The sequence below is a fragment of the Gordonia aurantiaca genome (assembly GCF_039939235.1).
GTDB lineage: Bacteria > Actinomycetota > Actinomycetes > Mycobacteriales > Mycobacteriaceae > Gordonia.
Genome location: NZ_JBDUUF010000007.1, coordinates 56,771 through 113,001, shown reverse-complemented (window position 1 = coordinate 113,001; position 56,231 = coordinate 56,771). Strand labels below are relative to the sequence as shown.

Annotated in this window: 54 protein-coding genes and 5 tRNA genes (2 of these 59 running past the window's edge); 28 read left to right on the top strand and 31 right to left on the bottom strand. The window is 68.4% G+C overall.

Features of this window, described 5'->3' with window-relative positions:
- The 3 genes in view from ABFT43_RS14795 to ABFT43_RS14785 are tightly spaced (at most 60 nt apart) and all read right to left on the bottom strand, a layout consistent with a single transcriptional unit that may run on beyond the window.
- Positions 1–1,066, bottom strand: the 5' portion of a protein-coding gene (locus ABFT43_RS14795; protein WP_347961108.1) for a hydantoinase B/oxoprolinase family protein. 695 nt of this gene lie to the left of the window's left edge; only the first 1,066 of its 1,761 coding nucleotides appear in the window; the start codon lies at positions 1,064–1,066; its stop codon lies beyond the left edge, outside the window.
- A gap of 60 nt (positions 1,067–1,126) precedes the next feature.
- The gene (locus ABFT43_RS14790) at positions 1,127–2,602 is read right to left on the bottom strand and encodes a flavin-containing monooxygenase (protein ID WP_347961107.1); all 1,476 of its coding nucleotides are present in this window, start codon (positions 2,600–2,602) and stop codon (positions 1,127–1,129) included.
- Position 2,603: 1 nt separating this feature from the next.
- Positions 2,604–3,389, bottom strand: coding sequence for an SDR family oxidoreductase (locus ABFT43_RS14785; RefSeq protein WP_347961106.1), 786 nt, complete (start codon positions 3,387–3,389; stop codon positions 2,604–2,606).
- Positions 3,390–3,818: 429 nt separating this feature from the next.
- Between ABFT43_RS14785 and ABFT43_RS14780 the strand changes: the two genes are divergently transcribed.
- The 3 genes from ABFT43_RS14780 to ABFT43_RS14770 all read left to right on the top strand — a co-directional run bounded on the left by ABFT43_RS14780 (position 3,819) and on the right by ABFT43_RS14770 (position 6,679).
- Positions 3,819–3,903, top strand: a tRNA-Ser gene (locus tag ABFT43_RS14780).
- Positions 3,904–4,111: 208 nt separating this feature from the next.
- The gene (locus ABFT43_RS14775; RefSeq protein WP_347961105.1) at positions 4,112–5,542 is read left to right on the top strand and encodes a wax ester/triacylglycerol synthase domain-containing protein; all 1,431 of its coding nucleotides are present in this window, start codon (positions 4,112–4,114) and stop codon (positions 5,540–5,542) included.
- Between the two features lie 360 nt (positions 5,543–5,902).
- On the top strand, positions 5,903–6,679 hold the full coding sequence (locus tag ABFT43_RS14770) for an SGNH/GDSL hydrolase family protein (protein WP_347961104.1): 777 nt from the start codon (positions 5,903–5,905) through the stop codon (positions 6,677–6,679).
- Positions 6,680–6,685: 6 nt separating this feature from the next.
- On the opposite strand, the gene ABFT43_RS14765 is transcribed toward ABFT43_RS14770, so the two are convergent.
- The gene (locus ABFT43_RS14765; protein ID WP_347961103.1) at positions 6,686–7,057 is read right to left on the bottom strand and encodes a hypothetical protein; all 372 of its coding nucleotides are present in this window, start codon (positions 7,055–7,057) and stop codon (positions 6,686–6,688) included.
- Between the two features lie 200 nt (positions 7,058–7,257).
- On the opposite strand from ABFT43_RS14765, the gene ABFT43_RS14760 reads away from it, so the two are divergent.
- Positions 7,258–8,136 (top strand): exodeoxyribonuclease III, encoded by an 879-nt coding sequence (locus ABFT43_RS14760; RefSeq protein WP_347961102.1) that lies wholly within the window; start codon positions 7,258–7,260, stop codon positions 8,134–8,136.
- A 133-nt stretch (positions 8,137–8,269) separates the two neighbouring features.
- Positions 8,270–9,502, top strand: a complete 1,233-nt coding sequence (locus tag ABFT43_RS14755; protein WP_347961101.1) for a multidrug effflux MFS transporter — start codon at positions 8,270–8,272, stop codon at positions 9,500–9,502.
- Positions 9,503–9,629: 127 nt separating this feature from the next.
- Here ABFT43_RS14755 and ABFT43_RS14750 read toward each other — a convergent pair whose 3' ends face one another.
- A complete protein-coding gene (locus ABFT43_RS14750; RefSeq protein WP_347961100.1) occupies positions 9,630–10,451 on the bottom strand; it encodes a class I SAM-dependent methyltransferase in 822 nt (273 codons plus the stop codon).
- Between the two features lie 176 nt (positions 10,452–10,627).
- On the opposite strand from ABFT43_RS14750, the gene ABFT43_RS14745 reads away from it, so the two are divergent.
- Positions 10,628–11,302 carry a winged helix-turn-helix transcriptional regulator gene (locus ABFT43_RS14745; RefSeq protein WP_347961099.1) on the top strand — a complete coding sequence of 225 codons (675 nt, stop codon included), beginning with the start codon at positions 10,628–10,630 and terminating at the stop codon, positions 11,300–11,302.
- Positions 11,303–11,306: 4 nt separating this feature from the next.
- On the opposite strand, the gene ABFT43_RS14740 is transcribed toward ABFT43_RS14745, so the two are convergent.
- The 4 genes from ABFT43_RS14740 to ABFT43_RS14725 form a co-directional block, all read right to left on the bottom strand.
- The gene (locus ABFT43_RS14740; protein ID WP_347961098.1) at positions 11,307–11,444 is read right to left on the bottom strand and encodes a hypothetical protein; all 138 of its coding nucleotides are present in this window, start codon (positions 11,442–11,444) and stop codon (positions 11,307–11,309) included.
- 139 nt (positions 11,445–11,583) lie between these two features.
- Positions 11,584–12,387, bottom strand: coding sequence for an ABC transporter permease subunit (locus ABFT43_RS14735; RefSeq protein WP_347961097.1), 804 nt, complete (start codon positions 12,385–12,387; stop codon positions 11,584–11,586).
- Positions 12,384–13,313, bottom strand: coding sequence for an ABC transporter ATP-binding protein (locus ABFT43_RS14730; protein WP_347961096.1), 930 nt, complete (start codon positions 13,311–13,313; stop codon positions 12,384–12,386). Before ABFT43_RS14730 ends, ABFT43_RS14735 begins: the two co-directional genes overlap by 4 nt.
- A 7-nt stretch (positions 13,314–13,320) precedes the next feature.
- A complete protein-coding gene (locus ABFT43_RS14725) occupies positions 13,321–14,376 on the bottom strand; it encodes a magnesium transporter CorA family protein (protein WP_347961095.1) in 1,056 nt (351 codons plus the stop codon).
- A 146-nt stretch (positions 14,377–14,522) separates the two neighbouring features.
- Between ABFT43_RS14725 and ABFT43_RS14720 the strand changes: the two genes are divergently transcribed.
- Complete coding sequence (locus ABFT43_RS14720; protein ID WP_347961094.1) at positions 14,523–15,755, top strand: hypothetical protein; 1,233 nt, start codon at positions 14,523–14,525, stop codon at positions 15,753–15,755.
- On the opposite strand, the gene ABFT43_RS14715 is transcribed toward ABFT43_RS14720, so the two are convergent.
- A complete protein-coding gene (locus ABFT43_RS14715) occupies positions 15,729–16,217 on the bottom strand; it encodes an acyl-CoA thioesterase (RefSeq protein WP_347961093.1) in 489 nt (162 codons plus the stop codon). The two genes, ABFT43_RS14720 and ABFT43_RS14715, sit on opposite strands and share 27 nt — an antisense overlap.
- A gap of 247 nt (positions 16,218–16,464) precedes the next feature.
- Between ABFT43_RS14715 and ABFT43_RS14710 the strand changes: the two genes are divergently transcribed.
- Entirely contained in the window at positions 16,465–17,409 is a 945-nt protein-coding gene (locus ABFT43_RS14710) for an alpha/beta hydrolase (RefSeq protein ID WP_347961246.1), read from the top strand.
- Between the two features lie 8 nt (positions 17,410–17,417).
- Here ABFT43_RS14710 and hisC read toward each other — a convergent pair whose 3' ends face one another.
- Entirely contained in the window at positions 17,418–18,485 is a 1,068-nt protein-coding gene (gene hisC / locus ABFT43_RS14705; protein ID WP_347961092.1) for a histidinol-phosphate transaminase, read from the bottom strand.
- 117 nt (positions 18,486–18,602) lie between these two features.
- Here hisC and ABFT43_RS14700 point away from each other — a divergent pair.
- Positions 18,603–18,691 (top strand) — tRNA-Ser (locus tag ABFT43_RS14700).
- A gap of 121 nt (positions 18,692–18,812) precedes the next feature.
- Positions 18,813–18,888 (top strand) — tRNA-Arg (locus tag ABFT43_RS14695).
- Positions 18,889–18,953: 65 nt separating this feature from the next.
- Here the strand turns inward: ABFT43_RS14695 and helR are convergent.
- Positions 18,954–21,155: an RNA polymerase recycling motor ATPase HelR gene (gene helR / locus ABFT43_RS14690; RefSeq protein ID WP_347961091.1), complete on the bottom strand. Its 2,202-nt coding sequence runs from the start codon at positions 21,153–21,155 to the stop codon at positions 18,954–18,956.
- 385 nt (positions 21,156–21,540) lie between these two features.
- Here helR and ABFT43_RS14685 point away from each other — a divergent pair, with 385 nt between their 5' ends.
- From ABFT43_RS14685 to ABFT43_RS14675, 3 genes are all read left to right on the top strand, one after another.
- A complete protein-coding gene (locus ABFT43_RS14685) occupies positions 21,541–23,238 on the top strand; it encodes a cation:proton antiporter (RefSeq protein WP_347961090.1) in 1,698 nt (565 codons plus the stop codon).
- A 132-nt stretch (positions 23,239–23,370) separates the two neighbouring features.
- On the top strand, positions 23,371–24,144 hold the full coding sequence (locus ABFT43_RS14680; RefSeq protein WP_457590157.1) for a hypothetical protein: 774 nt from the start codon (positions 23,371–23,373) through the stop codon (positions 24,142–24,144).
- Between the two features lie 27 nt (positions 24,145–24,171).
- Complete coding sequence (locus ABFT43_RS14675) at positions 24,172–24,789, top strand: putative glycolipid-binding domain-containing protein (protein ID WP_347961089.1); 618 nt, start codon at positions 24,172–24,174, stop codon at positions 24,787–24,789.
- Between the two features lie 4 nt (positions 24,790–24,793).
- Here the strand turns inward: ABFT43_RS14675 and ABFT43_RS14670 are convergent, their stop codons facing one another.
- Complete coding sequence (locus ABFT43_RS14670; RefSeq protein ID WP_347961088.1) at positions 24,794–25,780, bottom strand: prephenate dehydrogenase; 987 nt, start codon at positions 25,778–25,780, stop codon at positions 24,794–24,796.
- Positions 25,781–25,859: 79 nt separating this feature from the next.
- Here ABFT43_RS14670 and ABFT43_RS14665 point away from each other — a divergent pair, with 79 nt between their 5' ends.
- The 5 genes from ABFT43_RS14665 (at position 25,860) to ABFT43_RS14645 (ending at position 27,913) form a co-directional block, all read left to right on the top strand.
- Positions 25,860–26,402 carry a tRNA adenosine deaminase-associated protein gene (locus tag ABFT43_RS14665; protein WP_347961087.1) on the top strand — a complete coding sequence of 181 codons (543 nt, stop codon included), beginning with the start codon at positions 25,860–25,862 and terminating at the stop codon, positions 26,400–26,402.
- 22 nt (positions 26,403–26,424) lie between these two features.
- On the top strand, positions 26,425–26,889 hold the full coding sequence (locus ABFT43_RS14660; protein ID WP_347961086.1) for a nucleoside deaminase: 465 nt from the start codon (positions 26,425–26,427) through the stop codon (positions 26,887–26,889).
- A gap of 196 nt (positions 26,890–27,085) precedes the next feature.
- A complete protein-coding gene (locus ABFT43_RS14655) occupies positions 27,086–27,358 on the top strand; it encodes a hypothetical protein (RefSeq protein WP_347961085.1) in 273 nt (90 codons plus the stop codon).
- 177 nt (positions 27,359–27,535) lie between these two features.
- Entirely contained in the window at positions 27,536–27,745 is a 210-nt protein-coding gene (locus tag ABFT43_RS14650; protein WP_347961084.1) for a CsbD family protein, read from the top strand.
- Positions 27,746–27,822: 77 nt separating this feature from the next.
- Positions 27,823–27,913, top strand: a tRNA-Ser gene (locus ABFT43_RS14645).
- 135 nt (positions 27,914–28,048) lie between these two features.
- Here ABFT43_RS14645 and ABFT43_RS14640 read toward each other — a convergent pair.
- Positions 28,049–28,492 (bottom strand): winged helix-turn-helix transcriptional regulator, encoded by a 444-nt coding sequence (locus tag ABFT43_RS14640; protein ID WP_347961083.1) that lies wholly within the window; start codon positions 28,490–28,492, stop codon positions 28,049–28,051.
- A 125-nt stretch (positions 28,493–28,617) separates the two neighbouring features.
- Here ABFT43_RS14640 and ABFT43_RS14635 point away from each other — a divergent pair, with 125 nt between their 5' ends.
- Positions 28,618–29,526, top strand: coding sequence for an NADP-dependent oxidoreductase (locus tag ABFT43_RS14635; RefSeq protein ID WP_347961082.1), 909 nt, complete (start codon positions 28,618–28,620; stop codon positions 29,524–29,526).
- A gap of 54 nt (positions 29,527–29,580) precedes the next feature.
- Here ABFT43_RS14635 and ABFT43_RS14630 read toward each other — a convergent pair whose 3' ends face one another.
- Positions 29,581–30,555 carry a hypothetical protein gene (locus tag ABFT43_RS14630; protein ID WP_347961081.1) on the bottom strand — a complete coding sequence of 325 codons (975 nt, stop codon included), beginning with the start codon at positions 30,553–30,555 and terminating at the stop codon, positions 29,581–29,583.
- Between the two features lie 124 nt (positions 30,556–30,679).
- On the opposite strand from ABFT43_RS14630, the gene ABFT43_RS14625 reads away from it, so the two are divergent.
- Entirely contained in the window at positions 30,680–31,636 is a 957-nt protein-coding gene (locus ABFT43_RS14625) for a hypothetical protein (protein ID WP_347961080.1), read from the top strand.
- Between the two features lie 12 nt (positions 31,637–31,648).
- Here the strand turns inward: ABFT43_RS14625 and ABFT43_RS14620 are convergent, their stop codons facing one another.
- Positions 31,649–32,374, bottom strand: a complete 726-nt coding sequence (locus ABFT43_RS14620; protein WP_347961079.1) for a GNAT family N-acetyltransferase — start codon at positions 32,372–32,374, stop codon at positions 31,649–31,651.
- 160 nt (positions 32,375–32,534) lie between these two features.
- Here ABFT43_RS14620 and ABFT43_RS14615 point away from each other — a divergent pair, with 160 nt between their 5' ends.
- Positions 32,535–33,185, top strand: a complete 651-nt coding sequence (locus tag ABFT43_RS14615; protein ID WP_347961244.1) for a YoaK family protein — start codon at positions 32,535–32,537, stop codon at positions 33,183–33,185.
- The gene (locus ABFT43_RS14610; RefSeq protein WP_347961078.1) at positions 33,182–33,580 is read left to right on the top strand and encodes a rhomboid family intramembrane serine protease; all 399 of its coding nucleotides are present in this window, start codon (positions 33,182–33,184) and stop codon (positions 33,578–33,580) included. The genes ABFT43_RS14615 and ABFT43_RS14610 overlap by 4 nt, the downstream gene beginning before the upstream one ends.
- A 51-nt stretch (positions 33,581–33,631) precedes the next feature.
- On the opposite strand, the gene ABFT43_RS14605 is transcribed toward ABFT43_RS14610, so the two are convergent.
- The 4 genes from ABFT43_RS14605 to ABFT43_RS14590 all read right to left on the bottom strand — a co-directional run bounded on the left by ABFT43_RS14605 (position 33,632) and on the right by ABFT43_RS14590 (position 36,991).
- Positions 33,632–34,717, bottom strand: a complete 1,086-nt coding sequence (locus ABFT43_RS14605; protein ID WP_347961077.1) for an HNH endonuclease — start codon at positions 34,715–34,717, stop codon at positions 33,632–33,634.
- Positions 34,718–34,761: 44 nt separating this feature from the next.
- Complete coding sequence (locus ABFT43_RS14600) at positions 34,762–35,175, bottom strand: DUF3761 domain-containing protein (protein ID WP_347961076.1); 414 nt, start codon at positions 35,173–35,175, stop codon at positions 34,762–34,764.
- Positions 35,176–35,495: 320 nt separating this feature from the next.
- Complete coding sequence (locus ABFT43_RS14595; protein ID WP_347961075.1) at positions 35,496–36,014, bottom strand: OsmC family protein; 519 nt, start codon at positions 36,012–36,014, stop codon at positions 35,496–35,498.
- Between the two features lie 95 nt (positions 36,015–36,109).
- Positions 36,110–36,991: a universal stress protein gene (locus tag ABFT43_RS14590; RefSeq protein ID WP_347961074.1), complete on the bottom strand. Its 882-nt coding sequence runs from the start codon at positions 36,989–36,991 to the stop codon at positions 36,110–36,112.
- A gap of 362 nt (positions 36,992–37,353) precedes the next feature.
- Here ABFT43_RS14590 and ABFT43_RS14585 point away from each other — a divergent pair, with 362 nt between their 5' ends.
- The gene (locus ABFT43_RS14585) at positions 37,354–39,027 is read left to right on the top strand and encodes a nuclease-related domain-containing DEAD/DEAH box helicase (protein ID WP_347961073.1); all 1,674 of its coding nucleotides are present in this window, start codon (positions 37,354–37,356) and stop codon (positions 39,025–39,027) included.
- A 152-nt stretch (positions 39,028–39,179) separates the two neighbouring features.
- Entirely contained in the window at positions 39,180–40,025 is an 846-nt protein-coding gene (locus tag ABFT43_RS14580) for a DUF5995 family protein (RefSeq protein ID WP_347961072.1), read from the top strand.
- 64 nt (positions 40,026–40,089) lie between these two features.
- On the opposite strand, the gene ABFT43_RS14575 is transcribed toward ABFT43_RS14580, so the two are convergent.
- Positions 40,090–40,314: an amphi-Trp domain-containing protein gene (locus ABFT43_RS14575; RefSeq protein WP_347961071.1), complete on the bottom strand. Its 225-nt coding sequence runs from the start codon at positions 40,312–40,314 to the stop codon at positions 40,090–40,092.
- Positions 40,315–40,442: 128 nt separating this feature from the next.
- Here ABFT43_RS14575 and ABFT43_RS14570 point away from each other — a divergent pair, with 128 nt between their 5' ends.
- From ABFT43_RS14570 to ABFT43_RS14555, 4 genes are all read left to right on the top strand, one after another.
- Positions 40,443–42,035: an alkaline phosphatase D family protein gene (locus ABFT43_RS14570; protein ID WP_347961070.1), complete on the top strand. Its 1,593-nt coding sequence runs from the start codon at positions 40,443–40,445 to the stop codon at positions 42,033–42,035.
- A gap of 76 nt (positions 42,036–42,111) precedes the next feature.
- Positions 42,112–42,504: an NUDIX hydrolase gene (locus ABFT43_RS14565; RefSeq protein WP_347961069.1), complete on the top strand. Its 393-nt coding sequence runs from the start codon at positions 42,112–42,114 to the stop codon at positions 42,502–42,504.
- A gap of 279 nt (positions 42,505–42,783) precedes the next feature.
- Positions 42,784–43,074, top strand: coding sequence for a hypothetical protein (locus ABFT43_RS14560; protein ID WP_347961068.1), 291 nt, complete (start codon positions 42,784–42,786; stop codon positions 43,072–43,074).
- 59 nt (positions 43,075–43,133) lie between these two features.
- Positions 43,134–43,210 (top strand) — tRNA-Asp (locus tag ABFT43_RS14555).
- 25 nt (positions 43,211–43,235) lie between these two features.
- Here ABFT43_RS14555 and ABFT43_RS14550 read toward each other — a convergent pair.
- The 10 genes from ABFT43_RS14550 to nuoF form a co-directional block, all read right to left on the bottom strand.
- Positions 43,236–44,981 carry a penicillin-binding transpeptidase domain-containing protein gene (locus ABFT43_RS14550; RefSeq protein ID WP_347961243.1) on the bottom strand — a complete coding sequence of 582 codons (1,746 nt, stop codon included), beginning with the start codon at positions 44,979–44,981 and terminating at the stop codon, positions 43,236–43,238.
- 289 nt (positions 44,982–45,270) lie between these two features.
- Positions 45,271–47,049 (bottom strand): NADH-quinone oxidoreductase subunit NuoN, encoded by a 1,779-nt coding sequence (gene nuoN / locus ABFT43_RS14545; RefSeq protein ID WP_347961067.1) that lies wholly within the window; start codon positions 47,047–47,049, stop codon positions 45,271–45,273.
- Entirely contained in the window at positions 47,046–48,689 is a 1,644-nt protein-coding gene (locus ABFT43_RS14540; protein ID WP_347961066.1) for an NADH-quinone oxidoreductase subunit M, read from the bottom strand. Before ABFT43_RS14540 ends, nuoN begins: the two co-directional genes overlap by 4 nt.
- Positions 48,686–50,605, bottom strand: coding sequence for an NADH-quinone oxidoreductase subunit L (gene nuoL / locus ABFT43_RS14535; RefSeq protein ID WP_347961065.1), 1,920 nt, complete (start codon positions 50,603–50,605; stop codon positions 48,686–48,688). Before nuoL ends, ABFT43_RS14540 begins: the two co-directional genes overlap by 4 nt.
- Before the next feature lie 10 nt (positions 50,606–50,615).
- Positions 50,616–50,915 (bottom strand): NADH-quinone oxidoreductase subunit NuoK, encoded by a 300-nt coding sequence (gene nuoK / locus ABFT43_RS14530; protein ID WP_347961064.1) that lies wholly within the window; start codon positions 50,913–50,915, stop codon positions 50,616–50,618.
- On the bottom strand, positions 50,912–51,724 hold the full coding sequence (locus tag ABFT43_RS14525; RefSeq protein WP_347961063.1) for an NADH-quinone oxidoreductase subunit J: 813 nt from the start codon (positions 51,722–51,724) through the stop codon (positions 50,912–50,914). The genes nuoK and ABFT43_RS14525 overlap by 4 nt, the downstream gene beginning before the upstream one ends.
- On the bottom strand, positions 51,721–52,323 hold the full coding sequence (nuoI, locus tag ABFT43_RS14520) for an NADH-quinone oxidoreductase subunit NuoI (protein ID WP_347961062.1): 603 nt from the start codon (positions 52,321–52,323) through the stop codon (positions 51,721–51,723). The genes ABFT43_RS14525 and nuoI overlap by 4 nt, the downstream gene beginning before the upstream one ends.
- Complete coding sequence (gene nuoH / locus ABFT43_RS14515) at positions 52,316–53,674, bottom strand: NADH-quinone oxidoreductase subunit NuoH (RefSeq protein ID WP_347961061.1); 1,359 nt, start codon at positions 53,672–53,674, stop codon at positions 52,316–52,318. The genes nuoI and nuoH overlap by 8 nt, the downstream gene beginning before the upstream one ends.
- Positions 53,671–56,082 (bottom strand): NADH-quinone oxidoreductase subunit G, encoded by a 2,412-nt coding sequence (locus tag ABFT43_RS14510; protein WP_347961060.1) that lies wholly within the window; start codon positions 56,080–56,082, stop codon positions 53,671–53,673. The genes nuoH and ABFT43_RS14510 overlap by 4 nt, the downstream gene beginning before the upstream one ends.
- Positions 56,079–56,231 carry the 3' portion of an NADH-quinone oxidoreductase subunit NuoF gene (gene nuoF / locus ABFT43_RS14505; RefSeq protein WP_347961059.1) on the bottom strand. The gene runs 1,899 nt beyond the window's last position, so only the last 153 of its 2,052 coding nucleotides appear in the window; its start codon lies off the right edge, out of view; the stop codon is at positions 56,079–56,081. Before nuoF ends, ABFT43_RS14510 begins: the two co-directional genes overlap by 4 nt.

Below are 56,231 nucleotides of genomic sequence, written 5' to 3'. Positions count from 1 at the left end.
TGATCGCCTCGACGACCTCGTCGGAGAGTTGGTTGCCGTAGATGGTGGCCGCCGGGAACTCCGGGTCGATGATCGATCCCTTGCGGAACTGCGTCACGATCGGCTCGAACAGGCCCTGGTTGGTGGGGATCCGGATACCGCCGGCGGCCATGAGCATGAGGAACGCGATGCGCACGGCGCCCTTCGCCGCGGCGGCGGGCATGTTGGTGATGCCGGGGGCCTGGTCGTCGCTTCCGGAGAAGTCGAACACGATCTTCTCCCCGGCGATCTCGATGTCGACGGCGATCTTGTACTTCTTCGTGGTGTCGAAGCCGTCCGAGGTCATGAAGGACTCGCCGTGGTAGTGCCCGTCGGGCCAGCGGCCGACCTCCGCCTCCACCTGCTTGCGGGAGCTGTCGAGGATGTAGGCCCAATGGGATTCGTAGTCCTCGAGGCCGTAGCGCTTCATCACCTCGACCAGGCGCCGGCTGCCGACCGTGCAGCAGCCGATCATCGCGCGGATGTCCTCCATCACGAAACCGAATCGGATGTTGGCGGACAACAGGTCCCACACGTCCTTGCGGAGCACGCCGCGGTCGACGACCTTGAGCGGCGGGATGCGCAGTGCCTCCTGCCAGATGTCGCGGGCGTTGGGGTTGTACCCGCCCGCGGTCATGCCGCCGATGTCGGCGAGATGCCCCTTGGCCGCGGTCCATCCGATGAGCCGGCCGTCGGCGAAGACCGGCATGTAGATGCCGGTGTCGGCGTTCTGGTTTCCGCCGTGGTAGACGTCGTTGTGGATGATGACGTCACCTTCGTGCACGTCGTCACCGAAGTACTCGATGATGTACTCCAGCGAGGGATGTGCGCCGAAGGCGATGATCGCCGCGAACTCGGCCTGCGCGAGGGTGTTTCCCTCGCGATCGAAGATGACCGTCACGAGGTCGCCGATCTCGTTGAAGATCGGCGATCGCGACGACCGCATGAGCATCGTCGCCATCTCCTTGGCGATCGAGTCCACACGGCGCTGCAGCACGGATGCGGTGATCGGGTCCACCTCGTGGGTGGTGTCGGTGTTCGAAACCATGGTGTCTCCTGTCGTGACCGGCGACATCTGCCGCCGGTGGGGCTGAGGAACGATGGAGCGTCAGTTCTGCACGGCCGCGACGCGTTTCGCGAGCTTGCGGCCGACCCGGCGGTACGACGACGGCCGCACGGGCAGGAGCCACTGCATCGCCTTGGTGAACCGGCTGACGTTGAGTCCGGCCTCGTCGAGCACCTCGTCGATGTTGTGCATCGAGAACGGCACCACGTTGGTGCCGCGGGCGTGGTGCCCGTCGGTGCGGGCTTCCATCCAGGCGATCCGCTCGGTGACGAACCTCCGCATCTCGTCGACCGGCGGGAGCTGGTGTGCACCTGCGAGATACGATCCGATCCACACCGCGGCCATCTCGGCCGACAGCGGGGAGAAGAACGACGAGTTGTAGCCGGCGAACGTCAGGTTCGGGACATCGAGCGGCAGGATGTGGCGGTACAGCAGGAAGTTGCCGTCCGCGTCGGTGAGGCGGCGCTGGATGTCGTCGTCGAAGAATGGCACCTCCTGGCGGAAACCGGTGCCGCAGACGACGACGTCGGCGCGCAGCAGGGTGCCGTCGGACAGCTCTGCATACGGCTTGGAGTCCTTCTCCAGGAAGCGGGTGATGGTGCGCTGGCGATGGACCTTGATCGTGCCGTCGAGGACGGCCTCGTAGAAGCCCTCGGTGGCGAGGCTGACCGACGCCTTGGCGATGGTGTGGAACGGCTTGTCCGGGACCAGGCCGAGCTGTTCTAGCTTGAGTTGCCTGGTGACGATCGAACCGACCTGCTCGGTGAGGACGTTGGCGATGCGGGAATCCTTGGCGTGCAACACCTTCTCGAAACCGCGCAGCTCCTGGTAGGGGAACAGGCCCTCGCCGAAGCGGGTCAGGAGCAGGTATTTGTAGTTGAGGACGCCCAGCACCTTGCGGGGAACCTTCCACAGCAGGTCGCGGGCGATGACGTCGGTCGACGCCGCGACCGGCGCCACCACCGCGGCGACGTCGCACGACGACTTGCCGTAGCCCACCATGAGCACGTGCCGGCCGGCCACCTCGTCGAGCGAGTGCAGATCGCCCGTGCTGATGAGTCGACCGCCGGCGGCCTCGAGTTCGGCGACGCCTTCGTACTCGGGGATGACGGGCTTGGAGAAGATGCCGTTGGCGACGACGACGTGGTCGAAGCGTTCGGTCTCTCCGTTCGCGGTGATGAGCCAGCCGTCCTCGTTCCCGGTCGGCGTGACCTTGGTGACCTCGGTGCCGAGACGCAGGTGGCCCGCCAGGTCGAACTTGTCGACGTAGGTCTGCAGGTATTCCTGAACCTGTTCGCTCGCAAGCCATTGCGGATAGTGCCGGGGCATCTTGAGCTCGGACAGGTGATAGGTCTGCTTGTTGTTCTGGGTGGTCAGCCCCGGGTAGCGGCGGGTGGCGCTCCACACGCCGCCCACGTCGGGGGTCTTGTCGAACACGGTGATGTCGTGCCCGAGGGAACCGAGCACCTTGGCGCTGGCCAGGCCGGCGAAGCCGGCCCCGATGATTGCGATCTTCATGTCACTCCATCAGCTGGGGAATTGCGGGGACGTATGACTCCGGGCCCATGGCCGAGTAGCCACCGTCGGCTGCCCAGTCGGCGCCGGTGACGACCGAGGCATCGTCGGATGCGAGGAAGGCGACGACCTTGCCGATCTCGGCCGGGTCGCCCACCCGTCGGGTGAGATGGAACGGGGCGGCGACGCGGTCGGTCTTGGCGCGGTCGCCCTTGGACAGCTCGTCCATGACCTTCGACCACGTCCATCCGGGATTGATGCTGTTGACGCGGATTCCGTACGGTGCGAGGTCCATTGCCATGGACCGGGTGAGCTGGGCGACGGCCGCCTTGCTCGCCGGGTACGTCCAGCGTCCGGTCTGGGCGACCTTGCCCGAGACACTGGAGAAGTTGACGACCGCCGCGTGCGGGCTGCGCTTGAGGTGCTCGAACGCGTGGCGGACGGTCTCGACCATCGAGACCACGTTCACGTTCAGGGCGGTGAGCCACTCCTCGCGGGTCGTCTCGAAGCCGTTGTCGAGGTAGACGGCGGCGAGATTCACCACGATGTCGATCCCGCCGTGCTCGGCGGCGGCCTTCTCCACGAGGTTCGCGAGCGAGGCGTCGTCGGTGATGTCGGTCCGTACGAAGCCGATGTTGGCGGCCTGGGCGGCGGCCTTCTCGCCACCCTCGACGTCGATGTCGGCGACGACCACGTTGGCACCGGCGGCTGCGAGTTCGGCCACGACTCCGTGGCCCAGGAGAGTGGAGCCACCGGTCACGACGGCGGTTCTTCCGGTCAGATCGGGCATGCGTCCTCCGGGTGTGATGAACGTAACGTTGACTTCGGTGCGGGGAACGCTATTGCGCGCGCCGACGACGCGAAATGCAGAAAGCGCGGATTGTGTCCACGAAGCGCGTGATGATCGGGCAACGCCTCGCTAATCGGCTGGTGACGATCGGGTCGAGGGCGTTTCTGCAGCTCACCGTCGTGGGTGTGTGGACGTCGGGTGATCCGGGCACGCGGCGAGGGTGCATCGGACGCGGCCGGGTGACGCGGATGCCGGCCGCACGGGAGCCGGATCAGTCGGTTCGGGTGACGGGCAGGAGCCTGCGGGGATGGTCGTTGCCGACCGTATGGGAGGCCCCGGGCACGCGGCGGCACGTGTCGAACGGAGCAGCCGGTCCCGTCCGGGCCATGTGTGGGTCACGCGAGACCCTGACGTACCCTTGCTGGTCAGGGAAGCGTGGCAGAGCGGCCGAATGCACTCGCCTTGAAAGCGAGCGTGGGTAAAACCACCGGGGGTTCAAATCCCTCCGCTTCCGCGAAAGACCCCTCACCTGCTCGAAGGTGAGGGGTCTTGTCTTTTCCTCGTGCGGGACCGGATCCATGTCGTCGTCAGCAGTTCCCGCAGCACGCGAGGAGCCGTGAAGTGGTCACGATCTTTGACACCCCAATTGTCGGAATAGTCCGTATCTTGTGGCACCATTCCTGCCGGGTCGGGTCCGGCGAAAGAATGGGACACGACTCCAGATGGGCGACATACAACTGGCCGCGCGCGACGCATGGTTTCTCTACCGCGACGAGGTGTTCGCCGACGACTCCTCGATGGTCATGTGCGGCGTGTACGTCTTCGACACCGCCGGTGACCCGCACCCGCTCCGCACCCGCGACGAGCTGGTGGGCTGGGCGAACGCGCGCCTGGACCGTGCCCCGATCCTGCGACGCCGGTTGCATCGGGTCCGATGGGATCTGGACTATCCGTTCTGGACGGCGGCCGAGGATGTCGAGGCCGCCGACCACGTCGAGGTCCACGAGGTCGGTGACACCGACCGTCGTGCCCTGATGGCGCTGCTGGATCACCATGCGACACAGCCCGTCGACCTCGCCCGTCCACCGTGGGAGATCCGGTTCTTCACGCGGGTCCGGGGCGTCGACGGCGTGCCGGAGGACGCCACGATCGCCCTGACCCGCTATCACCACGCGGCCGCCGACGGGCTCGGCGCCGTCCAGGTCACGCGTGCGCTGTTCGACGACCCGGACGCCCGGCCGGCCACCGGCGGTCCCAACCGGGCGCGCCACGGCGCCGTCGTCGGCGCACTGCGGACGACCAGTCAGACGCGGCGGCTGGTCGGCGCCATGTCGCGCGCGGTGGCCGCGCGGAAAGAGATCGCCCGGATGGTCGAGTCCGGCGAGATGTCGATGCCGTCGTCGGATCGGCCGAGGACCAGGTTCAATGTCGGCGGACCGGGGGATCGGGTCGTCGACGTGGTGGATCTGCGGTTGTCCGACGTGCGGCGCGTCGCCCGCGGCACCGGGACGACGGTCAACGACGTGCTCGTCACGATCGTGGGAGGCGCGTTGCACAGGTATCTCGTCGACTGCGGTGAGCGGCCGGGATCGTCGCTGGCAGCGCATGTTCCGTGGGCGTTCCGTGACCGTGCGGGAACCCGCTCGGCGAACCGGATCGGGGCCATGATCGTGGACATGCACACCGACGAGGGCGACCCGTTGGCGCGCCTGCGTCTGGTGCACCAGGCGGCGTCGGCGGAGAAGGAACGCGTGCGGCATCCGGCGACGGTGAACACGACGACCCTCCTGGATCACGCCCCGTCGATCTACCTGAAGTCGGCGCTCAAGCTCGAGCGCAGGCGCTCCCGGGCGGCCGATGCCGAGGGGATCGTGATGGCCAACACGCTGATCACCAACGTGCCGCGCGGCGACGCCACGCTCCGCCTCGGGAACTCGCCGGTGATCGGCGGATTCGGGATCGCCCCGATCCACCGCCACGCCCGGCTGGCCCACGCGGTGACGTCGCTCGGCGACGAGTTGACGGTGTGCTTCACCTCCGACCGCCAGGTGATGCCCGATCCGGCGGTCTACCGTGCGGCGCTGCGCGACGAGTTCGTGCGACTCGTCGAACGGGTCCATGAGGCGGGGCCGGGGGTCGAGGTGGCCTCCTGACGGACGGTCCCGTCGATCTCCTGGGCTTCTCGCTCGGCGCGGGCGTCGAAGACGGCGCGACACCCTGCCGGCGGTGGGCCTCGCGTCAGGTCGAGTCGAGCACGTCGATCGCATCCGTGCGCTCGTCCGACGCATCACCGGGCCGACGCCGGTGGTGGCGGGGACATCGGATGTGATCGTGCCCCCGGACGAGGTGCAGGAGCTCGCCGGACTGATTGCGGACGGCACGTACGCCGAGGTCGACAGCGGGCACATGTTGCTCGTCGAGCGGCCGGAGAAGGTCCTCGCCTCGTCGACGACTTCCTCGGGTGGCGAGTCCGTGACCCGCGACACGGCGACCGGGGTCCTATCATCTTCGCCGTGCAGTACTCGCGCTTCGTGGCCATCGGTGACAGTCAGACGGAGGGTCTGGGAGATCCGCACCCGGAGTACGAATTCCGAGGGTGGGCGGATCGATTCGCCGAGCGCCTGGCCCGGTACAACCCGGACCTGCACTACGCCAACCTGGCCATCCGCGGGAAGCGGACGCGGCAGGTACTCCGGGAACAGCTCGAGCCGGCGCTGGCCCTCGAACCCGACCTCATCGCCGCACCGCTCGGCATGAACGACGTGATCGGCAGGTCCGACCTGGACGAGGTGCGCGCCGACCTCCACACCATCTACCGGCAACTCGCCGACACCGGCGCGACGGTCATCGTGTCGACCTTCCCGAACGTGTCGCGCACCATCCCGTTCGCCGCCCGCAAGGAACACCGCCTGCTCGCGCTGAACGAGATGAACCGGCAGTTCGCCGAGACCTACGACTTCGTCCTCGTCGACCTCCACGCCGCGCCGGTGCTCGTCGATCCGCGGTCGTGGTCCTCGGATCGCTTGCACGCCTCGCCATTCGGTCACGAACGATTCGCCGATGCCGCGGCCCACGCCCTCGGCCTGCCCGACGCCGACCCGGAGTGGGGCAAGCCGCTGCCGCCGGCCCCGGACCCGCACCCGGTGGCCGCGTTGGCCCGCGACGCGCGTTGGGCGGTCGAGTTCTTCACGCCGTGGCTCATCCGCAAGTTCCGCGGGGTGTCCCTCGGCGACGGCCGGGAACCCAAGCGGCCGACTCTGACCCCGGTCCTGGTCCGCGAATCGCGGTAGGGCACGTCACCGACGGTCGGGAGGCCCCGCCCACAACGTGACATGCGCAGTCCACGGGATGGCGTCGGGCGTCGCCGGAAACGGCGCCGGCCGTGCCGCCTCACCGTGGGCGTGTGGGGAGATCACGTCCAGGATGCGCTCGGCGCATCGGGAAGCCGTGGTGGTCGTGGTGTCGGCGACCACGAGTCGGCAACGACGCCGTGACGGCTCGTCGCCGGGATGCTCGTACCGCCACTGTTCCCGTAGTGCGGGATCGTCGTCGGCGACGTCGAACGTGATCTCCGGAAGATCCGGAAAGCGCTGCGCCATCAGGTCAGCGACACGTCGCTCGTCCTCCGGCGTGATGAAGACCGTGAGCAGCGGTACCCGTATCGGCATCACCCCACCGTAGGTACACAGTGGCGAGGATGCGACCGGTTTTCCGGAGGCTCTCCTGTTCGGTACGACCCCGATCCGCTCATGGTCGTCGGGTGTGTACCTGCGAGTCCGATCCCCAGCAGGCCGTTCGGAACAAGAGTGGAATAGCGTGGAGAGCGGTCGGAGGGCCCGTCCATGGCGGTGACGTAGGAGAGGTCGGAGTGGCGGACACGGGGTTCACCGTAGCGTCGTTCAACGTCAACGGGATCCGTGCCGCACGACGCCGCGGCTTCGACGACTGGTTGGCCGCGCGCGACGCGGACGTGATCGGTCTGCAGGAACTGCGTTGCGGATCCGACGATGTCGGGACGTTCGGCGAGTACGCCGCGACGGTCGACGTCGGCACCATCCCGGGCCGCAACGGCGTCGCGATCCTGACCCGCACCGCGCCGGCCGCGGTGCGCACCTGGCTGACCCACCCGCCGAAGGCGCGCGGCCTGAACGCCTTTGCCGCCGAGGGACGTTACGTCGAGGTGGATCTCGCCGACCGGCCGCTGACGGTCGCCGATCTCTACCTACCCAAGGGCGGCTTGCCCGCCGAGCTGCAGAAACCCGGATCGATGCGCGAGAAACCGGACGGTGGCGCGAAATACGCACGCAAGCAACGGTTCCTGGCCGCATTCGCCCGCGAGCTGGAACGCAACCGCCTCGCCGCACGACGCGCCGGCCGCGAGTTCCTGCTGCTCGGCGACCTCAACGTCGCCCACCTCGAACACGACGTCACCAACTGGCGGGCCGCCCGCAAGATGGAGGGCTTCCTCCCGGAGGAACGAGAGTGGTTCGGCCGGATCACCGGCCCCCGTCGGCTCGTCGACGTCGTGCGTGAGCTGCACGGAGACCGTCCCGGTCCGCTGACGTGGTGGAGCTGGGCGGGGGAGTCGTTCGTCAAGGACGTCGGATGGCGGATCGACCACCAGCTCGCGACGCCGGGGCTGGCGCGCCGGGCGCGGTGGGTAGAGGTCGACAAGGAGCCCGCACCCGAGCTGCGGCTGTCAGATCACGCGCCGCTCGTCGTCGGGTACGACGGGATCGATGGCTGAACCGTCACGCCTCCCGAGTTGCGAGGCATTCCGGGAGAGGCGACTCCGGCAGTGGCGATTGGCCGGGGGCGGCTCGTCCGGCTGACGGAACCGGAACCCGCAGGTAGTTAGCGCAGCTGATAATCTCCCGCCGGTGACGAGCTCTGCACCGACGACCCCCGACGAAGGCCTGGGCGCGCGCCTCCTGTTCACCCTGGCACTGCTGTCGGCCACCGCCCCGATCGCGACCGACCTGTACCTCCCCTCCTTCATCGAGGTCCAGGAATCGCTGCACACCGATGCGACGCACGTGCAGCTGACGCTCACCGCGTTCCTGATCGGTGTGGGTATCGGACAGGTCATCTGGGGGCCGGTCTCCGACCGGTTCGGCCGGCGGCGACCGCTGGTCATCGGCTCGGTGGGTGCGGTGGCCTCCGGCATCGTGGTGGTCGCGGCGCCGAACATCGAGGTGCTCATCGGCGCCCGGTTCGTGCAGGCCCTGGCCGCGGCGTCGGGCATGGTCATCGCGCGGGCCGTGATCGCCGATCGCGCCCGGGGATTCGCGGGTGCGCGCTCGATGTCCCTGATGATGACCATTCAGAGTCTCGCTCCCGTACTGGCGCCGCTCGTGGGAGGTCTCCTGGCGGGCCACGTTCCGTGGCGCGGCGTGCTCGCCGTGATCCTGGCGGCCGCGGTCCTGCAGCTGATCGGTGCGGTGACCTCGGTGCCGGAGACGCTGCCGGCGGAACGTCGTGCGCCGCGACTTCGGTTCGGGGACCTGCTCGGCCGGTTCCGGCGCCCCGCGTTCATGGCGTACGTGCTGACGCAGGCCTTCGGGTTCGGCGTGTTGATGGCCTACATCTCGAGTTCGTCGTTCGTGTATCAGAACGTCATCGGGACGTCGGAGCTGGTCTACGGCCTGGCCTTCGCGGTCAACGCGCTGGGCTTGTTGGCCGGTGGCATGGTGTCGTCGCGGCTCTCGCGCCGGCACGTGCACCCGGCGACGACCGTCAAGGTCAGCCTGCCGGTGCTGATGCTGGCGTCGGCCGGGGTGCTGGCCGCGGCGCTGTCGTCGGTGCCGGGAGTGCTGGTGATCCCGCTGTTCGTGGTCGCCACGTCGATCGGCTTGATCTTCGGCAACGCAGCGGCCCTCGCGATGGAGCACACGCACGACGCGGCGGGTGCCGGCAGCGCGATCCTCGGCGGGATCATGTTCCTCGTCGGTGGTGCGGTGTCCCCGCTCGGCGGTCTCGGCGGCGACGACACCGCGGTCCCGATGGCCGTCATCATGATCGTCTCGTCGATCCTCACCGCGATCTGTTTCGCGATCGGCCGCCGTGTCGTCGCCCGCGATCCCGAGTCCGAGGCCGCCTTCGCCCACGCGTGACCCGAGCCCCCGCAAAGTCGCGGGTTCGCGCCGGAATCGCGACCTCCAACCCGCGATTCTGCGGTTCAAGTCGCGACTTGGTGCAGGTCAGGTCAGGTCTGGCCGGAAGCCGCGATTCCGGGTGGGCTCAGGCGACGGTGAGGACCGCCTGGAGGTACTCCCACTCCATCCGGCCGTCGGTGATGTACTTCTCGGCCAGGGCGTCGATGGCGGCGTCGAGCTCGGCGACCCGCGCCGGGTCGTCGGCGATGTTGCGGAACGTGACGATCGTCGGACCGTAGTGGGCCTTGAAGAACTGCCGGAACGCGGCGCCGGTCGCGAACGCGATCTCGACCGTCGCCGTGGTGAATTCGTGGTCGGTCACCCGGCCGCCGAACAGCGACCGCACGTGGTCCTCGGTGCCCCACAGCGGGCCGGGCTGCGCACCCGGCGGGGGCGGCGGCGCGTACGGCTTCATCACACCGAACAGTTCGCCGATGAAACCCGTTGGGGTCCAGTTGATCAGACCGATCCGGCCACCGGGGTGCACGACGCGGACGAGTTCGTCGGCGCACTTCTGGTGGTGCGGAGCGAACATCACGCCGACGCACGACGTCGCGACGTCGAAGTCGTTGTTTTCGAACGGGAGGTCCTCGGCGTCGGCGGTGCGCCAGGTGATGCCGAGGTCGGGATGACGGGATTCGCCGACCCTCAGCAACTCGGGAGTGAGGTCGCCGGCCACGACATGTGCACCCGCCCGCGCGGCCGGAACGGCGACGTTCCCGGCACCGGCCGCGACGTCGAGGACCTTCTCGCCGGACCGGATATCGAGGGCTTGGACGAGGCGCCGGCCCAGCGGGGCGATCAGGTCGGCGACGGCCGGATAGTCACCCGACGCCCAGAGCTTGCGGTGCTTGGCCTTGATCTCGATGTCGGTGGGCTCGAGTGATGGGGGATGGATCGTTGTCATGGTGAGGTCCTTGCTGCTCGAATGTCGATCTGCATCATGTCCGGACCACTCGAGCGTCCACCGGCCACGACCCCGGCCTCCAGACCAACATCTGTACCGGTTGCAGTTCAGATTCTGTACTGGTCATCGCCGTGGACCGGATGTGTACTTGATCCGACGACGTGAGGGAGGCAGTGATGACGTCGTATGGCCAGTTCTGTCCGGTCGCGAAGGCGATGGAACTGCTCGACGAGCGGTGGACGATCCTGATCGTGCGCGAAATGCTCCTGGGCAGCCGTCATTTCAACGAATTACGACGAGGCGTGCCGAAGATGTCGCCCGCGCTTCTCACCAAACGGTTGCGCAGCCTCGAACGCGCCGGGGTGATCCACCGCACCGAGGTCGGCGGTCGGTCGGTCTACACCCTCACGACGATGGGCCAGGAGCTCGAACCGGTCGTCGACGCGCTGAGCGAGTGGGGGATTCGCTGGGTCGGCGAACTCGGCGACGCCGACCTGGACCCGCATCTGCTGCTCTGGGACATGCGCCGCACCATCCCTGTCGAGCGTTGGCCGCGCCGACGCACCATGGTGCAGTTCGTGTTCTCCGACATCGTCGGCAAGGCGCGGTCGTGGTGGCTGGTGGTCTTCGGCGACGAGGCGCAGGTCTGCGACTTCGACCCCGGCTACGACCTCGACGCGACGGTCATGACCGAGCTGCGCACCTTGACCGAGATCTGGCGCGGCGACATCGACTGGCGGATCGCGTTGAGCGAGAACCGCGTGGAGATCCACGCACCCGCCGACATCGCCCGTGAGATCCCGTCGTGGATCGGTCAGGGGCTCAGCGCCGCGATCGCGCGGCCCGCCTGACGGATCACCTCAGCCCGATCGCCCGCATCAGGATCGGCCACGACATGGCCAGCTCGTCCTTCCAATAGCCCCACTTGTGGGTTCCGGTCGGTCTCGGGTTGGTGGTGTACGGGATGCCGAGCTGCGACAATCGGCTGCTCATCTGGCCGGTGCACGACCAGCTGCCGAATTCGCCGATGATGCCCTTGACGGTCTCGTCGATCGGGTCGGGTGGCAGATGGGTCTGATGGGACAGGTGTTGTGATTCGACCGCAACACCCAGCGCCCGCCCAGGACAGCCGCTACCCGATGTCCCGCCGCAACGTCGTGTACCGCCCGACGACCGCGAACACCGCGATGTAGCCCAGCATCACCAGCGCACCGGCCCACTGCGGCAACAGATTCGACGCACCTTCGCCAAGACTCGAGTAGAAGCTCGTGCCCAGCAGTGCGTCGGCCGCCGAGCCCGGCAGGAACTTCGACACCGACGACGTCGCGTCGAAGGCGGCCAGCGCGATGCGTGCGATGGGTTCGACGAGCTGGGTGAACGCCAGCAGGATCACGATCGCGGCCCCCTGGTTGGAGACGACGGCGCCGAACGCCACGCCCATCATCGTCCACAGGACCATCACCACCATCGACAGCACGATGACCCGGATGGTCGCCGCGTCGCCGAGGAACGCGCCGTCGCCGGCGAGTGCGAGAACCGGTGCGGACGTGGCGACCACGGCCAGCGTGCCGAGGATGCCGTAGAGCGCGCCGATCGGGATCCCGGCGAGCAGCTTGGCACCCAGCAGGATCCCGCGCCGCGGCTCCGCCAGCAGGCTCCCGGTGATGGTCTTGTGCCGGAACTCGCCGGTCACCGCCAGGCTGCCGATCACGAGCGCGAAGACGTAACCGATCGGTGAGGTCAGCGCGTAGATCGACCGTGCCAGATCGCCGCCCGAGAGCAGGACCGTGCCGGTCATCGACTCGTCCTCGACCGTCATCGAGAAGGCCAGCACCGCGCCGATGAATGCCAGGTAGGCGACCATCGCGATGAGCAGCACCCACCACATCCGCGTCGAGGTGAACTTGCGGTACTCCGCGACCAGTGCCGCCCTCATCGGATCGCTCCCGTCTGCATCGACACGCCGGCCGGTGCGGGCGCGCCGGTCAATTGCAGGAACACCGTCTCGAGGTCGGCTCCCGCGTCGGACAGCTCGTGCAGCTCGATGCCGTGGGCGAACGCGGCCGAGCCGACGGTGGCGGTGTCGGTCCCGTGCACCCGGAAACCACCGGGCGCGTCCTCGATCTGCCAGCCGCGTTCGCGCGCGAGTGCCACGAACGACGCCGGGTTCGGGGTGCGCACCGCGACCGCGTGCACGGCGAGGTCCTCGAACTCGGTCAGCGTCGACGCCCGGACGAGGCGTCCGTTGCCGATCACGACCACGTCGTCGACGGTGGCGCGCACCTCGGCGAGGACGTGACTCGACAGCAGCACGGTCCGTCCCTCGCGCGCCAGCGCCCGCAGCAGGCCGCGCAGCCAGACGATGCCCTGCGGGTCGAGGCCGTTCGCCGGTTCGTCCAGGATGATGATGCCCGGATCGCCCAGCAGCGCCGTCGCCAGCCCGAGGCGTTGCCGCATGCCCATCGAGTACCCGCCGACCCGCCGGTTCGCGGCCTCGGTGAGCCCGACGAAGTCCAGCACCTCCGTGCACCTCGCGGAGGGGACACCCACCTGTGGGGCCAGCGCTCGCAGGTGGCCCAGACCGGTGCGGCCGGGGTGGAAACTCGACGCCTCGAGCGCCGCACCGACCTCGCGCGCAGGCCGGCGGATCTCCCGGTAGCGGCGTCCGCCGATGAGGGCGCGCCCGGCGGTGGGCTCGACGAGACCGAGCAGCATGCGCAGCGTCGTGGTCTTGCCGGAACCGTTGGGACCGAGGAACCCGGTCACGCGGCCGGGCGCCACTGTGAAGGACAGATCATCGACGGCGGTGACCGCGCCGAAGCGCTTGGTCAGCCCCTCGATCGTGATGGCAGGTGAGTTCAAGTGGAGGTCACAACCAATCGCGGCGTCGGAACGAGAAGTACAGGATGACGACCACAAGGACTATCAGGACGACGCTCGTGATGAAGCCCGAGGTCTCGTAAGCGCCGGGAAAGGGCACGTTTTCACCGTAGAAGCCGGTGATGAGCGTCGGGACCGCGATGATCGCGGCCCACCCGGTCAGCTTCTTCATCACGGTGTTGAGCCGGGCGTCGGCGAGGGTCAGGTTGGTCTCGAACACCGTGGTGATCATGTCCCGCAGCGACTCGATCCACTCGGTCGCGTGCAGCGCGTGATCGTAGAGGTCGGAGAAGTGCGGGTCGAGTTCGGGCGGCGCGTGGTTCTGGAAGCGGCGGCGCTGGATGCTCCCGATCACCTCCCGCATCGGCAGGACCACCCGCCGGAGGATGACGAGATCGCGACGCAGGTCGTAGGTGCGATGCTGCAGTTCCCGTCCGGACACACTCTCGTCGAACAGCAGCCCCTCGAGGTCCTCGATCTCGTCGTCGAGTCGTTGCAGGGCGTCGAAGTGGCCGTCGGCGACGACGTCGAGCAGCCCGTGCAGGAGCGCGCCGACGCCGTACTGCATCGCGTTCCCGGCGGCCCACCGGCGTTCCACCTCATCCATGTCGAAGGACGGCGACAGCCGCACCGTGACCAGCACGTTGTCCTTGACGAAGATCGAGATGCGGTGCAGGTCGAACATTCGTGCGCGCGCATGCGGCGAGCCCGGTCCGACGTGCGGCGCGTCGGTCCGGTCGCACACCGTCACCGCGTACACCATGAAGAACATGTGGCGGGCGTACGCGACGCTCTTCACACGTTCCGACGCCGCGACGCTGTCCTCGACGGCGAACGGGTCGAGGTCGAGGTCGGCCGCGACGCGGGCGAGCGTCTCGCGTGACGGGCATTCGAGATCGGCCCAGGCGATGGTGTCGGACTGGCCGGGGCACGTGGCGAGCCGGTCGAGATCGAAGCCCTCGACGGCCCGGCCGTCGCGCCAGATCTGGCCGTGCACGCGCTCCATTCCATGTGCTCCGGTGGCGGCCGGGACGGACTCTGTCATGCCCACATCGTGGCATCAGGGCGGTACGGGCGGACGAAAGTGGAGATCGACGTCACGAAGCGTGTCCCGTACCGCGGGTAGCATCGGTTCCGGTGTTCCGAAACGACGGGGTGGGCACCGATTCTCCCAGGTAAGGCGGCAGAGAGATGGTCGAGAGCGGCGCAGGCGGACATCGGCGGATGCCCGCGCGCACGAGCGATGAGATCCGTGAGTGGTGCGACCGGTCGTCCCTCCCGGGTGACCGCCGTGAGCTGTCCGACACCGCGGCGATCCTCATCGCCGCCGGTTACCTCACGCCCGGCGGCCGCGCGACCGTGGTCCGCCGGATCTCGACGGGCCGGCCGATGCCGACGCTGCCGAACGGTTTCGGTGACCTTCGCCGCCTGCAGCGCGCGATCGTGCAACTCGAGCACCAGCTCGCGAGCCCGATGGTCCCCGGCGTCGTCGCCGCCGTCCTGCGCAACCGGCTCAACGGCCTGCAACGACGCCGGGAGGACGCACGCAAGCAGATCGTCACCGCCAAGGGTGTGATGGCGTCGAGCACCCGCGCGATCCGCCGGGAACGCCGGGAGAACATCTACCTCGAGATCGACGAGCGCGAGCGGCTCTTCTCCGGCCTGCTGTGCACGCCGACCCCGAACGTGAACACGTCGTCCTACGTCCGCCGGGCCGGGACCGCCGCCATCGACCGCATCGCGGGCGTCGTCGGGCAGGTCGCCGCCCGATCCGGCAACCCGCAGGCCGGGCAGTGGGCCGACCAGTTGCTCAACCCGGGGCGCGACCCCCAGGCGGGCGCCCCGAAGTCGGCCAACTTCGTCGACGGCTACGAGACCCTGCTGTTCATCGCGGGCCACTACTACGACCGCATCGTGAACAACCCTGCCTGGCGGTCGGACCACTTCGAGGTGCAGCGCACCCAGGTCGACCTGAACGCCGAACTCGCCGAGATCGCCGCCGACGTGATCGCCCTGCGCGCCGTGCGCATCGACCTCGACCTCGCCAAGCGCAACGGCGGCTTCGACCGCACCTTCGCCGCCCAGATCGACAAGCGGGAGACCGCCCTGCGACCGGTGTGGACCGAGCTCATCGACCGCGTCCAGGCGCTCGGCGAGGTCGCGCACGTCGTCGAGTCGGCGGCCATCGAGTTGCAGGTTCTCGCCGAGTACAACCGGGCGATGACGCTCGACGACCGCATCGACGCGCTGATCGCCCGGTCCGGCGATCGCGAGATGTCCGTCGACAATGCCAAGCGGCTCACCGAACAGGTGCGCAGCGGCGAAGAGCAACTGCGCATCTACCGGGATGTGCTGCAGGGCAACATCGCTCGCATCTCGCCGGCGGTTCCGCGGGAGCTACCGGCCCGCTACGAGCCGTCGTGACCAGGCCTTCAGGTACGCCTTCTCCTCGGCACTGAGACGACGCAGTGTCTTCTTCTCGACGTCGACGACGGCCATCTGCGTGCTCGCCACGCACGCCGGCCGGCTGTCCGGTGCGGCGTGCGCGCTGCGGATCTCGTAGCCGATGGTGAAGTCCACCGACCGAAATCCCTTGATCCACATACCGATCCGCAACGGTGAATCCTCGTGGCGAAGCTGGGCCCGGTAGCGGATGTCGACGTGGACGATCATCGCGCTGGTGATCAGCGGCTGGTACTCCTCGCCCGCGCTGAGCAGCCAGGCGATGCGTGCCTCTTCCATGAGCGTGACCATCCGAGCGTGGTTGATGTGCCCGAAGGCGTCCATGTCCGACCACCGGACACCGACCTCGGCGACGAAGGCGTACTCGTCGTCCCTGAGTCCTCCGGGTTCATTCTCGGTGGGGGCGGCCGGTGGGTTCTGCATCGTCGACTTCCGTTCTCCGGAATGCCGGAATCGTGTGTATATCGAGACCTGTCCTGCCGCTTTCGTGACCTTCCGGCGCGCGGGTCGACAGGTAGTCTGACAGTCTAGATGTCCGCTCGTGACCGGCAGGTCGACGCGGGCGATGTGCATCGTGACCGAAGACTTCCGGTGCGGTCGGGGTGGTACCGGATGAGGGAGTTCGAACGTGAAGTCGAGACGCTGGTTCGCGGGCTTGGCCGCCCTGCTGATGACCGCTGCGCTGGCACCGGCGGTGGCCGAGGCCGCTCCGAGGTCGAAGCCGGTGGCGCGAATCGCGAAGTCCGTCGAACTGGGCCCGCAGCGCACCGACATCTGGGTGTACTCACCGGCGATGGGTGACCGCATCCGCGTGTCGGTGCTGTCGCCGAACGGCCCGCGGTACCCGAGGTCGACGGTCTATCTGCTCGACGGCGCGGGAAACACCAAGGACGTCAGCGACTGGATCACCAAGGGGCATGCCGGTCGGTTCTTCGCCGACAAGGACGTCAACGTGGTGTTGCCCGCCGGTGCGTCGGGCACGTTCTACACCGATTGGCAGAAGCGCGACCCGAAGGTCGGCAAGCCGATGTGGGAGACGTTTCTCACCAAGGAACTCCCCCCGTTGATCGACGAGAGGTTCAAGAGCAACGGACGCAACGCGATCATCGGCCTGTCGATGGGCGGGCAGGCGGCGTTCGCGCTGACCGTGCGCAACCCGCATCTGTACACGGGGGTCGCGTCGCTGAGCGGGTGTCCGCCGGTGTCCGGCCCGCTCAACGAGGCCTACGTCCGCACCACCGTCGGCCGTGACGGCGGCGACGCCACCAACATGTGGGGTCCGTTCGGCTCGGCCGGGTGGCGCGCCCACGATCCGAGCCTGCACCTGGACAGGCTCCGCGGGAAGAACATCTTCCTGTCGGCGGGATCGGGGGCGATCGGTCCGCTGGACCTGCAGCGCCGGATCGAACCCGAGGAGGGCTCGCGCGACGTGGTGACCGCGTCGTCGTCGGCGCTGGAACTCGGCGCCTACCGGTGCTCGCTCGAGTTCGCGCTCACACTGCGGGCCAACCGGATCCCCTACACCGACGGCTTCCGGCTCATCGGCACCCACACGTGGGCCTACTGGGAGCGGGACCTCGCCGTCGCGTGGCCGACGATCGCCCGGGGCCTCTGACCCCGGGCTCAACCCCGGGGGCCGTCCCAGTTCTCGGCGAACCGCAGGAACACGTCGTCCTCCTCGGCGTTGGTGACGGTCACCCGGACCCCGTCCCCGTCGAAGGGGCGGATCACGACGCCGGCGTCGACACCCGCGCGCGCGAAGTCCATCGCGGCGTCGCCGAGGTCGAGCCAGACGAAGTTGGCCTGTGAATCCGGCACCCGGTACCCGGCCGCGCGCAGCCGTTCGGTGACGCGGGCTCGCTCGGCGACGACGGCGTCGGTGCGGGCGAGGAGTTCGTCGCCGGCCTCGAGGCTCGCGACGGCCGCGGCCTGCGCGACGCTGTTCACCGAGAACGGAACGTGGACCTTGCCGAGCGCGGTGATCACCTCGGGATCGCCGATCGCGTAACCGACGCGGAGACCGGCCAGGCCGTATGCCTTGGAGAATGTGCGCAAGATCACCAAGTTGGGGAACTCTCGCCGCAACTCGATGGCGTCGTAGGCCTGACTCTCCGGCAGGCGCTGGTACTCGAAGTAGGCCTCGTCGAGCGCGACGATGAGGTCCGACGGCACGCTCTGCAGGAACTTCCGTAGGTCGTCGGCCTCGACGACGGTGCCGGTCGGGTTGTTCGGGTTGCAGATGAAGACCAGGCGGGTCCGGTCGGTGACCGCGGCGGCCATGGCCTCGAGGTCGTGGACGAGGGAACCGGTCAGCGGCACCTGTACCGGCGTGGCGCCCACGACCCGTGTGGCCAGCGGGTATGTCTCGAACGAGCGCCAGCCGAACACGACCTCGTCGCCGGGGCCGCTGGTGATGAGGATCAGGTTCTGGCACAGGATGACCGATCCGCAGCCGACCTGGACCTCGCCCTCGGTGACCCCGTACTTCTTCGCGAGCGCCGCGGTCAGCTCGACCATGCCGTTGTCGGGGTAGCGGTTCACGGAGGCGCCTGCCCTGCCGATCGCATCGACGACGCTGGGCAGCGGCCCCTCGGTCACCTCGTTGCTCGCGAGTTTCACCGCGCCCGGGAAGGTCTTTCCCGGAACGTAGACGGGAAGGTCATCGAGATCGGGGCGGATTCGCAAGCTCACCCGAACCAATGTAGACCCCGCCCCGGGCGGGCAAAAACCGGCTCTGACCAAACGGTTTGCTCTTCGACGCAAAGCGTGTGTAATCTTTCGTCCGGCAGTTCGAAAGGACTCCGCCAGGGAGGCGTGCCAGAGCGGCCGAATGGGACTCACTGCTAATGAGTTGTCCCGCTAACACGGGACCGGAGGTTCAAATCCTCTCGCCTCCGCCGAACCGCGGTCGGCCGACCACGGTACAACCGAATATTCTCGGTACAACTGAATATTCTCGGTACAACTGAATATTCTCGGTACAACTGAATATTCTCGGTACAACTGAATAACCACCTCGCGCCCGTAGCTCAACGGATAGAGCATCTGACTACGGATCAGAAGGTTTGGGGTTCGAATCCCTACGGGCGCACCAGCGAGAAGCCCGCCACCGATCAGGTGGCGGGCTTCCTCGTTTTCGGCTGTCAGGATCCTCTGCGATCAGGATTCTCGGGTCCGTCGGTCCGAGGAGACGAGGATCACCAACTCCTGTGTCGCCCGAGTCATGGCCACGTACCGGTCCACCGCACCCGCGATGCCCCCGCCGAGCGACTCCGGGTCGACGAGCACCACGAGATCGAACTCGAGGCCCTTCGCCAGGGTCGGGGTGAGCGAACGCACGCGATCGTCTCCGGCGTACTCCGGCGCACCGATCACGCACACCGTGCCCTCGTCGTGCTCGGCCAGCCAGTCGTCGACGACGCGTGCGAGGTCGGCGCGGTCGCCGTTGCGGACCGGGATGCCGGTGCTGCGCACCGAGGTCGGCACGTTGGCATCGGGGAGCGCCGCTCGGATGACGGGCGCGGCGGCGGCCATGACCTCCTCCGGGGTCCGGTAGTTGATCGTCAGGCCGGACATCGTCACCTCGCGGAACCCGACCCGGCGCAGCCGCTCGGCCCACGACTCGGTGAACCCGTGGCGCGCCTGGGCCCGGTCGCCGACGATCGTGAAGCTCTGCGACGGGCAGCGGCTCAGCAGCATCTGCCATTGCGCGTCGGTCAGCTCCTGCGCCTCGTCGACGACGATGTGCGCGAACGGGCCGGCCAGCCGGTCCGGATCGGCCGCCTCGATCACGATGCCGTCGTCGAGGGTGTTGCGCAGGTCCTCTCCGCGCAGCATCGACATCAGCCCCTCGCCGTCGTCGTGGACCTGCGCGTCGATCAGGTGGTCGATGACCTGGTCCATCTGCTCGCGCTCGGCCGCCCTGGTCGCCTCGGCCCGGCGGCGCTGTCGCGCGGCCTTCGGGTCCCCGATGCGGCGTCGTGCGGCGTCCAGGACGGGGAGGTCGGCGTCGGTCCACGCGTCGGGCTCCGCGCGCTGTAGCGTCCGTACCTCGGAGGGCGTCAGCCACGGCGCACACATCCGCAGAAATGCGGGCACGGTCCACAGGTCGCCGACGATCTCGGACGGCTCGAGCAGCGGCCACGCCCGCCCGAACGCGCTGGTCAGCTCCCGGTTGTCGGCGAGTGCCCGCCGCAGCGCGTGCAGCGGAACGTCGTCGTCGTGCCGGGACGCGATGATCGAGACCAGTTCCTCCCACACCTCGTCCCGGGCGTCGTTGTGGGGCGTGCCCGGCTCGGGCACGTCGAACGCCTCCGCCCAGTCGTCGGCGGTGAGAGTGATCTCCGTCCACGGGGTCTCGACGACGAGGGGATCGTGCGGCGGCTGCTCGTAGAAGCGCACCGCGGCGTCGACGGCCTCGGTGACCATCCGCGCCGACGACTTGAGGGCCGCCACCTCGGGATCGGATTCCGTTGTCGCCGAGTTTCCTTCGGGAACCAGATCGGCGAGGGTGCAGGTCTGCACGCTCGCCTCGCCGAGGCTCGGCAGCACGTCGGCGACGTAGGCGAGGTACGGCCGGTGCGGTCCGACGACGAGCAACCCTCCGCGGTTGCCGCCCAGCCGGGGATCGGCGTAGACGAGGTACGCGGCGCGGTGCAGTGCGACGACGGTCTTGCCGGTACCCGGGCCGCCGTCGACGACCAGCGCGCCACGCGAACCGGCCCGGATGATCGCGTCCTGGTCGGCGGCGATGGTGCCCAACACATCTCGCATGCGCGGGGTCCGGACGGCGCCGAGATCGGCGATGAACGCCGACTGGTCGTCGAGTGCGGCATGACGGCCGAGCAGGTCGGGATCGTCGACGAAGACCTCGTCCCAGTAGTCGACGATGCGTCCGCGCGACCAGCGATAGCGGCGTCGGCTCACCAGACCGGTCGGGTCGCGCAGGGTCGCGGAGAAGAACGGTGCGGCGAGGGGGGTGCGCCAGTCGACGAGCAGCGTCGTCCCGTCGGGCGCGGTCAGGCCGACCCGGCCGATGTAGAGCACCGTGCCGTCGGCGCCGACCGTGCGGCCGAGGCAGAGGTCGAGGTCGAAGCGGCGCAGCGTACGGATGCGTGAGGTCAGCCGGTGGATCTCCAGGTCGCGGTCGAGGGCGCGGCGCCCGCCGCCTCCGTCTGCGCGACGCAACTGCTCCAGTCGGGCGGCGGCGTCGTCGACGGCCTGTGTGAGAGTCGCGGAGATCTGTCTGATGTGACGTTCGTCGTCGGCGATGAGTTCGGGGCGGGCTCTCGCGGACAGTCGGTCGGGCAGGGCGAAGAAGGACTCCGGGGTGCGGGAGGTGACGGTGGGCGCAGTGGACAAGTGATCTCCGGAAGGATCGAAACGGGCAGGTGAGGGCGGGTGGGAAGCAAATTCTGCACCCTTCACCGGGTCTTGCGGCAAGCCCCGGGTCACCACGTATGGTGGAAGGGGATCGAGAAACCGCGGGTGGGCTCCGCGAAAAGTGGACTCGAGTACCAGTTTCGGCGGGTGCGCGGACCATCGGTTGCACCGCGTTGTCAGATATGTGATTCTCCTATTCAGTTCACTCTGTGAACCGTTTCCGGAGGGGCCTGTCAGGGGGCTGCCGCCCCCGTCGAATGGGGGTGGGGCGGCAGCACGGCGGGCCTTTTTTCGTTCTCCGCGGTGCTGTTCGTCTGTGGACCGTGACCGGGCGACCCGTCCCCGCGCCTGAGAAGATCTCCGCATGGAATTGCTGATTCTGGTGTTGGTCGGGGCCATCATCGTGACCGCGGTCGCCGACCGAAAAGGTATGCAGCCGGCGCTGATCATCGTGATCGTCGCCCTGGCGGTGTCGTTCATCCCGGGACTACCGCGCGTCGAACTCGACTCGGAGATCCTGCTCACGGTCGTCCTGCCGCCGCTGTTGTACTCGGCCGCACTGGGATTCTCGTTCCCCAACTTCATCCGCAACATCAAGCCGATCCTGGGTCTCGGTGTCGCGATGGTCGTCATCACCGCCTTCGCGGTAGGACTTGTTGCGTCACTGCTGATCCCAGAGTTCACATTCATGCTCGCGCTGCTGCTCGGCGCGATCGTCGCCCCGCCGGACGCGGTGACCGCGGTCGCGATCGGCCGCAAACTCGGTCTGCCCAAACGCCTCATGGCGATCCTCACCGGCGAGTCGCTCGTCAACGACGCGGCGGCGCTGTCGCTGTTCGCGATCGCCATCTCCCAGATCGCCAACACGCACGCCTTCATCGACAACCCGCTGCTGTTGTTCGGCTACAACGCGATCCTGGGACCGGTGGTCGGCGTCGTGATCGGCCTGGTGACACTGTGGATCCGCAAACACCTGCAGAACCCGGCGCTGGAGACGGTCCAGGGCTTCGTCGTCCCGTTCGCGGCGTTCCTGGCCGCCGAGCACCTCCACGCCTCCGGCGTGCTCGCCGTGGTGATGGCCGGCTTCGTCGTCGGAACCGGTTCGGTCCGTGCGGGTTACCAGACCCGACTGCAGGAGCGCTACGTCTGGCACTCCGTCGACGTGCTGCTGGAGGCGTTCGTCTTCGCCTACATCGGCCTGCAGCTGAGGTTCATCATCGACGACCTGCGCACCGCGCGGGAGTCGTTGGTGGAGATCGGGATCGCCTCGCTGGTCGTGCTGCTGGTCGTGCTGTTCGTGCGGCCCATCGCCGTGTTCCTCATGTTCGGCCGCGGTGTCGTCAGCCGGCGCATCGACCGCGCGGTGCAGGTGCACGTGGACGCCAGCCCGCGACGCGCCGCCCGCGCACCGGAGGACCTCCTCCGCAAGCCGGGACGGTTCAAGCAGTGGAAGGAACGCATCGACAACCGGCCCCTCACCTGGCAGGAATCCCTGGTCGTCTCGTGGACCGGCATGCGCGGCGTGGTGACCCTCGCCGCCGCCTCCGGTATCCCGGTGCTGATGGACAACGGCGAACCGTTCCCCGAACGCTCCGCCATCCAGGCGATCGCGTTCGTCGTCGCCGTGGCCACCATCCTCATCCAGAGCCCGACGCTGCCCTGGCTCATCGAGCGACTCCACCTGCACAACGAGGACGAGGAACGCTACGACGCCGAACAGACCGAGCGCGCCGAACGGATCGCGCAGGTGGCCGCCGAACTGGTGATCCAGGACTTCGTCGACAACCCGCCCCCGGGGCTCGACGTGGAGACCATCGAGTTCATCCGGGAGACCGTGGCCCGGCAGTCCAGAGACGCCGACGAGATGCCCGACCCCGAGCAGCACAACGCCCGCAACGACGCGTTCGCCGCGCTCTACCGGGCGGTGCTGCAGGCCCAGCGGCAGTCGCTCGTGGAGAACCGCGACGACGGCGCCGTCGAGGACGAGGCGGTCCGGGCCATGCTCGAGCGCCTCGACCTCCAGGAGGCAGCGCTGTCGGCACGCCTGGAGAGCCGCCTCTAGGTGTATCCGGCCCGATCGGCCGAGGCCATCCGTCCGACCGGATCGACGACCCGCGACCCTCGCCCCGACCTGCGTGTGCACGACGGGCGAGGGTTGCGTGACATCGGTGCGCCGTAAGGTCGAAGACAGACGATGACATCCCATTCCGACCGGAGGCCGACGATGGCACACCCGTACGGCGGGCCGAACCCCGACTCCCGCGACACGCGGCACGGTGGCGACGATCCGTATGGGCCCACCCCGATGGGACCCCGGCTGTACCCGCCGCTGGGATACGCCGCCGACGGGACGCCGCTGTTCCGGCCGTTCCAGCCGACCAACACCGAACTCCACGAGGCGGAGGCGGCGGCCCGGGCCGAGCGGGACGCCGCCGAAGCCGCCGAGTCCGCGCAACGGCAGCAGCCGGGCTCGCGCATGACCGGGATCTCCACGGCGACACTGATCGTGTCGCTCGGACTGGTGGTGCTCGTCGCCGTCGCGCTCGTCGGTTTCAGCGGCGTGTGGCGTGACCGCGCCGCCGAGGACACCCTCGCCGACCCGCCGGCCACCATCGAGACCATCCCGATCCCACGCACCTTCTCACCGCCGACGCTCACCCCCGACGACCCGGGCGGCGGCCGGCCGGGACAGCGGGTCGACCCGCAGGACAAGCCGGTGACCTACGAGGTCACCATCGACGGACAGGCCACCATCCTCTACGTCGACGCGATGGGCCTGAGATCCGAGTTCTCCCCGACGAATCCGTGGAGCGTCGAGTTCACCGGCACCGACAACCCACTGCGGCTGCTCGTCATCGCCGGCACCGGCAGCGGTGCCAAGTGCTCGATCCGGGTCGACGGGGAGGTCGTCGTCGAGGACACGGTCAGCGCGACCTCGCCCCGGCGAACCGCCTCCTGCATCGCCTGAGAAAGTCCGGCTCGCTACCGTAGTCATGTGAGTTCCCCGCAGACAGCCCCCGAGAGCGGGCAGTCCTCCGCCACCGCAGACGAGTTCAAGACCGTGCTCACCTGGCGTGGTGAGGACACCGATCGACTCGAGCAGGTACGTCTCGTCGTGTCCGGCGCCCGGATCAAGGCCTACGGCCGGATCATCGCCGCCGCCACGAGCGAGCACGAGGCGTTCTCGGCGTCGTACGAGTTGCAGACGACCGACTCCGGGGTCACCAAACGACTCACCGTGCACCTCATCCGCGAGGCCGACGAGATCCAGTACGGCATCACCCGCGACGGTGAGGGCACCTGGCTCATCCGCCGCCCCGACGGCGAGGTCATCCAGTCCGACTTCGACGGCGCGCTCGACGTCGACCTCGCGCTGTCGCCGATGTTCAACGCGCTGCCGCTGCGCCGCCTGCAACTGACCCCTGGTTCGCCGACCGTCGACGTCCCGGTCGTCTACCTGTACCTGCCCGACGGCGAGGTCAAATCCGCGACCGTCTCCTACACCGCGCGCGAGGACGGCATCGGACTCGTCTCGCCGCTCGCGACGACCACACTCACCATCGACGAGAACGGATTCGTCATCGACTACCCGGGGCTCGCGCGGCGGGTCTGAGGCCTCAGCCCACCCACACCCTTCCGGCGTGGGCCTGGCGGCGCATCTCCTCCTGCCAGCCCGGCGCACCGATGGACACACCCGTGATCGGCTCGGGGTCGCCCGCGTGCAGCCGCTCGTAGGCCGTCCGCGCGCGGTGACCGTCGTCGACCAGGACCTCGACCGTGCCGTGGTCGCGGAGTTCGTCGCGCGCGGCGATCAGCCGGTCGATGGTCTCGCTGAGCACGTTGAGCACGGCGACGTCGTTGGCCTCGATCATGGCGCGCTGCAGGGCCGGTGCGGTCCCGGCCACCCGCGTGCCGTCGCGGAAACTGCCGGCCGCCAGACGCAGCGCGAGCAAGCTCTCCCCGCCGCCCACCGCGGCCGTCGCCGCCGCGGTCAGGTGCGGCATGTGCGAGATCGCGGCGACCGCGCGGTCGTGGGCATCCGGCGCGACGGGGACCACCATCGAACCCGCCAGCCGCGCGATCGACGCGACGGTCATCCAGTCGTCGGCGTCGGTGTGATCGGTGGTGGTGACCGCCCACATCGCGCCGGCGAACAGCGCGGGGTCGGTGGCCGGCCAGCCCGACCGGCTCGTTCCGGCCATCGGGTGACCGCCGACGTACCGGGCGTCGGGGTGGTGTTCGGCGATCACCTTCTCGACCTGCTGCTTCACGCTGATCACGTCGCTGACGAGCACGTCGGGCGCGTGTTCGGCGATCGCCGCGACCAACGGTGCGATGGTCGTGACCGGCGTCGCGAGGACCACCGTCGCGTCCGACCCGGCCGCGCGTCGCAGCGTCGCGACGAGATCGGTGGAGGCGTCGTACCCGTCGGCCGTCGCGGCGTCGACGGTTTCCGCGGACCGGTTGTAGCCGAACGCCGGATGCCCGGCGTCGTGCAGCACCCGCAGCAGCGATCCACCGATCAGGCCCAGACCCAGCACGCACACCGGCGAGGTGAGTGAGGGCGAACCCTGCGCAGAACGTGAGGACGAGTCAGCAGTCACGCTGACAACGTTCCCACACCCGGGTCTGTGAGCGATCCGGGACTTGGGACTGTGCTTGATTACGGCTACGGTTTTCACCATGGCCGGTGCCGGATATGGGAAGTCGGGTTCTAACGCGCAAGACGTGGACGATGACATCGATGGTTTCGCGGTCGCTGTCGTCCGCGACGAGACCAAGTGGAAGGTCACCGCACTCAAGCCGTCGGCACTGACCGACCTCGCCGACGCGGAGCGGCAACTGCGTGAGCTCCGCTCCACGGGAGCCGTGTTCGGTCTGCTCGACGTCGACGACGAGTTCTTCATCATCATCCGGCCGGCGCCCGCCGGTTCTCGGCTGCTGCTGTCGGATGCCACGGCGGCCATCGACTACGACGTCGCCGCCGATGTTCTCGATGCGCTGAACCTCGACGTGCCCGACATCGATCCCGACGAGCTCGACACGATCGATCCGTGGGAGGAGGGCGATCTCGCCATCCTCGCCGACCTCGGGCTGCCCGACGCGGTCATGAGCATCATCGTCGGCGACACCGATCTCTACGCCGACGAGCAGCTCGGCATGATCGCCGCACGGCTCGGTTTCGCCGACGAGCTGGGCAAGATCCTCGACTCGCTCGGCCACTGACGGCCGCCCACCCCGCGCCGAGATGAGTGCCTCCGCCTGGGAGTCCATGATCCGCGCGGCACTCGACGCCGCGCGGGAGTCCGGCTCCGACGACGTGCCGATCGGTGCCGTCGTCTTCGATCCGGAGGGGGTCGAACTGGCCCGTGCGGCCAATCGCCGGGAAGCCGACGGCGATCCCACCGCCCACGCCGAGGTGCTCGCGCTGCGGGCCGCCGCGAAGGCCTTCGGCGACGGTTGGCGGCTTCCGGGCTGCACGATCGCCGTCACCGTCGAACCCTGCACGATGTGTGCCGGTGCGATCACCCTGTCCCGCGTCGACGCGCTGGTCTTCGGGGCGTGGGAGCCCAAGACCGGCGCGGTCGGATCGCTGTGGGACGTCGTGCGCGACCCGCGGCTCACCCACCGCCCGCAGGTGAAGGGCGGTGTCCTCGAAGACGAGTGTCGCGCGCTGATGGTCGATTTCTTCGCCGCGCGCCGCGGCCGCTGACCTGAAGGCCTCGTGCGGCGCCGCCACCGATCCTCGGGTGGGTTCGGGCTCGTGCCGGGGGCGCACCGTCGCGTCGGACGTGTTCAGGGCGAAAATCGGTGTGATCTCAGGGTGATGACCCGATGGTCGCCGCTTCTGCGCTCTGGCAGATTGGGTAGTGGAATCCGCCACACGTGACCACACCCGAGGAGTAGCCATGACAGACCCGGCCGACAAGGTCACCGCCGCCTTCGACACCGCGAAGGCCAAGATCAACGAACTCGCCGAGAGCGGCAAGGTGCAGGAGGCGCTCGGCACCGCCCGCGACAAGATCGACGAGTTCGTCGAGAGCGAGAAGGTCCAGGACGCTCTCGGCTCCGCGAAGGAGAAGCTCGGCGAGATCGCCGAGAACGAGAAGATCCAGGAGGTCGTCTCGACGGCGAAGGAGAAGCTCAGCGAGGTCGCGCAGAAGCTCGGCGGCAACAAGTGATCTGAGCGGTGACCTGCGGTTTCTGCGGGCCGCAGTGCCCTGTGGCACGGTGGAGCCCAGGAGTCATCTCCTATTGACAGGTGACGCTCTCGTCCAGCCGGTGGCGTGGGAAGAGTTGCCGAGTTCATCGACTCGGCCGGCTTTCTGCCGCGCCGAGCCCTCGACCGAGGAGGCTTGATGGGAACCACTGACGACGCCAAGAACAAGGCCGAAGAGCTGAAGGGTCGCGGCAAGGAGGCCGCGGGCAGCCTCACCGACAACGATGACCTCAAGAACGAGGGCAAGGGTGAGAAGACCGAGGCCCAGGGCAAGCAGAAGATCACCGAGGCCGCCGACGCCGTCAAGGGCAAGATCGACGACCTCAAGGACGGGCTCACCGGCCACTAGCGGGCCGAGGCTGCATGTTTTTCCGCTCTGACCAGCCGATTTAAGACTGACGGCCCTCCTGCGGTACAGTCTTCGGCGGTGGCGTGTCCGAGCGGCCGAAGGTGCAGCACTCGAAATGCTGTGTACGGTAACCCCGTACCGAGGGTTCAAATCCCTCCGCCACCGCCATGAGAGTGGCCCCCTACCGATCCAGTGGGGGGCCATTCTCGTCTGCGGGACAAGCCCCTGCAGGATCGCGCCCTCGCCTCAGCATCGCGAGCTGTAACGTGCGACTCTGCGGGCATCCTGCGATTCCTTGCAGCCTCACACCTGCCGCGCGGCGTCGTAGCGCGCCCGGTTCTCGTGCACCTCGTCCATGTGCGCCTCGGCCCACGCCTTGATCCCGGCCATGACCTCGTGCAGTGACAGCCCCAGGTCGGTGAGCTCGTAGGTGACGGTCACCGGAACCGTGGGGGCCACGGTCCGGGTCAGCAGGCCGTCCCGCTCCATCGATCGCAGGGTCTGCGTGAGCATCTTCTGACTGACGCCGGCGAGACGATGGGCGAGTTCGGAGTAACGCATCGAGCGTGGGCCGCCGGGGCAATCGCCGGTCGGCGACGGCCCGTCGCTGCCGAGCGCGGCCAGGACGAGGGCGACCCACTTGTTGGAGATGCGGTCGAGCAACTGGCGGCTGGGACAGTTCGCCAGAAAGGCGTCGTAATCCGCGCGGGCCTGCGCGCGCTTCTCTGCGGCCGTCCGTGTGGGCATGCTGGTCCCTTTCGTCGCGGTACCTTAGGCACTTCGAAGTGCGTACTTCCCGATGGAGAGTTACTCCCTCATGGTGATCCATGGGGGAGCAAGACACAACCATCGAACAGACAAGGGAGTGCACGATGAGCACATTCAGAGCGGCGGTTGTCACCACTCCGACCGGTCCGGACTCCATCCGGGTCGTCGACGTCCCGGTCCGCGAGCCCGGAGAGGGCGAGGTCCGCGTCGGCGTCGCCGCGGCGTCGATCAACCCCGTCGACCTCGCCGTCTCGTCGGGGTTCTTCCACTCCGTCGGGGTCCTCGTCGGCGACGCACCTCGCGGTCTGGGACTGGACTTCGCGGGATCCGTCCTCGACGTCGGGCCCGGCGCCGGTCTTCCGGTCGGTGCACGGGTGGCCGGCATCGTCACCGGCTTCGACCACCCCACCGGCGCCTACGCGGAGGAGGTCGTCGTCCCCGCGAACTCGGTGGCGGTGGTTCCGGACGACCTCGATCTCGTCGCGGCGTCGACCGTCCCGGTCAACGGGTTGGCCGCCGAGCAGATCCTCGACCTGCTCGGCGACCCGGGACCCGGTGCCGACCGACTCCTGGTCACCGGTGCGGCCGGGGTCGTCGGCGGCTACCTGCTGGTCCTCGCCGCGCATCGTGGATGGACCGTGACCGGACTGGCTCGGCCCCACGACGAGGCGTTCGTCCGCGGACTCGGTGCCGCCTTCACCGACCGTGCCGGGGGCGCATGGGACGCGGTCGCCGATGCCGCGGCACTGCAGGACGCAGCGCTCGCCCTGGTCCGAGACGGCGGCCGGTTCGTGGGCGTGCGCCCCGGGCTGGCCCCGCCGGTCGAGCGCGGCATCAGCGTCGGCGTCGTCGACGTGACCGCCGACGATCGGCTGGGCTCGTTGCTGCAACTCGCGGCGTCGGGCGACCTGCCGGTCCGCGTGCAGGGCACCGTCCCGCTCGACCGGGTCGCCGACGCCCAGAAGAACGCGGCGAAGCCCGGTGGCCGGGGACGATGGGTGATCACCCCCTGATGAGGGCGATGGCCTCCGACAGTGATCCGGCGCGGGAACGGGCCTGTGGAGAACTCACGGCCCGACGACGATCGGCTCGGGCGGGGTGAAGCTCGGGTTGTCCGGCAGCGGCGACTCGCCCTTCTCCGTGCCGATCACCTGTACCGACCTCAGTGTCGACAGCTTCGAATCACCCTGCCGTGCAAGCGAATCGTCGTACCACTCGAACCACGGATACCCGTGTTGCCGATACTCGGCGATCGTCGGCGGAGCATGGTGCGGGCGGGTTCCGGCCAGCGCTTCCCAGTCGGCGCTGTTGATGATTCGCAGCGTCGCGCGGGCGGTCGCATCGGTCTCCCAGTGGTCCCGGGGCTCGAGCGGGGTCGCGATGGACTGGGTGATCGTCCCGCCCGCCCCGAGACCCATGCCGGTGCCGGTGGCGCCGTCGCACGGGAGCCCGTCGGGCATTGCGGCCACGGGCGCGCCGGCGGAAATCGCATGGCTCCGGGCGGCCACCCGTTCCTCCCACACGGAGGCGCGCAGCGGGGTCACCTCGATGCGGATCGCGCCGTCGTCGGAGCCGGTGAGCTGCTCGGCCGCGGTGTACCCGCGGCCGAGAGGCATCGCGACGAATTGCCGGACGGTCCTGGCGTCGACGCGAAAGCCGTCGAGCCACGGCTGTTCGGGCACCTCGAAGTAGTCCTCACCGAGGAAGTCGATCTGCTCGGTGAAGTCGTCCCCGGTGACGGCGTTGATCCCGCCGACGGAGATCCGCACCAGGAACGGCAGGTCCGACGGCGAATAGAAGCTGAACCACGCGGCCTCGGCCTGCCACATCGGCAGCAGCGCGTCGGTGGGCGCCCAGGCCCGCGGACGTGCGACTTCGGCGGCGGTGCGCAGCTCGAACATGCCCAGGCCGGGCGGCAGCCCGTAGCTGGTGTCGTCGTCGGGGACACGAAGGGTGCGCATGAGGTTGATGCGGAGCCGGGCGTCGCGGTGGAGCTCGGGGAAGGCGAAATCGAGGGATCGTTCGGTGACTGTGACGGGCATGCGGTGACCTCCGATCGGCGTGGACGGAGAGGAGAATAGGCGCGGGGTACGACATCTCCGACGAGCTCGTGGTGCGGCCGGAGGAACCGGTCCCGGGGTGCGCTGTGCGTGGTGTACTGGACTCATGGTGTTCGTCGCGGCCGTCGTCTTCGTGGTGGTGCTCGCGGTGGCGCTCGTCCTGCTGGCGTCGGTCGCGATCGGTGCGTTCTCCGCGATGTTCAGCGGCATGCGCAACGAGCTCGCCCGCCGACGTTCCGGGGCCGCGGTCGTCGACGCCGGGGGTGTGTCCCGCGTCGCGGCCGGCGACGACTCGGCCGGCGAGCTCGCCGACGAACGTCGCCTCGCCCGGGCCCGGCGCTGGACGACCTGCCAGGAGATCCAGCGACGACTCGAGGACGTGACACCCGCCGACGACGGAGTCGGCGGATACGAGGTGCTCGTCCTCGACATCTGGGGTGGACGGTCGTTCGAGGAGCGCGGAGACGGGCCGGTCGCCGAACTGGTGGCCCGACGGTATCGCCTCGGGCCCGAGGAGCGCCGGGAACTCGAGCGGCTGGCACGCGATCCGGTGGGCCGGATCGCGTGGACAACGGCCCTCGTCGCCGACTGCGTCGGCCGGTATCCCGCGTGGAGGCTCGAGTTCTTCGACCTGCACTCCGTCCGCGTCGACCTGGTCGGCGAGGTGACCGCGATCGCAACCGCCGCCGCGCGCCTCCGCGACCAGTACGAGATCCTCGGGGATCCGCCGGACGGCCACCTCGGCGCCGACGACGAGGTGATGGCGACATATGTGGAGAAGTCGCGGTTGTTGTCGTCGCGGCTCGACGGTCTCGTCGAGCGGCTCGAGGCCTTCGCCGACTACGAGCGGATAGTCGCGCGCATCCAGCAGCGCCAGGACAAGCAGGCGTGGCTCGACCGGGTCGGCGCCATCGACGAACTCGAGCACGTCCTCGATGCCGAGCGCGACCGCGTCGAAGGCGACCGGGTGCGGAACATGGCCGACGAGTCGGAGATCCTGGCGTCCATCTACCTCGACGAGATCGCGCCGCTGGCAAAGTCGTTGAGACGCAACGTGGAGTAGACGGCGCCCACCTCACGCCGACGGCGCGGTCACCATCCGGAACATCGCCTCCCTGCGCACGACGAACCCGAGGTCCTGGTAGAGCCGGATCGCGGTGACGTTCCTGCCGTCGGCGTAAAGGATCGGTGTCTTGCCCCGGTCCCGAATGCATTGCACCAGAGCGAGCACCAACCGCGAGGCGAGGCCCCGGCCACGGAACCCGGGTTCGGTGCACACCGCACTGATCTCCGTGTGACCCGGCAGCCCGAGCCGTTCTCCCGCCATGGCGATCAGCCGGCCGTCGCGCCGGATCCCCAGATACGTGCCGAGTTCGATGGTCCGGTTTCCGAACGGCCCGGGGCGGGCGCGTCGGACGAGGTCGATCATCTCGGGGACGTCGTCGGCGGTGAGGCGCACAGCCGCGTCGTCGGGCCTGCCGGTGACATCATTGCCGACCATCTGGACGCCGGGGAGATCCATCGACGCCGTCCAGCCCTGCGGTGGGATCGTCGAGACGGCGAAGAGCAGCAGCGATCCGCCGGGGCCGACGAGTTCGGCGGCGTCGCTCCAGTCGGCATCGGTCGGGTCGGTCGGCAGCGCTGCGATGGGGCCGATGTCGGGGTGGAAGCGGAGTGCGTTGCCGACGCGTTGGGCGAACCGCGACTGTGGTCCGGTGAGAGCGGCCCATGCAGGGTTGTCGAGCAGCGCAGCACCGGAAGGCCGTGTCAGGCCGGCGGGTTCGTCGATGCTTCCGACCACACGACGACGATACCCGCCGCATGCCTCGAACGCGGCGGTCGCGCCGGAGCAGCGATCGGCCTACCATCCGGGGGAATCGTGTGTCGGGAGGAGCCGAGAAGTGGGCACAGGCGGGGCCGCGACGAGTTCTCCCGGCGCGAAACCGAAGGACCGCACCGAGATGCGCGACCTCGTCCTGATGCTCGTGCTGACGTTCACGACCGGAATCGTCGACGCCGGGGGCTTTCTCGGACTCGACACGGTGTTCCTCGGCAACATGACGGGGAACGTGCTGATCCTCGGCATGGGTGCGGCCGGGGCACATGGGCTGCCGGTGTTCTCGCTGGCACTCGCGCTCGTGGCGTTCATCATCGGGGCCGGGGTGGCGAGCTTGTTCCTGCGGTCGGGGCCGTCGGGCTGGAGTCCGAAGCTCCTGTCGGTCCTGGCGATCTCGGCGGTGCTGGTCGCGGCCACTGCGGTGCTGCTCGGCATCGAGCCGGGCGCGCATGCGGCGCAGATGTCCGCGATCGTGCTGACCGCCGGGGCGATGGGTATGCAGGCCGCGGCGGCGCGCCGGATCGGTGTCGCCGACGTGACCACCGTCGTCGTGACGTCGACGATCACCGTCTGGGCCATCGACATGTTCGCCCGGCCTGGTCGGGCGACCATCCTCAACCGGCGGTCGGCGGCGATCGTGGTGATCCTGGTGGGCGCCTTGGTGGGTGCGTTGTTGCTGAAGGTCGCGCTCTGGCTGGTATTCGCGGTCGCCGCGGCGATCGGTGCGGCGGTGGTGGTGTGCGGAGGAGTGCTGGTGAGGGCTGAGGCGCGGTGACGGACGACGATGGTCTCGACAGGCGCAGCCGCTTCGACGAGGACGGTCGTGAGCGCGTGCTCGTGGTCGTCCTGGCGGTCGCCGGCCTGGTGTCGACGGTGGTGCTGGCCTGGGTCCCCTCGCTCGTCGGGGCGGTGGCAGGCGGTTCCGGCGTGGTGGTCGGGGCGAGCAGCGCGGCCGGCTATCTCGCGATGATCTCGCTGGCAGTGCGGCCGCCGATGCGGTGGTCACCGGTGTTCCGGGTGGCGTGGATCGTCGTCGGCGTGTGCGTGGCCGTGGCGCTGTGGTCGGTGTTCAGCCCCGGCGAGGACAGCGTCGCGTCGTTCACGGCGGCGATGGCCGGACTGATGGCCGGCGTCGTGTTGATCGCCGGACGTGCCGTGCGGCGTCGGTAGGCGCGGAGCGGGTATGACCTTGTCCCGGAAACCGGGCACGAGACCGAACCGTCAGAACGGCAGCTGGTCGTGGAACCACCGGATGTCCGCACGCGTCAGCGCCCTGACGACCGTCCTGGCCTCCCACACCGGGGTGCTGACCGGTTGCGTCAGGTACAGCCCGTGGCCGGCTGCGACGACCCGGTCGTACTGACAGGGCCAGTTGACCTGTGAGGCGAGGTCGTCGAGGGTGTCCTTTCCGCGATCGAGTGCGCGGGCGACGTGCGATGGCGCAGGGAGGCGGTCGGACTTGCTGCTGTTGCAGCCCTGGCATGCGAGTACGAGGTTGGCGAGACCGTCGATGCCCACGCGCGACCAGGGCAGAACATGGTCGACGTGCCGGGACCGTCGGACCGCCGCGTTGCAGTAGAAGCAGGTCGGATCGAACGCCTCGGCCAGGGCATCGCCGGCGCGCTGAAGTGAGACCCGGTCGGCCCCGAACAAGTGCTCTGCCAGGTCGGGGCCGTCGTCGAGGAGGTCCCTGTTCATCCGGCGGACGTCGTCGATCCAGGCAAGCTGGAATGCGGGTTTGAGCAGTGGCGCGAGACGGGCCAGTGTGTCGCAGACCCACGGGAACAGCGTGAGCCTGTTCCCATGGTCGGCGATGCGCTTGAGCGAGTCCGTCCCCATCCAAGAGTCGTCGTAGAGGAACCGGACACCGGACTCGCCGGATGTGAGGTTCTGCAGGAGTTTCAGCGGATAGCGGACGAGAGTGCGCTTCACGACGGTGTGCGTGGAGCGGTACTCGTCCGGACTCGAAGCCGCAACGAGGTGGAGGCTGGGCGAGCGCTGGGCCGTCGTGGCCGACTCGCGTAACCGTGCGACGGCGTCGAAGACGACCCCCCGACCATCGGTGGACTGCCGGAGCCGCCGTCCATCGAGGGGACGCATCTGTCGCCAGTACAGCTCGATGACGCGGGTCGTGAGTTCGTCGAGGTCGATGTCCACCGCCGCAGCGGGATCTTCGGGCACCGACTCGACGGCCAGATCCAGCAATGCCATCAGAACCGCGAGTTTGTAGGTGGCGGTACGGCGTCCGTCCTCGAGGACAGCGACCAGCTTCTGACCGAGGGTGAGCGGATCGACGGACGATGGCACGGTCGGAGTCTATGGAAGTGGTGCCGTCGAGCGGGAGGCGACGATCAACTACCGAACGCCAGCATCCCCAGCAAGAGGGACCCGACGACGGCTCCGCCGATCACCGCACTGCCGAATCCCATCGCAGCACTACCGGTGTCGCTGCTCCCCGAGCCGTCGCCCGAGCCGTCTGCGATGCCTCCGTGCCGTGAGCACGCGCCCTGGCGGTTCTCGGCGTGGCTGTAGGTGCCGTCCTTGCATCGGATGCCCGTGGCCGAGCCATCCGGTCCTCGGGTGCAGGAACCCTCCGAATTTCGGTAGTACCCGTCACCGCAGGTGTAGTCGACCTGATGCACCAGTGGGGTGTCGGCATAGGCCGCAGGGCTTCCGAGGGCGGACGACCCGAGCAGCGAGCCGACCGTCAGGGTCAGGACCGTGATGACACCAGCGAGGACATGTCGAATTCTGCTCTTGCGCACGCGGCAATTCTCTACATGGACAGCGCGGGTGGAAGTTCTTCTGCACGATGCCGACCGAATTCGATCGAGCGGACGACAAGCGGCGTCAACCGATGAGGCTATGCCCGGAGACCGGGCACGAGATCAGACGATGCCCACGGTCTGCGACACCCCACCGGCGCTCCTCACATCCGGTTGCCGTTGCCGTTGCGCCCGCTCACCGAACACGACAGCAACCGGATCTCGGGGCGCAGAGACGACAGCGGCCGGCGAACACCACCGAGGTGCTCGCCGGCCGTCTTTCAGGTCCCGGCCGAACGGTCGCCGGGCCCGAGATCCGGTCAGGCGGGGATGATCTCCACCGGCACCGCGTTGCGCAGTGTGTGGCCCACCGGCGAGCTGGACTGCACCTTGGCGTGGAGCTCGTCGAGCTTCTCCTGCGGGGCGTCGGAGTCGATGGTGACCTTGGCGGTGATCGAGCTGAAACCGGCATGGCCCTCGGTGAGTCCGAGGAACACGCTCAGGTCGAGATCGCCCTTCAGGTCGATGCGCAGGTCCTTCAGCTCGATGCCGGCCAGTGTGGCGTTGGCGGCGTATCCGACGGCCAGGCAGTTGCCGAGCGCGCCGAGCAGCTGCTCGACCGGGTTCGGCGCGGTGTCGCCGCCACCGAGCGCGGACGGTTCATCGGAACCAATGGGCGCGAACCTCCGGATGCGTGCCTCCGACGCGAAGGCCCCGTTCCACTGAACGTGCGCCGCCCAGGTGGTCTGCGCCTCGGACTCGTCGGATCGGATGGCGTCGACGAGCTGCCCGACGGCGGCGATGTCGACGTCGTTGAGGCGGGTTGCGGTCTCGGTCATTGCACTCCTATGCGTGAGATCCGGTCGCGTAGAAGCTAACTGCCGGATGCCGGGGAGGCACCGTTCAGCATCACGGTGATCGCAACTCTTGGATGTCAGGACGCCGAATGATCGACGACCGCCACCGGGTACCTCGCGGCGTGCAGAGCCGCCCGGGTGACCGATGTGGTCCAGGCGGGGAACGCCACCCCCGACCGGGGGCGGCTGAGTACCAGCAGCGACGCGTTCGGGACGGCCTCGGCCAGTGACCGGTGCGGGTCGCCGTTGATGAGCTGGACGGTGCCCCGACGATCCGGGTAGCGCTGCCGCCACGGCACGAGGAGTGCATCCACGCGTGCGTACTTTTCGGAGATCTCTTCCGGCGCAGCGTCATCCGGGATCGCGCAGACGACGGTCACCGGCTGGTCGATCTCGCGCGACACCTTGAAGGCGGCCTCGAGGGCCTTCTCGGACGGCGCGTCGACGTCGATCGCGGCGACGACCGGACCGTCGAAGCAGACATTGCCGTACGGCACCGTGACCACCGTGCACTTCGCACGGGCGGCGAGCGTGGCGCTGACACTGCCGGCGGTGAGTCGCTCGAGCCATCCGGCCCGGTGGTGTCCCAGGACCAGGAGGGTCACCTTCTCCGAGACCTTCAGCAACAGCGGGATGGGCAGGTCGGGTCTGACCAGGGTGTCGACCCGCAGGAGCGGATTCTCCCGGCGCAGTGCTCCGGCGACGGCGTCCGCGCGTGCGATCGCGGCGTCGCGGATGTTCTCGATGTCGAACTCGGCCAGGCCCTGCGCAGTACCCGTGGGTGCGTACCCGTGGACCAGGAGCAGCCGCGCCTCCCGTCGGGTGGCCGCGATCGCCGCCCAGCGGGCCGCCGCTTCGGACTCGGGGCTGTGATCGAGCCCCACCGCGATGGTCGTCATCGTCTCGAGTACGACCTCCCCCTCCATGAACCGCTGCGACCGCGGGAACGGTTGCCTCACGCCGGTTGTGTGAAGAATGCTAGCCGGGGTGTCGGTGTTCGCAGGTCGGGGCGTGCAGCGGGGTGCGGCCGGAGGCGTGGCTCAGCAGGCGTTCGGCTCGCCGATCTGCACGACGGACAGGACCGCTTCGCCTTCGCCGAAAGGTCGGGATCGGCGTCGAGGCCGCGGTCTCGGCTCTGTCGTCCGGTGTCAACGAATTGGTCCGAACGGAGGAATCGGGCGCATCTGCGGTCGGTGCGGTGGTCTCGTCGCCCGGACGCGGTATAGCGTGCGGCAGGTCGAACCGATGGCGACTGGCGTGAGCACCGGGCTGTCGTGGTGTCCGGGGCTCGAGAACCGACAGCGGGAGGACGGTACGCGACATGCCGGTGGTGATCCCCGGGAACCCACGCTTCGCGTCGACCAGCGAGGAGGTGGTCTTCGATGCCCTCGTGGAGCAGCTGCTCGACGACGATCTGCTCGTCGTCGGACAACGCGTCACCGACCACGCGAAAGACCACGAGATCGACTTCGTCGTCGCGATCGAGGGCGCCGGGATCGTCTGCCTCGAGGTCAAGGGCGGGGAGATCTGGTGTGACGACGAGTCCTGGTGGCAGGGACGAATCGGCCGGCCCGACAAGCGGATCGACCCGGTCACCCAGGTCCGCGAGGCCTGCTACGCCCTGCGTGACTTCGTGGAGCACGATCCGCGCTGGACCAAGGGTCGCCTTCGCTGGGATCACGTCCTGGTGTTCCCGCACGCGGAGATGTCGCAGGGGTTCGCACTCCCGGATTGTCCGCGCTGGAAGGTCGTCGACCGGACCCAGCTGCACCAGATCATGCCGCTGATCCGGGATGTGTTGTTGCGGAAGGACTCCGACTGGCTCCCGATCGACGCCGAGGGAATCGGCCAATTGCGGTTGGCGCTGAGCGGGCGGGGTTTGCCGCAGCGTGACGTCGTGGCGAGGGCGCTCGAGAACGAGAGCGTCGCCGACTCGCTGACCTCGCACCAGGCGGTCATCCTGCGTGCCATCGACCAGTTGAATCGGGTCGAGGTCCGCGGCGGCGCCGGCAGCGGGAAAACCTTCCTCGCCGTGGAGCAGGCACGACGCCTCGCGAAGTCGGGCCGGCGGGTCGCGCTCGTGTGCTACTCGCACGGACTGGCGTCATACCTCGAAAGACTCACCTCCACTTGGAATCACAAGGAGCGCCCCGCCTACGTCGGTGAGTTCCACGAACTCGGTATCACCTGGGGTGCGGCGGAGGGCCCGGATGAGCGCGTGCGCACCGACGAGGCGCAGGAGTTCTGGGAGCACACCCTGCCGCAGCAGATGCACGCACTGGCGCAGCAGCTTCCGCCCGGAAAACGCTACGACGCGATCGTCGTCGACGAGGCGCAGGACTTCGCCGATGACTGGTGGAAACCGATGCTGGCGTGCCTCAGGGACGCCGATACCGGTGGCATCTACGTCTTCAGTGACGAGGCACAGCGGGTCTTCGCACGGCAGGGATCGCCACCCGTCGACCTGGTCCCGCTCGTGCTCGACCACAATCTGCGCAACACCAAACAGATCGCCGAGACCTTCAAACCCCTTGTCGGGCAGCGAATGCAATTGCACGGCGGCGAGGGGCCGGAGGTGGAGTTCATCGCGTGCCCGGCCGAGGAGGCACTCGACGTCGCCGACGATCAGGTCGATCCGTTGATCGACGAGGGTTGGCGACCCGAGGACATCGCGCTGCTCACCACCGGCAGTCGCCACGCCGAACAGAAGGCCCGGCAGGCCGAGGGAAACAAGGCGTACTGGGCATCGTTCTGGGACGACGAGCAGGTCTTCTACGGGCATGTCCTGGGCTTCAAGGGGTTGGAACGCCGAGTGGTGGTCCTGGCGCTCAACGAGACGGGAAGATGGGAGCGGTCGCGGGAACGCCTCTACGTCGGGCTGTCGCGAGCGCGTGACAAACTCGTCGTGTGCGGCGATCCGAAGTTCGTGCACGAGGTCGGTGGACCGCAGGTGGCCCGCCGACTCGGGATCGATTGCGCGGGCCTCGAGGGGTGAAGACCCGCCCTCGCCCCGAACTTTGCCACGATGAATGAAAATAACTTTCACACATAGGGATTCGTGGACGAATATCCTACTGAGGTTTGTTATGTGACAAGCCCGGTGGGGGCTATAGGACGGGTTATGGCCGCGCCTTATGCTCGGCGGTCATGAACCTCAGACGTGCCCTGTGCGCAGGCCTCGTGGCCACATCCGTCCTTGTCGGTGGCGTCGGATTCATCGGCTCGGAGGCTGCCGCCGCACCTGCGACCCGTTGCGTCCCCGCGTCGACGCCGGAGTCCGAGCAGCACCTCGCGGACCTCACCGACGCGTCGAAGATCAAGACCTACGACGATGCGCGCACGGCGATCAGCGACCTGCGCGAGGAATTGAGCACCTCCGGCAACTACCTCGGTACCTTCCCGATCGCCTTCGACAACATCCTCGACCTCGTCGGCCCGAGTATCGAGTCGGGGATCTACGAGGACCCCGAATGGGCCTCCGACCTGGCCATCGAGGTCGTGCGCCGGTACGTCGGCAACCTGCACGAGTTCGTCACCGGTGGCAAGCCCCAGGCGCACTGGGCCGAGGCGTTCGCACTCACCGAGAAGTGCGACCGCAGCCCCGGTCGTGTGCTGCTCGGGCAGATCTTCGCCCACCTCGTCGTCGATTTCCCGTACGCACTCGAGAACATCGGTACCAACGCCGGCCACACGCGCGACTTCTACACGTTCGGTACCGCGCTCGTCGACGCCACCCCGACCATCGTCGGCGACGTGAAGCGCACCTACGGTGTCGACCTGCATCCGCTGTTCACGGCGTGGTTCCTCGGCGACCTGATCGGGGACAGCCAGGCCACCACGCTGCTGTTCCAGTCGACGCGCACCGCCGCACTGGTCAACAGCTTCGGACTGCAGAACCCGGTGACGCGCGCAGCGACCGTCGCCGAGATCGACGCTCTGTTCCACACCTCGCTGTTCGCCCTGGACCAGATGGAGAATCTCGGCCAGATCTGATCCTCACGAAACGGGTCGAGCCGGTGGCCGCGGGGCCGCCGGTTCGGCACGTCTCTTCAGTTCGTCACCAGGAGATCTCGACCTCGATCTCGCCTTCGGCCTCGCCGCTTTCGAACTCGACCTTGAACTCCACCTCCGCGGGCACGTCGATGCGGATCGTCTTGTTGTTCTGCACGTACGACACCTCGTTGTGGCGGGCGATGGCATCGGCGAGGGCGTGGAGCCGTCGAGCCGCTTCCTCGCGGGTCAGCCTGGTCCTGGTCTCGTGCTCGAACAGTTCGTCGCTCATGGGTTCATCTGAACCGATCGCGAACACCGGGTCAAGAAGTCGGGCGCGGTCTGTGCGGCGTCTGTTCGACATCCACAGGCCACCCGGAGTTCGCCGCCACGCAAGGCGGATACCCGAGTCTGGCGGTCATGAGCGGAGGAACACGACAGAATTCGCTGCCTCGACGAACCGTCCTGCGCACGATCGGCGCGGGCTCGCTGCTGGTCCCGATCGGGCTCTCGGCGGCCGCCTGCGGATCGTCTGGTTCGGGGTCGCCGGGACTGCGACGGTCGCGCCCCACGTTGACCCACGGTGTCGCCGTCGGCGAGGTCAACACCGGGGGTGCGCTCGTCTGGGCACGATCCGACCGGCCGGCGACGATGCTCGTCGAAGTGGCATCGGACGAATCCCTCCGTGACGCCAGGAAGCTCCGGGGTCCGGCGCTGACCCCGGCGACCGACGGCACGGGCCGTCTCCGGGTGGCCGGCCTCGAACCGGGGCGGACCGTTCATTACCGCGTGACCCTCGAAGGCGAGGACGGAGCAGTCGGGGAGCCGGTCGCCGGGACCTTCACCACGGCCCCGGTCACGCAGGGCGACATCCGATTCCAGTGGTCCGGCGACGTCGTGGGTCAGGGCTGGGGCATCAATCCCGACCTCGGGGGAATGACGATCTTCTCGACGATGGCAGATCGCAACCCGAACTTCTTCATCCACTCCGGCGACGCGATCTACGCCGACAATCCGGTCGCACCGACCAAGAAGCAGAACAACGGAGAGACCTACAGGAGCCTCACCCATCCCGCGAAAAGCCATGTCGCGCAGACGCTCGACGACTTCCGAGGCAATTACGCCTACAATCTGACCGACGAGAATCTCCGACGATTCGTCGCCTCGGTCCCCCAGCTGGTCCAGTGGGACGACCACGAGATCGTCAACAACTGGTTCCCCGGCGAGAGCCTCGAGGGGCAGGGACGCAAGGGTTACCGCGAGATGAGCGTCGACGTGCTGGCGAAACGGGGAAGGCGGGCCTGGCACGAGTGGCAACCCGTCGACGACTCGACGGCGGAGCGCCTGTACCGCAAGGTGTCCTACGGCCCGTTGCTCGATGTCTTCCTCCTCGACATGCGCAGCTACAAGGACCCGAATCCCGACGCGTGGTCGAAAGACAACGTCGACGGTGTGCTGGGCCGCGCACAGACTCGGTGGCTGATCGACGGATTGAGGTCGTCGACCGCGACCTGGAAGGTCGTGGCCAACGAACTGCCGCTGAGCATCGTCGTCGCGGACAAGAACACGACCCCCGACAGCGGGCCGACGTCGATCGAAGCCGTGGGACAGGGGGACGGCGGCGATCCCCTCGGTCGCGAGATCGCGTTCTCGCGGATCCTCTCCGAGACCAAGGGCGTGCCGAACATCGTCTACCTCACGGCCGACGTCCACTACGCGGCGGCGATCTCCTACGAGCCGGATCGTGCCCGGTTCAAGAACTTCGCACCCTTCTGGGAATTCGTGGCGGGACCGTTGCACGCCGGGGCGTTCCCGTCGAGTCCACTCGACGAGACATTCGGTGCGAAGTACGAGTTCGTGCACGCCCCGGACGAGGATGACGTGTCGCCGGCGGAGGGATACCAGCACTTCGGCGAGGTGGTCATCGATGGCAGCTCGAAGGTCATGACCGTCGATCTGCTCGACGCCTCCGGGAACGTCCTCTATCGCAAAGAGCTGACGCCGAGGGGCTGAGGATCCGGGATCAGGCCGCGGGGTCCGATGCTAGAAACGGTGACGACGAGGAGCGTCGACGAAGGGAACCGTCCGCATGGAACCGATCCGGGTGAGCGCTGTGGTGATCCGGGACGCCGATGGTCGGGTGCTGACGGTCCGGAAGCGGAACACCAGCATGTTCATGCTGCCCGGCGGCAAGCCCGACCCCGGGGAGGGCCCCGCTGACGCAGCCGTGCGTGAGTGCTTCGAGGAGCTCGGGGTCGCGATCGAGGTCGGTGATCTGCGCGCGCTCGGTGAGTTCGAGGCGGCTGCGGCGAACGAAGCCGGTCGGCGGGTCGTCGCGGACGTGTTCGAGCACCCATATGTGCATGTCGACGCGCCGAAGGCCGAGATCGCGGAGCTGGCCTGGCGGGGTCTCGAGGACGAGACCGTGGCGCCGCTGCTGCGGGATGCGGTGTTCCCCGCTCTGCGGGCCGGGAGGCGGTGACTTCGCGCCCCTTCTCGCTCGGGGTCGGCCGATGCGGCTCCGGCCGGGGTGTTGCGGCAGCCTGCGTGCTCGGCGCCACATCCTTGGTTGCAGTTCTGTACTTCACCCGTACCGCGGAACCCGATGCCCCGTCACCGGATGTACCGAAACGCGCTCGAGCGTATGGATCATGAGCCGACACCTCGTCGGGCTCTCGCCGAAGCCGGCTGAAGAGCTCCTTGGATATCCGGACGCGGCGGCTCCTCGTCGAGCCCGAGAACAACAGGGAAGGATCGCACGGTGAAAGTGCCAACCATCGTGACGGCTGCGTGCGTGATCAACCGAGGTGATCTTATTCATAAGACCGGGTTGGTCGTCCTCGAAGTCGCGAACCCGGGTCAGGTGAGTGCTGAACTCGCGCTTCTGAAAAGAGTGACGTTCGCAGACAGGCAGAAACATATCGAGGACGTGACCGGGTGTCCCACCAGCGATCTCGGGGTGTCCATCGAGACTCCGGCACGGTGGCGGAGCGAGAGAAGCGCCGAGGTGGTGGCGAGCATCCAGGTCGGATCGCCCGCCGCTCAGCAGTGAGTAAGTGGGGGGGGTGGTCGAAACCCGGGTGACGGGATGCAGTACCGTGTTCGCAGCAAGGCCCTGTGGCGCAGTTGGTTAGCGCGCCGCCCTGTCACGGCGGAGGTCGCGGGTTCGAGCCCCGTCAGGGTCGCCAAAGTGCAGACATGGTCTGCGTGCATCTAGTTCCCGAGCGGTCGCAGGAACTCCCCGGTGACGCCCACGGCCGGTGCCGACGATCCGCCTCCCACGACCAGCGTCGCGAACGCGAGGTCGCCGACGATGCCGGCGAACCAGCCGTGCGGGTTCTTGTTGTCGCCGTACTCGGCGGTTCCGGTCTTGCCGCCGAGGCCCGGGACGTCGCGGAGCGCGGTCGCTGTTCCCCGGGTGACGGTGTCACGCATCATCTCTCGCAGCGGTCCGGTGACCGTTGCGGGAATCCCCTGCGGAGCGACATCACCGGTGGTCTTCCGGCCGTCGACGAGCACGGGCGTCACGGTCTCGCCGCGCGCCAGGCTCGCCTCGGCCAGCGCCAGGCCGAACGGACTGACCGTCACCGTGCCCTGGCCGATGCCGTTCTCGACGCGCAGAGCCGGGGAATCGGCGACGGGAACCCTGCCGGTCACCGTCGTGAGGCCGGGGACGTCGTAGTCGGCGCCGATGCCGAACCGGCGTGCCATGTCCGTCAGCGCGTCCTCGGGCAGCTTGTTGGCCAGTGCGCCCATCGAGGTGTTGCAGGATCGGGCGAAAGCAGTTGCGAGTGGCACTGTTCCGAGATCGAAGGAGTCCTCGTTGGGGATCGTGCGGCCCTCGATCGTCGTGCGACCGGGGCACGGCACCTGCGACGTGGGTTGCACGACCCCGTCGGCGAGCGCGGCGGCGGTGGTCACCGTCTTGAAGGTCGATCCGGGCGGATAGAGCCCGCTGAGCGAGACGGGCCCCGACTTGTCGGCGGCGTCGTTCTGCGCCACGGCGACGATCCCGCCGGTGGACGGTGCGATCGCGACGACCATCGCCGGCCTGCGCTCCGTGTCGACGGCGCGCTGCGCCTGGGTCTGGATGTCGCGGTCGAGCGAGGTGCGCACGGGCGGGGTCGGGTCGGGCTGTTTCGAATCCACGAGGTGTGCCGCGGAGCCGTCGGTGCCGACCAGCAACACCGACCAACCCGCGGTTGCGTCGATGGTTTGGCGCCAGACCTCCTCGAGCCCCGACATCGCCGGGGAATGAAGGGATTTCGTCGCACTGAGCAGGGCCCCCTGCTCGGATGTGGTCACCCCCGGGATGGACTGGACGTTGCGTTGCACGCGCTTCCAGTCGGATTCCCGCAGTCTGATCACGTTCTGCTTGGCCGCGTCGTTGCCGTCGAACAGCTTTCGGATCCCGGCACCGGTCATATCCGGTTCGACGGGGCGCAGCGCCCTGGCCAGCGCGTCCGACGAACCGATCTGTGCGCGATCGAGGTCGACGAGCGAGACGGCCTGCCAGGTCATCAGCGGCTGTCCGTGGACGTCGAGAACCGGTGTGCGATAGGCGCGGTCGTCGCTGTATGAGAACGTCTGGCCGTCGCGGAGATGACGGTGCAGCACCGCTGGTCGCCAGCGGATGCGCCAGCCGGAGGCGCTGTCCACCAGCGTTGCATCTGTCTGGTATTCGACGGTGTCGTCTCGGATCTGCCAGCGGTGTTCGAGCGTGGCGGTCACCTGCTTGTCGTCGACGAGGTCGGCTGAGACGCTCAGCTTCGGCGTGGATCCCATGCCGTCGAACATGGACTGTATCGCGGCCCGGGCGGCTGCGGGGTCGTCGGTGAGCTCCGCGGCCGCGGCGGCGTCACCCTTCTGCAGGTTCTCCGCGAACGAGCGCAGTGTGTCCTCTGGCGAGTCGGAGAAGAGTGAACACCCCGAGAGGGTGCCGATGGCCAAGACGAGCACGCTCAGGACCGCCGGCCACCGACGCTTCAGGCGGCCTCTTGTCAACCCGACGTGGTCTTTCTCGGGCCCGGGGACGATGTTTCGCGGGTTCCTGGTGAGATCCACGGTCTCCAGAGTGGCACGGATTTTCTGTTGGTTCCGCAACGCCGTCCGTTTCTGCGGTTCTCCGCTGGTGGGCGGGTGGGCCACTCGAGGAACCGACCGCCCGCCATCCGCACCGTCTTCCCGTGACCGTGCTGACCGCGCGACGGATGCGGTCTACGGGCAGAGCCTGATCCTCAGCGCGCCGTCACCGCAGAAACGCCGCCGCAGCGTCGGCCAGATCCAGCACCGGCTGCGGGAAGACGCCCAGTACGACGGTGAGCAGGGTGCAGATCGCGACCCCGGTCATCGTCAGGATGCTGGGCTTCACCACATGCGGGGCGCCGTCGACGGGTACGTCGTCGAAGAACATCGCGACGATGATCCGGATATAGACGTAGGCGGCGATCGCGCTGCTGATCACACCGATCACCACCAGCACGCCGCCGCCGTTTCCGGCGGCCGCGGCGAAGACGTCGAACTTCGCGATGAACCCGCTGGTCAACGGGATACCGGCGAAGGACAGCAGGTAGACCGCGAACATGGTACCCACCAGCGGGGAGCGGCGTCCGAGACCCGACCACTGGGTGAGGTCGGTGGCCTCACGCCCGGACAGGTGCGGATTGCGGACCGGCGCCGAAGCGCCGAGGATCGCTGGGCCATGGGCCGAGACGTTTGTGTCGGTGTCGGGTTCGCGGATGACCGCGACCATCGCGAACGCGCCCAGCGTCGTGAACGCATACGCGGCGAGGTAGAACAGCGTCGCGCCGAGCCCGGCGTCGTCGAAGGCGATGAGGCCCAACAGGATGAAGCCGGCATGCGCGATCGACGAGTAGGCCAGCATCCGCTTGACGTCGTTCTGCGTCACCGCCATCACCGATGCGATGACCATCGACGCGATCGCGACCGCCCACAACGCCGGCTCCCATTGGTCCTTCAACCCGCCGAAGCCGACGTAGAACACCCGCAGGAGGGCGCCGAACGCCGCGACCTTGGTCGCCGACGCCATGAACGCGGTCACCGGTGTCGGGGCGCCCTGGTAGACGTCGGGAATCCACGAATGGAACGGCACCGCCCCGACCTTGAACAACAACCCGACCGCCAGCATCGCCAGCCCGATGAGCGCGAGGGTGGTGTCGCCGCCCAACCCGGCCACCTCGTTGATCGACGCCCCGATGGTTGCCAGGTTCAGCGACCCCGTGGCGCCGTAGACGAATGCGGAGCCGAACAAGAAGAACGCCGACGAGAACGCCCCGAGCAGGAAGTACTTGAGCGAGGCCTCCTGCGAGATCAACCGACGACGCCGGGCCAGCCCGCACAGCAGGTACAGCGGCAGCGAGAAGACCTCCAGCGCGATGAACATCGTCAGCAGGTCACCGCACGCCGGGAACAGCATCATGCCGCCGACGGCCAGCAACGCGAGCGGGAACACCTCGGTGGTGACGGCGCCGGCACGGGTCGCCTCGAACTCGGCGTCGGTGTTGGGCACCGACGCACCCGACGGTGTGAACATGTCCGCGTCGACGCCGCCGGAACCCGTTCTGCCGGAACGGTCGTCGCCGACGGGCGCAGTGGCGAGCCGCCGCAGACTCACCGGCGCCACCACACGTTCGAGTCGGCGCTCGCCCATGAAGCCGACCGCGATGACCCCGATGATCAGGACCAGCCCCTGCAGGTACAACGTCACCCGGTCCATCACCACCGCGCCGGACATGGTGAGTTGACCGTTCGCGCCGTTCTCGGTCTCGGCGACCGCGACCGCGAGGAGCGCGCCGAGGGCGACGACCAGACCACCGAGCGAGAGACCCAACTGGATCGGGTACCGCAGATGCCGGGGCGCGAACGCCTCGACCAGCACACCGATCACGGCCGCCCCGAACACGATCAGCATCGGGGACAGCGCGCCGTACTCGACGCTGGGCGCCTCGATGGCGGCCAGCGTCGACGGCGTCGTGGAGGTCGAGGTGAGGGCGAGGACGGAACTCATCGGTGTCCCTCCGCGTCGATGGTGGGGGCGTGGGTCTCACCGGCACCGTGTTCCCCGGCACCGGGACCGGCCACGGCAGGTTCGGGTGCGGTCACCCCGACGGTGGTCAGCGTGCTCTGCACCGCCGGATCGATCAGGTCCAGCATCGGTTTCGGGTACACGCCGAGCGCGATCAGCAGGGCGATCAGCGGTACCACGACGACCAGTTCGCGCCCCGCGAGATCGCGGATCGACGATGGACGTCCGGCCTCGGCTCTGACGGGTCCGCCCATCATCCGCTGGTAGGTCCACAGGATGTAGATCGCGGACAGCACCAGCGCCGAACAAGCGACGACCGCAGCGATCGGGTACCGCGTGAACGTGCCGATCAGTACCAGGAACTCGCTGATGAACGGCGCCAGGCCGGGCAGCGACAGCGTGGCCAGTCCGGCCACCAGGAACGTACCGGCAAGTACCGGCGCGACCTTCTGGACACCGCCGTAGTCGGCGATGAGACGGCTGCGACGCCGCGACACCAGAAACCCGGCGATGAGGAACAGTGCGGCGGTGGAGATCCCGTGGTTGACCATGTACAGCGTCGATCCGGCCTGGCCCTGGTCGGTCAGCGCGAAGATGCCGAGGATGATGAAACCGAAGTGGGAGATCGACGTGTAGGCGATCAGGCGCATGACATCGGTCTGGCCGATGGCGAGGATCGCGCCGTAGACGATGCCGATGACGGCCAGCGCACAGACCAGCGGGGCGAAATACCGTGACGCATCGGGAAACAGCTGCAGGCAGAACCGCAGCATCGCGAACGTGCCCACCTTGTCGATGACCGCCATCATGAGCACCGCCGACGCGGGGGTCGCGGCCACCGCGGCGTCGGGAAGCCACGAATGCAGCGGCCACAGCGGCGCTTTCACCGCGAACGCGAACATGAAGCCGAGGAACAGCAGCTTCGCGAGTCCGGTGGTGTCGTCTATCTGCCCGCTCGACACCGCGGCGACGATGTCGGTGAGCGCGAACGTTCCGCCGCCGACGCCGTTGCGCGCGCTCACCACGTGGAGTCCGATGACCGCGGCGAGCAGGATCAGGCCGCCGAACAGGTTGTACAGCAGGAACTTCACCGCCGCACCGGACCGGCGGGGGCCCGTGCCGAAACCGCCGATGAGGAAGTACATCGGGATCAGCATGGCCTCGAAGAAGATGTAGAAGAGCAGGATGTCGAGGGCGACGAAGCTCATCAGCACCATCGCCTCGGTCGCAAGGAACAGCGCGAGGTAGATGTGCGTGCTCTTCTGGGCCCGTCCGCCGGCGTGGTCGAGCGAGCCGGACGTGTCGGCGTCGTTCCAACCGGCCAGCAACAGCAGGGGCAACAGCGCGGCGGTCAACAGGATCAGGACCAGCCCGATGCCGTCGAGGCCGAGCGAATACCGGGTACCCAGTGCGGGAATCCAGCTGATGTCCTCGACGAACTGGTAGCGCTCGCCGGTCGGATCGAATCCGATGGCGAGGCCCGCCCCGAGCGCGAGGACCGCCATGCTCACCATCAGCGAGAACCACTTCGCGGCCATCGGCCGGTTCGCCGGGATCGTCAGCACGAGCCCCGCCGCGATGGCGGGGACGAGCCAGAGGATGGTCAACCAGGGGATGCTCACAGCACATTCACCGCCATCACGAGAGCAAGGATCACCGCGGTGCCCGCGAACATGGACAGTGCGTAGGACCGCACATATCCGTTCTGCCAACCTCGTACTCGACGCGACGCCCGTGAGATCGCCTCACCCACACCGGTGGTCAATCCGTCGACGCCGTCGGACTCCACCGCGACGAGCCCGGCGGTGACCCGCCGGCCCGGCCGCATCAGCAGTTGCTCGTTGACCGCGTCGCCGTAGAGGTCGCGTCGTGCGGCGACGGTCAGCACGGACACGTCCTCGGGTGCGGTCACCGGCACCGGTCGGGCCGCATACTGCCGGTAGGCGATCGCGACGCCGACCGCGACGACGGCGAGGATGACGACCGTCATCGCCCACACCGGCATCAGGTGATGAGGGGTGTGCTCGCCGACGACCGGGGCCAGCCAGTGTTCGAGGGTGCCGCCGATCGCGAGGAGCGCACCCGACGCGACCGAACCGACCCCGATGACGACCATCGGCCAGGTCATCACCCGCGGTGACTCGTGTGGATGCGGGGCGGGGGTGTCGGCGCCGGTGGTGCCGTGCCAGCGTTTCTCCCCGAAGAACGTCAGCAGCATCACCCGGGTCATATAGAACGCGGTGATGCCCGCACCGAGGAGCGCCGCACCACCGAGGATCAGACCCTTGGCACCGCCCTCCCCGAATGCCGCTTCGATGATGTGGTCCTTGGAGTAGAAGCCCGCGAACGGAGGGACACCGATGATCGCGAGATAGCCGACGCCGAAGGTGACGAACGTGATCGGCATCAGCTTCCGCAGGCCGCCGTACCGTCGCATGTCGGTCTCGTCGTCCATCCCGTGCATCACCGACCCCGCGCCGAGGAACAGGCCCGCCTTGAAGAAACCGTGCGTCAGCAGGTGCAGGATCGCGAACGCGTAACCGGCGGGCCCGAGCCCGGCCGCGAGGACCATGTAACCGATCTGGCTCATCGTCGACGCCGCCAGGGCCTTCTTGATGTCGTCCTTCGCGCAACCGATGATCGCACCGAACAAGAGCGTCACCGCGCCGACGACGACCACACCAACCCGGGCGTTCGGCGCCAGGTCGAACACCGGGCCGGACCGCACGATCAGGTACACGCCCGCGGTCACCATCGTCGCCGCGTGGATGAGCGCCGACACCGGGGTGGGGCCCTCCATCGCGTCGCCGAGCCACGACTGCAGCGGCACCTGTGCCGATTTGCCGCAGGCCGCGAGCAGGAACATGAAACCCAGTGCGGTGAGCGTGGTCTCGCCGGCTGCCGCGGCGCCGTCGAACACCGCGGTGAACGACACCGAACCGAAGGTCGCGAACATGATCATCAGCGCCGCGGCCAGTCCGATGTCGCCGATACGATTGACCACGAACGCCTTCTTCGCCGCGGTCGCGGCCGACGGCTTGTACTGCCAGAACCCGATCAGCAGGTACGACGCCAGACCGACCCCCTCCCAACCGAGGTAGAGGCCGAGATAGTTGTCCGCCATGACCAGCACCAGCATCGCGGCGAGAAAGAGGTTGAGATACGCGAAGAATCGCCGGCGGTCCGGGTCCTCGGCCATGTAACCGATCGAATAGATGTGGATCAGCGCGCCGACACCCGTGATCAGCAGGACGAAGCACATCGACAGCTGATCGATCCGGAAACCGAAGTCCACCTGCAGTTCTCCGACCGGGACCCAGCTGAACAAGGTGTCGGAGACACCGCGGTCGTCGGCGGATCGGGACACCATGCCGACGAACATCTCGAATCCGACCAGGAACGACGCGACTGCGGTGGCCGAGCCGAGGAGGTGGCCCCAGCGGTCGGTCGCGTGTCCGCCGAGCAGGAGGATCACCGCGCCGGCGAGGGGGAGTGCGGGAACCAGCCAGAGCAGTGACGCGGTCAGTTCGGCGTTCACCAATCCTCCTCTACCGCTTGAGCAGATCCGCGTCGTCGACCGACGCCGACCGGCGTGATCGGAAGATCATCGTGATGATGGCGAGGCCGACGACGACCTCCGCGGCCGCGACGACCATCGTGAAGAAGGCGATCACCTGACCGTCGAACGACTGGGTCATCCGCGCAAACGTCACGAACGCGAGGTTCGCGGCGTTGAGCATGAGCTCGATGCACATGAACACGACGATCGCATTGCGGCGCAACAGGACACCGGCGGCGCCGATCGTGAACAGCAGGGCGGAGAGATAGAGGTAGTTCTCCGGGTTCACTTCGTCGGCCTCCTCACCGAATCGGCGCGGGCGCTCCGCGGGCGACGCAGCGTGCGGGCGGCCAGGATCGAGTTCACCGACAGATCCGACGGACTGCCGTCGGGAAGCCGTGCCGGGACATCGACCGCGTTGTGCCGCGCGTAGACCCCGGGACTCGGCAGCGGGGTGAGGTTGACGCCGCTGCGGAATCGGGTCTGGGACAGCTCTTTCTGTGTGGGCCTCGTGCCGAACCGGGCGCGGTGCGCGAGTACCATCGCGCCGAGGGTGGCGGCGATGAGTAGGGCGCCGGTCAGTTCGAACGCCCACAGATACCGCACGAACACCAGCTCGGCGATCGATTCGATCGCCGAATTGCTGTCGCCGGCCAGCGCATACGGAGCGGTGGATCCGGCGGTGACCGCGACTGTCGCGTTGCCGATCCCGGCGATGAGCAGGACGCCGAAACCGAGACCGATCAGGCCGGCCGCCGGCCGCTGGCCGCGCAACGTCTCCCGGAGCGAATCCGAGGAGTCGACGCCGATCAACATGAGCACGAACAGGAACAGCATCATCACCGCGCCGGTGTAGACGACGACCTGCACGACCCCCAGGAACAGCGCGCCCTGCGCCACGTAGAACGCCGCGAGCACGATCATCGTCGTGGCCAGGAAGAACGCCGAGTACACAGCTTTCGTGGCGAACACGACGCCGAGTGCCCCGGCCACCGCGACGACACCGAGGATCCAGAACTGGATCGCCTCGCCGGTCGAGGTGCGCACCGCTTCCTCGGCCAGCAGGGTGAGTCCGCCGGTGACGTCCCATCCGGTCATGCCCGCGGCCCCCCGACTTCGCCGGACCCGGGTCGGGCTGCGTGCGCGCCTGTTGCGGCGCGCGGGGATTCGGTGAGCGGCGCCAGGCGGCCGTCGGGCGTGATCTCACCGCGGTAGTAGTTCTCCTCCGTCGACCCGGGTGCCATGTCGTGTGGCGGCGGTTCGACGCCGGCCGGCAGCGGCGCGAGCAGCCGGTCCTTCTCGTAGATCAGGTCGGCGCGGTTGTCGTCGGCCATCTCGTACTCGTTGGTCATGGTGAGTGCGCGGGTGGGGCAGGCCTCGATGCACAGTCCGCAGCCGATGCAGCGGAGGTAGTTGATCTGGTAGACCCGGCCGTATCGCTCGCCGGGGGAATACCGCTCGTCGGGGGTGTTGTCGGCGCCCTCGACGTAGATCGCGTCGGCCGGGCACGCCCAGGCGCACAGCTCGCAACCGATGCACTTCTCGAGCCCGCCGGGATGCCGGTTCAGCTGGTGCCGTCCGTGGTACCGGGGTGCGGTCGGCCGTTTCACCTCGGGGTACTCCTCGGTGATCGGCGGCTTGAACATGCCGCCGAAGGTGACGCGGAAGCCGCTGACCGGCTTGAGGAAATCAGGCATCGGTGGTCTCCCTGCTCGGCGTCTTCTCGGCAATCGGTGGTGTGGCGGCCACCCCGCTCGCCTTCGGGTCCACCGTCTGACCCGGCATGGGCGGCACGGGGAATCCTCCGGCCATTGGGTCGAACGGCTCGGTCCGCCCGGGTCCCGCGGTGTCGGTGGCGGGTGCCCCCGGTTCGTCGGGGACCCGCATCATCCGCCGGATCGCGTACCAGAGCAGCCCGGTCACCACCAGCCCTGCCGCGGCGGAGACCAGGGCCCGGACGAGCGTGTCGCCGCCGATCGAGATGCGGATGATCGCGACCACCATCACCCACGCCAGCGAGACCGGGATGAGGACCTTCCAGCCCAGGTTCATGAACTGGTCGTAGCGGAGTCGGGGCAGGCTGGTACGGAGCCAGATGAACACGAACATGAACGCCCAGACCTTGAGGGTGAACCAGAGGATCGGCCACCAGCCGGAGTTGGCCCAGTCGAACGCACTCAGCGGCCACGGGGCCTGCCAACCGCCCAGGAACATCGTCGTGGCCAGCGCGGAGACGGTGACCATGTTGATGTACTCCGCGAGCATGAACATCGCGAACTTCAGCGACGAGTACTCGGTGTGGAATCCGCCGACGAGTTCGCCCTCCGCCTCGGGGAGGTCGAAGGGGGCGCGGTTGGTCTCGCCGACCATCGAGATCGCGTAGATCACGAACGACGGGAGCAGCAGCATGAAGTACCAGTGGTGTTCCTGCGCGGCAACGATTCCCGACGTCGACATGGTCCCGGCGTCGAGGAACACCGCGGCGAACGTGAGGCCCATCGCGATCTCGTAGGAGATCACCTGCGCGGTGGACCGCAGGCCGCCGAGCAGGGGATAGGTGGAGCCCGACGACCAGCCGGCGAGCACGATGCCGTACACCCCCACCGACGTCACGGCGAGGACGTAGAGGATGCCCACCGGGAGATCGGTGAGCTGCAGCGGGGTCTGATGACCGAACACCGACACCATCGGGCCGAACGGGATGACCGCGAACGCCATGACCGCCGGTACCACCGCGATGATCGGCGCGAGCACGTAGATCACCTTGTCCACGCCGGTCGGGATGATCCCCTCCTTCAGCGCGAGTTTCACGCCGTCGGCGACGCTCTGCAGGATTCCGCGGGGCCCGACCCGGTTGGGGCCGAGGCGGGTCTGCATGCGGGCCATGATCTTGCGCTCGAGAAGGATGGCGACGAGCGGGTTGAGGATCAGGAAGGCGAAAACGGCGATCGCCTTGCAGACCACCAACCAGATCGGGTCGTGTCCGAAATCGGCGAGGTCGGGATAGTCGATGGCCAGCGAGAGGGTCTCGGGGTGCGGCGCGATCATCGTTCACCTCCGGCGACGTCGGCGGGCGACGCGGGCGACAGCGCCACCAGGTCACCGGCCTGCGCCCGCAGAACCGGGTGGACCCGCGATCCGGGGGAGTTCTGGGGTACCCACACGACCCGGTCGGGCATGTCCGTGAGTTCCACCGGCAGTGAGATCGCACCGTCGGCGGTACTGATGCGCACCCGCCCGTCGACCGCGACCCCGGCCTCGGCGGCGGTGGCCGGCGACATCCGGGCGACCGGCCGGCGGGCGGTGCCGGCCAGGTATGGTTCGCCGTCCTGAAGGCGGCCGAGGTCGAGCAGCATGTGCCACGTTGCCAGCACCGCCTGACCGGATGCCGGTGTGTGCAACTCGCGATCGTGTGCCGAGATCGACGGCCGCTCGCCGGTCCAGGCCCCGATACGACGCAGGTCCATGTGGATGGTCTGCGGGCCGTCGCACCGCAGTTCGACGCCCATCCGACGGGCCAGGGCGTCCAGCACGCGGTGGTCGGGGACGTGGCCGGTGTCGGTGAGAGCGCTCGTGAAGCTGCGCGGTCGGCCCTCCCAGTCGACGAAGGTCCCCTCCTTCTCCACCGGTGCGGCGACCGGGAAGACGACGTCCGCGAGGGCCGTCACCGACGAGTGGCGTTGTTCGAGGCTGACGACGAACTCCGACGCCGCGAGGGCTTCCGCGGCGGAAGCGGGATCGGGCAGGTCGTCGAGGTCGACGCCGCCCACGAGCAACGACGCCCCGTGATAGCGCGCGGCGTCGAGGATTCCGGCGGTGTCGCGCCCCCGGCGGGTCGGGATCGCACCGCCCCACACGGCCGTCACCGCGGCGCGGGCCTCCGGATCGGAGATCGGGCGTCCGCCCGGCAGCAGGCCTGCGAGGGCGCCGGTCTCGAGGGCGCCGCGTTCCCCCGCACGCCGCGGAATCCACGCCAGGCGCGCCCCGGTCCGGTCGGCGAGATCGGCGGCGGCCGCGAGTGCCCCGGGGCTGCCCGCGAGACGTTCGCCGACGATGATGACCGAGCCGGGCTCACGCAGGTGATGGGTGACCTCGGCGGAGCCCAGCACCGCGCGCTCGGTCCCGGGCACGGCCGGGAACAGCCGGGCGTCGAGCTTCTGCGCACCGCGGCTGACGTAGGGGGCGACGGTGGCCACCTGCTGGCGACTGGTCCGCACCGCGCGCCGCAACCGCAGGAAGACGATCGGCGACTCCTCCTCGGGTTCGAAACCGGCGAGCAGCACCGCGGGCGCGGCCGACAGGTCGTCGTAGGTGGTCTCCAGTCCGCGGCCGGCGACGCGTGCGGCGAGGAAGTCGGCCTCCTCCGAGCTGTGCACCCGGGCGCGGAAGTCGATGTCGTCGGTGCGCAACACCGTGCGGGCGAAGCGCGAATAGGCGTAGGCGTCCTCGACGGTCAGCCGGCCGCCGGTGAGCACGCCCGCGTTGCCGACCGCCGCGGAGAGTCCCTGCGCGGCGGCCCTGATCGCATCGGCCCAGGAGGCCTCACGCAGTTCGCCGTGCCGGTCGAGCACCAGCGGGGTGGTGATCCGGTCGGCGGCGGTGGCGTAGGCGAAGGCCCAGCGCCCCTTGTCGCAGTTCCACTCCGAATTGACCTCGGGATCGTCACCGGCCAGACGCCGCATCACCTTTCCGCGGCGATGGTCGGTGCGCTGCGCGCAACCGCTCGCGCAGTGCTCGCACACGCTCGGCGTCGAGATCAGATCGAAGGGACGTGCCCGGAACCGGTACTGGGCTCCGGTCAGCGCGCCCACCGGGCAGATCTGCACGGTGTTCCCGGAGAAGTACGAGTCGAAGGGTTCGTCCTGATAGGCGCTGACCTGTTGCAGCGCACCACGATCGGCGAGTTCGACGAGTGGATCACCGGCCACCTGGGTGGCGAATCGGGTGCACCGGGCGCAGAGCACGCAGCGTTCGCGATCCAGCAGCACCTCCGACGACAGGGGCACCGGCTTGGTGAACGTGCGTTTGACGCCGTCGAACCGGGACTCGGCGCGACCGGTCGACATCGCCTGGTTCTGCAGCGGGCACTCGCCGCCCTTGTCGCACACCGGGCAGTCGAGCGGATGGTTGATGAGCAGCAGTTCCATCACGCCGCGCTGTGCGTCGGCGGCGACCTGCGAGCTGAGTTGGGTGTGCACCACCATTCCCTCGGTGGCGACGGTCGTGCACGAGGCGAGGGGCTTGCGCTGACCCTCCACCTCGACCAGGCACTGGCGGCAGGCGCCGACGGGATCGAGGAGGGGGTGGTCGCAGAACCGGGGGATCGTGATGCCGATCTGTTCGGCCGCCCGGATCACCAAGGTGCCCTTGGGGACCCGGACCTCATGGCCGTCGATGGTGATGCCGACGAGATCGTCGGCCACCGTGGCGGGGTCGCTGCCGTGGGTGAGGGTCATCGGGCACCTCCCGCCGCAGTGGACTGTCCCGGACCGAAGACGGTCGACAGCGAGTGGTCGAACGGGCACCCGTGGTCGAGGTGTGCGAGATACTCGTCGCGGAAGTACTCGAGCGAGGACACGATCGGGCTGCCCGCGCCGTCGCCGAG

What these genes read in the sequence shown, in the direction of transcription:
- ABFT43_RS14630 (WP_347961081.1), bottom strand. Translation starts at nt 30,555, where the DNA reads ATGCCCGTCACAGTCACCGAACGATCCCTCGATTTCGCCTTCCCCGAG.
- nuoH (WP_347961061.1), bottom strand. Translation starts at nt 53,674, where the DNA reads ATGATCGCGCCGCACCCCGAGACCCTCTCGCTGGCCATCGACTATCCC.
- ABFT43_RS14650 (WP_347961084.1), top strand. Translation starts at nt 27,536, where the DNA reads ATGGGAACCACTGACGACGCCAAGAACAAGGCCGAAGAGCTGAAGGGT.
- ABFT43_RS14715 (WP_347961093.1), bottom strand. Translation starts at nt 16,217, where the DNA reads ATGCAGAACCCACCGGCCGCCCCCACCGAGAATGAACCCGGAGGACTC.
- ABFT43_RS14765 (WP_347961103.1), bottom strand. Translation starts at nt 7,057, where the DNA reads ATGCCGATACGGGTACCGCTGCTCACGGTCTTCATCACGCCGGAGGAC.
- ABFT43_RS14585 (WP_347961073.1), top strand. Translation starts at nt 37,354, where the DNA reads ATGCCGGTGGTGATCCCCGGGAACCCACGCTTCGCGTCGACCAGCGAG.
- ABFT43_RS14655 (WP_347961085.1), top strand. Translation starts at nt 27,086, where the DNA reads ATGACAGACCCGGCCGACAAGGTCACCGCCGCCTTCGACACCGCGAAG.
- ABFT43_RS14740 (WP_347961098.1), bottom strand. Translation starts at nt 11,444, where the DNA reads ATGAGCAGCCGATTGTCGCAGCTCGGCATCCCGTACACCACCAACCCG.
- ABFT43_RS14785 (WP_347961106.1), bottom strand. Translation starts at nt 3,389, where the DNA reads ATGCCCGATCTGACCGGAAGAACCGCCGTCGTGACCGGTGGCTCCACT.
- ABFT43_RS14665 (WP_347961087.1), top strand. Translation starts at nt 25,860, where the DNA reads ATGGCCGGTGCCGGATATGGGAAGTCGGGTTCTAACGCGCAAGACGTG.
- ABFT43_RS14580 (WP_347961072.1), top strand. Translation starts at nt 39,180, where the DNA reads ATGAACCTCAGACGTGCCCTGTGCGCAGGCCTCGTGGCCACATCCGTC.
- ABFT43_RS14595 (WP_347961075.1), bottom strand. Translation starts at nt 36,014, where the DNA reads ATGACCGAGACCGCAACCCGCCTCAACGACGTCGACATCGCCGCCGTC.
- ABFT43_RS14790 (WP_347961107.1), bottom strand. Translation starts at nt 2,602, where the DNA reads ATGAAGATCGCAATCATCGGGGCCGGCTTCGCCGGCCTGGCCAGCGCC.
- ABFT43_RS14525 (WP_347961063.1), bottom strand. Translation starts at nt 51,724, where the DNA reads ATGACCGGATGGGACGTCACCGGCGGACTCACCCTGCTGGCCGAGGAA.
- ABFT43_RS14725 (WP_347961095.1), bottom strand. Translation starts at nt 14,376, where the DNA reads ATGACAGAGTCCGTCCCGGCCGCCACCGGAGCACATGGAATGGAGCGC.
- ABFT43_RS14735 (WP_347961097.1), bottom strand. Translation starts at nt 12,387, where the DNA reads ATGAGGGCGGCACTGGTCGCGGAGTACCGCAAGTTCACCTCGACGCGG.
- ABFT43_RS14625 (WP_347961080.1), top strand. Translation starts at nt 30,680, where the DNA reads ATGGTGTTCGTCGCGGCCGTCGTCTTCGTGGTGGTGCTCGCGGTGGCG.
- ABFT43_RS14510 (WP_347961060.1), bottom strand. Translation starts at nt 56,082, where the DNA reads ATGACCCTCACCCACGGCAGCGACCCCGCCACGGTGGCCGACGATCTC.
- ABFT43_RS14575 (WP_347961071.1), bottom strand. Translation starts at nt 40,314, where the DNA reads ATGAGCGACGAACTGTTCGAGCACGAGACCAGGACCAGGCTGACCCGC.
- ABFT43_RS14685 (WP_347961090.1), top strand. Translation starts at nt 21,541, where the DNA reads ATGGAATTGCTGATTCTGGTGTTGGTCGGGGCCATCATCGTGACCGCG.
- ABFT43_RS14660 (WP_347961086.1), top strand. Translation starts at nt 26,425, where the DNA reads ATGAGTGCCTCCGCCTGGGAGTCCATGATCCGCGCGGCACTCGACGCC.
- ABFT43_RS14680 (WP_457590157.1), top strand. Translation starts at nt 23,371, where the DNA reads ATGACATCCCATTCCGACCGGAGGCCGACGATGGCACACCCGTACGGC.
- ABFT43_RS14570 (WP_347961070.1), top strand. Translation starts at nt 40,443, where the DNA reads ATGAGCGGAGGAACACGACAGAATTCGCTGCCTCGACGAACCGTCCTG.
- ABFT43_RS14775 (WP_347961105.1), top strand. Translation starts at nt 4,112, where the DNA reads ATGGGCGACATACAACTGGCCGCGCGCGACGCATGGTTTCTCTACCGC.
- ABFT43_RS14615 (WP_347961244.1), top strand. Translation starts at nt 32,535, where the DNA reads ATGCGCGACCTCGTCCTGATGCTCGTGCTGACGTTCACGACCGGAATC.
- ABFT43_RS14750 (WP_347961100.1), bottom strand. Translation starts at nt 10,451, where the DNA reads ATGACAACGATCCATCCCCCATCACTCGAGCCCACCGACATCGAGATC.
- ABFT43_RS14710 (WP_347961246.1), top strand. Translation starts at nt 16,465, where the DNA reads ATGACCGCTGCGCTGGCACCGGCGGTGGCCGAGGCCGCTCCGAGGTCG.
- ABFT43_RS14640 (WP_347961083.1), bottom strand. Translation starts at nt 28,492, where the DNA reads ATGCCCACACGGACGGCCGCAGAGAAGCGCGCGCAGGCCCGCGCGGAT.
- ABFT43_RS14565 (WP_347961069.1), top strand. Translation starts at nt 42,112, where the DNA reads ATGGAACCGATCCGGGTGAGCGCTGTGGTGATCCGGGACGCCGATGGT.
- ABFT43_RS14635 (WP_347961082.1), top strand. Translation starts at nt 28,618, where the DNA reads ATGAGCACATTCAGAGCGGCGGTTGTCACCACTCCGACCGGTCCGGAC.
- nuoI (WP_347961062.1), bottom strand. Translation starts at nt 52,323, where the DNA reads ATGCCTGATTTCCTCAAGCCGGTCAGCGGCTTCCGCGTCACCTTCGGC.
- nuoN (WP_347961067.1), bottom strand. Translation starts at nt 47,049, where the DNA reads ATGAGTTCCGTCCTCGCCCTCACCTCGACCTCCACGACGCCGTCGACG.
- ABFT43_RS14720 (WP_347961094.1), top strand. Translation starts at nt 14,523, where the DNA reads ATGGTCGAGAGCGGCGCAGGCGGACATCGGCGGATGCCCGCGCGCACG.
- ABFT43_RS14745 (WP_347961099.1), top strand. Translation starts at nt 10,628, where the DNA reads ATGACGTCGTATGGCCAGTTCTGTCCGGTCGCGAAGGCGATGGAACTG.